Source organism: Streptomyces sp. NPDC058685, assembly GCF_042714725.1.
Taxonomy (GTDB): domain Bacteria; phylum Actinomycetota; class Actinomycetes; order Streptomycetales; family Streptomycetaceae; genus Streptomyces.
In genome coordinates, this window is sequence record NZ_JBHXSL010000012.1 from 1 (window position 1) to 57,671 (window position 57,671).

General features: G+C 70.1%; 43 protein-coding genes (1 of these 43 running past the window's edge). 26 read left to right on the top strand and 17 right to left on the bottom strand.

What is annotated here, in order from left to right; all coding sequences use genetic code 11:
* Positions 1–228 precede the first annotated feature (228 nt).
* Both ACFWU3_RS13740 and argF read left to right on the top strand, forming a co-directional pair.
* Positions 229–1,461, top strand: a complete 1,233-nt coding sequence (locus ACFWU3_RS13740; RefSeq protein ID WP_384435751.1) for an arginine deiminase — start codon at positions 229–231, stop codon at positions 1,459–1,461.
* A gap of 62 nt (positions 1,462–1,523) precedes the next feature.
* Positions 1,524–2,549, top strand: a complete 1,026-nt coding sequence (gene argF / locus ACFWU3_RS13745) for an ornithine carbamoyltransferase (RefSeq protein WP_384435754.1) — start codon at positions 1,524–1,526, stop codon at positions 2,547–2,549.
* An 18-nt stretch (positions 2,550–2,567) separates the two neighbouring features.
* Here argF and ACFWU3_RS13750 read toward each other — a convergent pair whose 3' ends face one another.
* The gene (locus ACFWU3_RS13750; RefSeq protein WP_384435757.1) at positions 2,568–3,056 is read right to left on the bottom strand and encodes an ATP-binding protein; all 489 of its coding nucleotides are present in this window, start codon (positions 3,054–3,056) and stop codon (positions 2,568–2,570) included.
* 219 nt (positions 3,057–3,275) lie between these two features.
* Here ACFWU3_RS13750 and ACFWU3_RS13755 point away from each other — a divergent pair, with 219 nt between their 5' ends.
* Entirely contained in the window at positions 3,276–4,103 is an 828-nt protein-coding gene (locus ACFWU3_RS13755; RefSeq protein ID WP_384435760.1) for an enoyl-CoA hydratase family protein, read from the top strand.
* A gap of 110 nt (positions 4,104–4,213) precedes the next feature.
* Positions 4,214–6,526 (top strand): bifunctional salicylyl-CoA 5-hydroxylase/oxidoreductase, encoded by a 2,313-nt coding sequence (locus tag ACFWU3_RS13760; protein ID WP_384436158.1) that lies wholly within the window; start codon positions 4,214–4,216, stop codon positions 6,524–6,526.
* Between the two features lie 140 nt (positions 6,527–6,666).
* Here the strand turns inward: ACFWU3_RS13760 and ACFWU3_RS13765 are convergent, their stop codons facing one another.
* Both ACFWU3_RS13765 and ACFWU3_RS13770 read right to left on the bottom strand, forming a co-directional pair.
* Positions 6,667–7,473 (bottom strand): PaaX family transcriptional regulator C-terminal domain-containing protein, encoded by an 807-nt coding sequence (locus tag ACFWU3_RS13765; RefSeq protein ID WP_384435763.1) that lies wholly within the window; start codon positions 7,471–7,473, stop codon positions 6,667–6,669.
* Between the two features lie 4 nt (positions 7,474–7,477).
* On the bottom strand, positions 7,478–9,094 hold the full coding sequence (locus tag ACFWU3_RS13770) for an AMP-binding protein (RefSeq protein ID WP_384435765.1): 1,617 nt from the start codon (positions 9,092–9,094) through the stop codon (positions 7,478–7,480).
* Between the two features lie 130 nt (positions 9,095–9,224).
* Here ACFWU3_RS13770 and ACFWU3_RS13775 point away from each other — a divergent pair, with 130 nt between their 5' ends.
* The 5 genes from ACFWU3_RS13775 to ACFWU3_RS13795 all read left to right on the top strand — a co-directional run bounded on the left by ACFWU3_RS13775 (position 9,225) and on the right by ACFWU3_RS13795 (position 14,880).
* Positions 9,225–10,367 carry an acyl-CoA dehydrogenase family protein gene (locus ACFWU3_RS13775; protein ID WP_384435767.1) on the top strand — a complete coding sequence of 381 codons (1,143 nt, stop codon included), beginning with the start codon at positions 9,225–9,227 and terminating at the stop codon, positions 10,365–10,367.
* Positions 10,364–10,762, top strand: coding sequence for a RidA family protein (locus tag ACFWU3_RS13780; protein ID WP_327679292.1), 399 nt, complete (start codon positions 10,364–10,366; stop codon positions 10,760–10,762). Before ACFWU3_RS13775 ends, ACFWU3_RS13780 begins: the two co-directional genes overlap by 4 nt.
* 45 nt (positions 10,763–10,807) lie before the next feature.
* Positions 10,808–11,653 carry an alpha/beta fold hydrolase gene (locus ACFWU3_RS13785; protein WP_384435770.1) on the top strand — a complete coding sequence of 282 codons (846 nt, stop codon included), beginning with the start codon at positions 10,808–10,810 and terminating at the stop codon, positions 11,651–11,653.
* Positions 11,654–11,739: 86 nt separating this feature from the next.
* Positions 11,740–13,284: an MFS transporter gene (locus ACFWU3_RS13790; RefSeq protein WP_384435773.1), complete on the top strand. Its 1,545-nt coding sequence runs from the start codon at positions 11,740–11,742 to the stop codon at positions 13,282–13,284.
* A gap of 138 nt (positions 13,285–13,422) precedes the next feature.
* Complete coding sequence (locus tag ACFWU3_RS13795) at positions 13,423–14,880, top strand: PP2C family protein-serine/threonine phosphatase (RefSeq protein ID WP_384435776.1); 1,458 nt, start codon at positions 13,423–13,425, stop codon at positions 14,878–14,880.
* 33 nt (positions 14,881–14,913) lie between these two features.
* Here ACFWU3_RS13795 and ACFWU3_RS13800 read toward each other — a convergent pair whose 3' ends face one another.
* The gene (locus ACFWU3_RS13800; RefSeq protein ID WP_384435779.1) at positions 14,914–15,297 is read right to left on the bottom strand and encodes a hypothetical protein; all 384 of its coding nucleotides are present in this window, start codon (positions 15,295–15,297) and stop codon (positions 14,914–14,916) included.
* 320 nt (positions 15,298–15,617) lie between these two features.
* On the opposite strand from ACFWU3_RS13800, the gene ACFWU3_RS13805 reads away from it, so the two are divergent.
* The 3 genes from ACFWU3_RS13805 to ACFWU3_RS13815 all read left to right on the top strand — a co-directional run bounded on the left by ACFWU3_RS13805 (position 15,618) and on the right by ACFWU3_RS13815 (position 17,703).
* The gene (locus ACFWU3_RS13805) at positions 15,618–16,589 is read left to right on the top strand and encodes a hypothetical protein (RefSeq protein WP_384435782.1); all 972 of its coding nucleotides are present in this window, start codon (positions 15,618–15,620) and stop codon (positions 16,587–16,589) included.
* Positions 16,568–16,834 (top strand): hypothetical protein, encoded by a 267-nt coding sequence (locus tag ACFWU3_RS13810; protein WP_384435785.1) that lies wholly within the window; start codon positions 16,568–16,570, stop codon positions 16,832–16,834. Before ACFWU3_RS13805 ends, ACFWU3_RS13810 begins: the two co-directional genes overlap by 22 nt.
* Before the next feature lie 425 nt (positions 16,835–17,259).
* Positions 17,260–17,703 (top strand): nuclear transport factor 2 family protein, encoded by a 444-nt coding sequence (locus ACFWU3_RS13815; protein WP_384435788.1) that lies wholly within the window; start codon positions 17,260–17,262, stop codon positions 17,701–17,703.
* Positions 17,704–17,796: 93 nt separating this feature from the next.
* Here the strand turns inward: ACFWU3_RS13815 and ACFWU3_RS13820 are convergent, their stop codons facing one another.
* Positions 17,797–19,326, bottom strand: a complete 1,530-nt coding sequence (locus tag ACFWU3_RS13820) for a helix-turn-helix domain-containing protein (RefSeq protein ID WP_384435791.1) — start codon at positions 19,324–19,326, stop codon at positions 17,797–17,799.
* 777 nt (positions 19,327–20,103) lie between these two features.
* On the opposite strand from ACFWU3_RS13820, the gene acnA reads away from it, so the two are divergent.
* Positions 20,104–22,818, top strand: a complete 2,715-nt coding sequence (acnA, locus tag ACFWU3_RS13825) for an aconitate hydratase AcnA (RefSeq protein WP_384435794.1) — start codon at positions 20,104–20,106, stop codon at positions 22,816–22,818.
* Positions 22,819–22,908: 90 nt separating this feature from the next.
* Here acnA and ACFWU3_RS13830 read toward each other — a convergent pair whose 3' ends face one another.
* Positions 22,909–26,742, bottom strand: coding sequence for a GH92 family glycosyl hydrolase (locus ACFWU3_RS13830; protein ID WP_384435797.1), 3,834 nt, complete (start codon positions 26,740–26,742; stop codon positions 22,909–22,911).
* 509 nt (positions 26,743–27,251) lie between these two features.
* Between ACFWU3_RS13830 and ngcE the strand changes: the two genes are divergently transcribed.
* The 10 genes from ngcE (at position 27,252) to ACFWU3_RS13880 (ending at position 41,139) form a co-directional block, all read left to right on the top strand.
* Positions 27,252–28,700, top strand: a complete 1,449-nt coding sequence (ngcE, locus tag ACFWU3_RS13835; RefSeq protein ID WP_384435800.1) for an N-acetylglucosamine/diacetylchitobiose ABC transporter substrate-binding protein — start codon at positions 27,252–27,254, stop codon at positions 28,698–28,700.
* A gap of 49 nt (positions 28,701–28,749) precedes the next feature.
* On the top strand, positions 28,750–29,673 hold the full coding sequence (locus tag ACFWU3_RS13840; RefSeq protein WP_313943546.1) for a sugar ABC transporter permease: 924 nt from the start codon (positions 28,750–28,752) through the stop codon (positions 29,671–29,673).
* 145 nt (positions 29,674–29,818) lie between these two features.
* Positions 29,819–30,685, top strand: coding sequence for a carbohydrate ABC transporter permease (locus tag ACFWU3_RS13845; protein WP_384436161.1), 867 nt, complete (start codon positions 29,819–29,821; stop codon positions 30,683–30,685).
* Positions 30,686–30,928: 243 nt separating this feature from the next.
* Positions 30,929–32,128: an ROK family transcriptional regulator gene (locus ACFWU3_RS13850; RefSeq protein ID WP_313943545.1), complete on the top strand. Its 1,200-nt coding sequence runs from the start codon at positions 30,929–30,931 to the stop codon at positions 32,126–32,128.
* 122 nt (positions 32,129–32,250) lie between these two features.
* On the top strand, positions 32,251–33,363 hold the full coding sequence (locus tag ACFWU3_RS13855) for a sugar ABC transporter substrate-binding protein (protein WP_384435804.1): 1,113 nt from the start codon (positions 32,251–32,253) through the stop codon (positions 33,361–33,363).
* Positions 33,364–33,560: 197 nt separating this feature from the next.
* Positions 33,561–34,349: an ATP-binding cassette domain-containing protein gene (locus ACFWU3_RS13860; protein ID WP_313943543.1), complete on the top strand. Its 789-nt coding sequence runs from the start codon at positions 33,561–33,563 to the stop codon at positions 34,347–34,349.
* Positions 34,346–35,647, top strand: coding sequence for a sugar ABC transporter permease (locus tag ACFWU3_RS13865; RefSeq protein ID WP_384435809.1), 1,302 nt, complete (start codon positions 34,346–34,348; stop codon positions 35,645–35,647). Before ACFWU3_RS13860 ends, ACFWU3_RS13865 begins: the two co-directional genes overlap by 4 nt.
* Positions 35,648–35,867: 220 nt before the next feature.
* Positions 35,868–37,781, top strand: a complete 1,914-nt coding sequence (dxs, locus tag ACFWU3_RS13870) for a 1-deoxy-D-xylulose-5-phosphate synthase (RefSeq protein WP_384435813.1) — start codon at positions 35,868–35,870, stop codon at positions 37,779–37,781.
* Between the two features lie 172 nt (positions 37,782–37,953).
* Complete coding sequence (locus ACFWU3_RS13875; protein WP_384435816.1) at positions 37,954–39,501, top strand: amino acid permease; 1,548 nt, start codon at positions 37,954–37,956, stop codon at positions 39,499–39,501.
* Between the two features lie 138 nt (positions 39,502–39,639).
* Complete coding sequence (locus tag ACFWU3_RS13880) at positions 39,640–41,139, top strand: ArnT family glycosyltransferase (protein ID WP_384435819.1); 1,500 nt, start codon at positions 39,640–39,642, stop codon at positions 41,137–41,139.
* 141 nt (positions 41,140–41,280) lie between these two features.
* Here the strand turns inward: ACFWU3_RS13880 and ACFWU3_RS13885 are convergent, their stop codons facing one another.
* The 6 genes from ACFWU3_RS13885 to ACFWU3_RS13910 form a co-directional block, all read right to left on the bottom strand.
* The gene (locus ACFWU3_RS13885) at positions 41,281–41,667 is read right to left on the bottom strand and encodes an NTP pyrophosphohydrolase (protein WP_384435822.1); all 387 of its coding nucleotides are present in this window, start codon (positions 41,665–41,667) and stop codon (positions 41,281–41,283) included.
* Positions 41,668–41,734: 67 nt separating this feature from the next.
* Positions 41,735–43,861 (bottom strand): 3-hydroxyacyl-CoA dehydrogenase NAD-binding domain-containing protein, encoded by a 2,127-nt coding sequence (locus tag ACFWU3_RS13890; RefSeq protein ID WP_384435825.1) that lies wholly within the window; start codon positions 43,859–43,861, stop codon positions 41,735–41,737.
* Positions 43,858–45,078: an acetyl-CoA C-acyltransferase gene (locus ACFWU3_RS13895; RefSeq protein WP_313943536.1), complete on the bottom strand. Its 1,221-nt coding sequence runs from the start codon at positions 45,076–45,078 to the stop codon at positions 43,858–43,860. Before ACFWU3_RS13895 ends, ACFWU3_RS13890 begins: the two co-directional genes overlap by 4 nt.
* 968 nt (positions 45,079–46,046) lie before the next feature.
* On the bottom strand, positions 46,047–47,336 hold the full coding sequence (locus tag ACFWU3_RS13900) for an HRDC domain-containing protein (RefSeq protein ID WP_384435828.1): 1,290 nt from the start codon (positions 47,334–47,336) through the stop codon (positions 46,047–46,049).
* 78 nt (positions 47,337–47,414) lie between these two features.
* The gene (locus tag ACFWU3_RS13905) at positions 47,415–48,077 is read right to left on the bottom strand and encodes a response regulator transcription factor (RefSeq protein ID WP_313943533.1); all 663 of its coding nucleotides are present in this window, start codon (positions 48,075–48,077) and stop codon (positions 47,415–47,417) included.
* A gap of 277 nt (positions 48,078–48,354) precedes the next feature.
* The gene (locus ACFWU3_RS13910; RefSeq protein ID WP_384435833.1) at positions 48,355–49,035 is read right to left on the bottom strand and encodes a DUF3000 domain-containing protein; all 681 of its coding nucleotides are present in this window, start codon (positions 49,033–49,035) and stop codon (positions 48,355–48,357) included.
* A 92-nt stretch (positions 49,036–49,127) separates the two neighbouring features.
* On the opposite strand from ACFWU3_RS13910, the gene hemE reads away from it, so the two are divergent.
* Positions 49,128–50,192, top strand: coding sequence for a uroporphyrinogen decarboxylase (gene hemE, locus ACFWU3_RS13915; RefSeq protein WP_384435836.1), 1,065 nt, complete (start codon positions 49,128–49,130; stop codon positions 50,190–50,192).
* 63 nt (positions 50,193–50,255) lie between these two features.
* Here hemE and ACFWU3_RS13920 read toward each other — a convergent pair whose 3' ends face one another.
* Complete coding sequence (locus ACFWU3_RS13920) at positions 50,256–51,632, bottom strand: FAD-dependent oxidoreductase (protein ID WP_384435839.1); 1,377 nt, start codon at positions 51,630–51,632, stop codon at positions 50,256–50,258.
* 27 nt (positions 51,633–51,659) lie between these two features.
* Positions 51,660–52,622 carry a DUF4349 domain-containing protein gene (locus ACFWU3_RS13925; RefSeq protein ID WP_384435842.1) on the bottom strand — a complete coding sequence of 321 codons (963 nt, stop codon included), beginning with the start codon at positions 52,620–52,622 and terminating at the stop codon, positions 51,660–51,662.
* Between the two features lie 126 nt (positions 52,623–52,748).
* Between ACFWU3_RS13925 and hemG the strand changes: the two genes are divergently transcribed.
* Complete coding sequence (hemG, locus tag ACFWU3_RS13930) at positions 52,749–54,188, top strand: protoporphyrinogen oxidase (RefSeq protein ID WP_384435845.1); 1,440 nt, start codon at positions 52,749–52,751, stop codon at positions 54,186–54,188.
* A 4-nt stretch (positions 54,189–54,192) separates the two neighbouring features.
* Positions 54,193–54,912, top strand: coding sequence for a hydrogen peroxide-dependent heme synthase (gene hemQ / locus ACFWU3_RS13935; protein WP_313943527.1), 720 nt, complete (start codon positions 54,193–54,195; stop codon positions 54,910–54,912).
* A 62-nt stretch (positions 54,913–54,974) separates the two neighbouring features.
* Here the strand turns inward: hemQ and ACFWU3_RS13940 are convergent, their stop codons facing one another.
* The 3 genes from ACFWU3_RS13940 to ACFWU3_RS13950 all read right to left on the bottom strand — a co-directional run.
* Positions 54,975–56,576 (bottom strand): alpha/beta hydrolase, encoded by a 1,602-nt coding sequence (locus ACFWU3_RS13940; RefSeq protein ID WP_384435849.1) that lies wholly within the window; start codon positions 56,574–56,576, stop codon positions 54,975–54,977.
* A gap of 98 nt (positions 56,577–56,674) precedes the next feature.
* On the bottom strand, positions 56,675–57,460 hold the full coding sequence (locus ACFWU3_RS13945) for a TIGR04222 domain-containing membrane protein (protein WP_384436164.1): 786 nt from the start codon (positions 57,458–57,460) through the stop codon (positions 56,675–56,677).
* Between the two features lie 102 nt (positions 57,461–57,562).
* Positions 57,563–57,671: the 3' portion of a TIGR04222 domain-containing membrane protein gene (locus ACFWU3_RS13950; RefSeq protein ID WP_384435852.1), read on the bottom strand. It continues 887 nt past the right edge of the window; the window shows 109 of its 996 coding nt (coding positions 888–996); its start codon lies off the right edge, out of view — the gene reads right to left on this strand; the stop codon is at positions 57,563–57,565.

Sequence of the window (57,671 nt, forward strand, 5' to 3'; positions counted from 1 at the left end):
CCGGCCCGGCGGTCGCAGCCGCCGCGGCTGCCCGGTCCGGGGTTTGCCGCCGCAGCGGACCCCGGACCGGCACGCAGGCAATCGAGCCCGTTCAACGGTGTGCGGGCATTCGCGTCCGGACGCGAACCGCCGTCGAAATGCCCGATGCGGCGCCGGCAAACATCAGGATTCATCGTTTGACTGGCCATTCGCCGGGTGAACGGCGCATTGCGCGGTGAGGATGGGGACATGGGATTCCACGTCGACTCCGAGACCGGGCGGCTGCGCCGGGTCATACTGCACCGGCCCGACCTCGAACTGAAGCGCCTCACTCCGAGCAACAAGGACGCGCTGCTCTTCGACGACGTGCTGTGGGTGCGCCGAGCCCGCCACGAGCACGACGGGTTCGCGGACATACTGCGGGACCGCGGGGTGGAGGTGCACCTCTTCGGCGATCTGCTGCGCGAGTCGCTGGACATCCCCGAGGCACGCAAGATCGTGCTGGACCGGGTCTTCGACGAGAAGGAGTACGGTCCGCTCGCCACCGACCACCTCAGGGTCGCCTTCGACGAGTTGCCGACTCCCGATCTGGTCGAGGCACTGGTCGGCGGGATGACCAAGCGGGAGTTCCTCGCCGGTCACCCCGAGCCGACGTCCGTCCGTTTCCATGTGATGGACCTCGACGACTTCCTTCTCGACCCGCTGCCCAACCACCTGTTCACCCGCGACACGTCGGCCTGGATCTACGACGGTGTCTCGATCAACGCCATGCGCTGGCCCGCCCGGCAGCGCGAGACGGTCCACTTCGAGGCGATCTACAAGTACCACCCGCTCTTCACGAGCTCGCAGGCCGGACCGTTCCATCACTGGTCGGAGGGGCAGGACGACTACCCGTCCACCATCGAGGGCGGCGACGTGCTCGTCATCGGCAACGGCGCGGTGCTCATCGGGATGAGCGAGCGCACCACGCCGCAGGCGGTGGAGATGCTGGCGCGAGGGCTGTTCGCGGCCGGCTCGGCGCGCACGATCGTGGCGCTGGACATGCCCAAGAGACGTGCCTTCATGCACCTCGACACCGTGATGACCATGGTCGACGCGGACACCTTCACGCAGTACGCGGGACTCGGCATGCTGCGCTCGTACACCATCGAGCCCGCGGACGGTTCGAGCGGTCTGAAGGTGAGCGACCATCCTCCCGAGCACATGCACAGTGCGATCGCCGCGGCGCTGGGGCTCAAGGAGATCCGGGTCCTCACGGCGACCCAGGACGTTCACTCGGCGGAGCGGGAGCAGTGGGACGACGGCTGCAACGTTCTCGCGGTCGAGCCGGGCGTCGTCGTCGCGTACGAGCGCAACGTCACCACCAACACGCATCTGCGCAAACAGGGCATCGAAGTGATCGAGATCCCCGGCAGCGAGCTGGGGCGGGGCAGGGGCGGGCCGCGCTGCATGAGCTGCCCGGTCGAGAGGGATGCTGTATAGCAATACAGGTGTTCGTATACACTTCCATGGTCACCGCATTTCGCGACACAGGAGCAGCCGCCATGGCCATACATCTCGAAGGCCGCCACTTCCTCAAGGAGCTCGACTTCACCGCGGAGGAGTTCCGCGGTCTGGTCGAGCTGGCCGCCGAGCTCAAGGCCGCCAAGCAGGCCGGCACCGAGGTGCAGTGGCTGCGCGGGAAGAACATCGCGCTGATCTTCGAGAAGGCCTCGACGCGTACACGCTGCGCGTTCGAGGTCGCGGCCGCGGACCAGGGCGCCGCGACGACGTACATCGACCCGTCGGGCTCCCACATCGGCACCAAGGAGTCCGCCAGGGACTCCGCGCGGGTCCTCGGCCGGATGTTCGACGCGATCGAGTTCCGCGGTGACGCGCAGGCCACGGTCGAGGAACTGGCACGGTTCGCCGGTGTCCCCGTCTACAACGGCCTCACCGCGGACTGGCACCCCACGCAGATGCTCGCCGACGTGCTCACCATGGTCGAGCACAGCGGCAAGCCGCTCGGCGAGATCGCGTACGCCTACCTCGGCGACGCCCGCTTCAACATGGGCAACTCCTATCTGGTCACCGGTGCCCTGCTGGGCATGGACGTGCGGATCGCCGCGCCGAGGGCGTACTGGCCGGCCGACGAGATCGTGACGCGTGCCCGCGCGGCCGCCGAGTCCAGCGGTGCCCGCATCACGCTGACCGAGGACGTCGCCGAGGGCGTCCGGGGTGCGGACTTCGTCGCCACCGACGTCTGGGTGTCGATGGGGGAGCCCAAGGAGATCTGGGCCGAGCGCATCAAGGCCCTGGCGGCGTATGCGGTGACCATGGACGTGCTGCGGGCGACCGGCAACCCGGAGGTGAAGTTCATGCACTGCCTGCCCGCGTTCCACGACCTCGGCACCGCGGTCGGGCGGGAGATCCACGAGACGTACGGGCTGGGCGAACTGGAGGTGACGGACGAGGTGTTCGAGTCGGAGCACTCCGTCGTCTTCGACGAGGCCGAGAACCGTATGCACACGATCAAGGCGGTCCTGGTCGCCACGCTGGCGGGACCCGCCGGCGCCGCACTCTCCGGATAGTCATGCGGGGGAAGCGCGTCAGGTCCGCGACGGCAGTGTGAACCAGACGGCCTTGCCCTCGGCGGTCGCGCGGTGTCCGCAGTCCGAGCTCAGGGCCCGTATCAGCAGCAGTCCGCGCCCGTGCTCCTGCCACGGGTCCGGTTCGCCGCCCGGCACGGCGATCCGGCACAGATCCCCGGGCGGCGCGGGGTCGCCGTCGTGGACCTCCACCTGGCAGCCGCCCGCGAGCAGCTCCACCACCAGCTCTATGGGCGACTCGCTGGGCGTGTGCTCCACGGCGTTCGCGACCAGCTCGGCCGTCAGCAGCTCCGCCGTGTCGCTGTCCGCCGTCGCCTCGATCTCCGCGAGCGCCGTGCGGATCAGGGCACGCGCGATGGGCACCGCTGCCGTGGTGTGCGGCAGGGTGATGCGCCATGAGGCGGGGCCGGAGGCTTCGAGCAAGGCAGGTCCGTTCGGGGTCAGCTCTGGGTGGATCCGTTCACGAGGTGAGGTCCTGCCCTCCACCATAGGAATCGCGGCTGCGCGAACAAGGGGCGCAGGCCACCCTGGTCAGGACCTGTGTCACAACCGCTACAGGACCATTGCCGTGTCACGCCACGACTGTCGCGCACATCACAGCCCCGGGTCCCTCCCGGTCCGGCGTATAGCGCACTCGTGACGGCAGTCACGTACGAGTGATAGCTTCGAAGGGCAGGCAGGACCGCCGGCCGAGGGAGGCACCACTCCATGAGCCCCTTTCCCAGCTCAGCGCCGCGCGCGGACGCATGGCGTCATCTGCGCGTCACCACGGAGGACGGCGTCGCGACCGTCACGCTCGCCCGGCCCGAGAAGCTGAACGCCCTCACCTTCGGCGCCTACGCCGACCTGCGCGACCTGCTCGCCCAGCTGTCGCGCGAGCGCTCCGTGCGGGCGCTGGTGCTCGCCGGCGAGGGCCGTGGCTTCTGCTCGGGCGGAGACGTCGACGAGATCATCGGCGCGACGCTCTCCATGGACACCGCGCAGCTGCTCGATTTCAACCGGATGACCGGGCAGGTCGTCCGGGCCATCCGCGAGTGTCCCTTCCCGGTGATCGCGGCGGTCCACGGTGTCGCGGCCGGCGCCGGCGCCGTGCTCGCGCTGGCCTCCGACTTCCGGGTGGCCGACCCGTCCGCCCGGTTCGCGTTCCTGTTCACGAAGGTCGGGCTCTCGGGCGGTGACATGGGCGCCGCCTATCTGCTGCCGCGCGTCGTCGGGCTCGGACACGCCACCCGGCTGCTGATGCTCGGCGAAGCGGTGCGCGCGCCGGAGGCCGAACGCATCGGACTGATCAGCGAGCTGACGGACGAGGGACACGCGGACGCCCGCGCGGCCGAACTCGCCCGCCGTCTCGCCGACGGACCCGCGCTGGCCCTCGCCCAGACCAAGGCCCTGCTCACCGCCGAACTGGACATGCCGCTCGCCGCGTCCGTGGAGCTCGACGCCTCGACGCAGGCCCTGCTGATGACGGGCGAGGACTACGCGGAGTTCCACGCGGCCTTCACCGAGAAGCGCCCGCCGAAGTGGCAGGGCCGGTGAACCCCGCGGAAGCCGTAGGGCCGGCGAACCCGGTGGAAGCCGTGGACCCGGCGAACCCGGCCGCCGGCGGTCAGGAACCACGTACCTCCGGCCGGCCCGCTGGGACCCCGCTGCCCGGGACGGACGCCACCGGTCCGGGCGGCGGCCCGCGCCCTCTGCGCGTCGCCGTCATCGGCGGCGGACCCGGTGGTCTGTACGCCGCCGCCCTGCTCAAGCGGCTCGACCCCGCCCGCGACATCACCGTCTGGGAACGCAACGCCCCCGACGACACCTTCGGCTTCGGCGTCGTCCTCTCCGACGAGACCCTCGGCGGCATCGAGCACGCCGACCCCGTCATCTACCGCGCGCTCCAGGACGAGTTCGTCCGCTGGGACGACATCGACATCGTCCACCGCGGCCGCACCCTCACCTCCGGCGGCCACGGCTTCGCCGCGCTGGGCCGGCGCAGACTGCTGGGGATACTGCACGAGCGCTGCGAGTCCCTCGGCGTACGGATCCGCTTCCGCACCCCCGCGCCCCCCGCCGCCGAACTGGCCGCCACACACGACCTCGTCATCGCGGCCGACGGGGTCAACAGCCTCACCCGCGAGGCACACGCCGACGCCTTCGCGCCCCGGATCACCACCCACCGGTGCCGCTACATCTGGCTGGCCGCCGACTTCGCCCTCGACGCGTTCCGCTTCGAGATCGCCGAGACCGAGCACGGCGCGATGCAGCTCCACGGCTACCCCTTCTCGACCGACGCCTCCACCGTCATCGTCGAGATGCGCGAGGAGGTGTGGCGGGCTGCGGGCTTCGACACCTGCGACGAGCAGGAGTCCACCGAACGCTGCGCCAAGATCTTCGCCGACGCCCTCGACGGCCGGCCGCTGCGGAGCAACAACTCCGCCTGGATCGCCTTCCGGACGGTCGTCAACGACCGCTGGTCCCACGGCCGCACCGTGCTCCTGGGCGACGCCGCGCACACCGCCCACTTCTCCATCGGCTCCGGCACCAAGCTCGCCGTCGAGGACGCCCTCGCCCTCGCCGCCTGCATCGACGAGCAGCCGACCCTCGACGAGGCACTGGCCGCGTACGAGACCGAGCGCCGGCCGGTCGTGGAGTCGACCCAGCGGGCGGCCGCCGCGAGCCTGCGCTGGTTCGAGGAGCTCGGCACCTATCTCGGCCAGCCGCCGCGGCAGTTCGCCTTCAACCTGCTGACCCGCAGCCGCCGGGTGACCCACGACAACCTGCGGCTGCGCGATCCGGCGTTCACCGACGACGTCCAGAAGGACTTCGGGTGTCCGCCCGCCACGCCCCCCATGTTCACCCCGCTCCGGCTGCGCGGCCTCGAACTGCGCAACCGGGTCGTCGTCTCGCCCATGGACATGTACTCCGCGCAGGACGGCCTGCCCGCAGACTTCCACCTCGTCCACCTCGGCGCGCGGGCCCTCGGCGGCGCCGCGCTGGTCATGACCGAGATGGTGTGCGTGAGCGCGGAGGGCCGCATCACACCCGGCTGTACGGGCCTGTACACCGAGGAGCACGCGACGGCCTGGCGCCGCATCACCGACTTCGTGCACCAGCAGTCGCCCGGCACGGCCATCGGCGTGCAGCTGGGCCACTCCGGCCGCAAGGGGTCCACCAAGCTCATGTGGGAGGGCATCGACGAGCCGCTGCCCACCGGCAACTGGCCGCTCGTCGCCGCCTCACCGCTGTCGTACCGCCCGGGCGTCAACCAGATCCCGCGGGAACTGGACAGTGCGGGACTCGCGGACATCCGCGAACAGTTCGCGGACGCGACCCGCCGAGCGGTCCGCAGCGGCTTCGACCTCCTCGAACTCCACTGCGCACACGGCTACTTGCTGTCCGGGTTCCTCTCGCCGCTCACCAACCACCGCACGGACGCGTACGGGGGATCGCCGGAGAACCGGCTGCGCTTCCCCCTCGAAGTCTTCGACACCGTGCGGGACATCTGGCCCGACGACCGGCCCATGACCGTACGTATCTCCGCCACCGACTGGGCGGCCGGCGGCACCACCGCCGAGGACGCCGTGGAGATGGCCCGGGCCTTCGTCGCCCACGGCGCCGACGCGATCGACGTCTCCACCGGACAGGTCGTCGCCGAGGAACGGCCCGAGTACGGCCGCTCGTACCAGACGCCGTACGCCGACCGGATCCGCAACACCCTCGGTGTACCGGTCATCTCGGTCGGAGCGATCTCGTCCTGGGACGACGTCAACTCGCTGCTGCTGGCGGGCCGCGCGGACCTCTGCGCCCTGGCCCGCCCCCATCTCTACGACCCGCACTGGACGCTGCACGCGGCGGCCGAACAGGACTACACGGGCCCGGGTGCGCCCTGGCCGCTGCCCTACGGCGCGGGCAGCCGCAAGCCGCCGACAGGCCGCACGGACGCTCCCAAACCGAGGCTCACGCTGCGCTGAAGGGGGTGGCACGGACGGCGGGCGCGGACGAGCCCGTGCCGCGGCCCGCCACACCCGTCATGCCCGCCCCTGCCGACGCGCCTGTCACGCCCGCCGCACCCGTCACACCCGTCGTGCCCGCCACACCCGTCGCGGCCCCCTCACGTCTCGACGAAGACCGCTCCCGCGTCCCGCAGCAGCTCGTGCAGACGGGTGAACACCTCGGCGGAACGGCCGCCCGGCCAGCCCTCCGGAAGCAGTTCGAGCGGCAGCCCGGGATCCACGTACGGCAGCCTGCGCCACGAGTCCAGCGCCCGCAGATAGTCCCGGTAGGCCTCCTCGGGCGAGCCTGTGTGCCCCGCCGACCAGATCCGCAGCACCGGCTCGTGCGCGTCGAGGAACTCCTCGTGCTGCTTGGCGATCGCGCCCAGGTCCCACCAGCGCGCCACCGCCTCCGCCGTGGCCGCGAAGCCGAGGTGCTCGCCCCGGAAGAGCTCGACGTACGGGTCGAGCTGAAGTCGGCGCAGCGTGTGCCGGGTCTCCTGGTACAGCCGCGCAGGGGCGATCCACACCCCCGGCGCCGCCGACCCGAAGCCGAGACGGCCGAGGCGCGAGCGCAGCAGATGGCGCTTGTGGCGTTCGGCCTCGGGGACCGAGAAGACGGCCAGCACCCAGCCGTCCGTGAGCAGCGGCGCCGGCGGCTCGTAGATGCGCCGGTCACCGTCGTCGAGCAGTTGCCGGGCGTCCTCGGACAGCGCGTATCCGGCCGCGCCGTCGGGCGCGCGGCCGGCGATCAGCAGCCCGCGGCGCTTGAGACGGGAGACGGACGAGCGCACCGAGGGCGCGTCCACACCGAGTACCGCCATGAGCCGGATGAGCTCGGCGACGGGCAGGGGCCCGGGCCGTTCGCGTCCGTACGCGCCGTAGAGGGTGACGATCAGGGAACGGGGGGTGTGCTGGTCGGCCACGTGATCACTCTAGGGCCCGCAGGCGGAAGCGCTGCAGCTTGCCGGTCGGCGTGCGCGGCAGGGCGTCGAGGAAGACGATCTCGCGGGGGCACTTGTACGGCGTGAGCCGGTTCTTGACCGACTCGGTGAGCGCGGCCACCGTCTCCTCGCCCCGGGAGACCCCGTCGCTCAGGACGACGTAAGCCACCACGATCTGCCCGCGCAGCCCGTCCTCCCGCCCGATGACGGCGGCCTCGGCGACGTCCGGGTGGTGCAGCAGTGCCTCCTCGACCTCGGGTCCTGCGATGTTGTAGCCGGCGGAGATGATCATGTCGTCGGCACGGGCGACATAGCGGAACCAGCCGTCCGGATCGCGTACGTAGGTGTCGCCCGTGAGGTTCCAGCCGTCGCGCACGTAGTCCAGCTGCCGCGGGTCGCTCAGATAGCGGCAGCCGATCGGGCCGCGGACCGCGAGCAGCCCCGGTTCGCCGTCCGGGACCGGTGTGCCGGAACGATCCACCACCCGCGCCTGCCAGCCGGGCACCGGGACGCCCGTCGTGCCGGGCTTGATGTCCTCGTCGGCCGCGGAGATGAAGATGTGCAGCAGTTCGGTCGCGCCGATGCCGTTGATGATGCGCAGACCGGTCCGCTCCAGCCAGTCCTGCCAGGTGGCGGACGGCAGGTTCTCACCGGCGGACACGCAGCGGCGCAGCGAGCCGACGTCGTGGGTGTCCAGGTTGTTCAGCATCACGCGGTAGGCGGTCGGCGCGGTGAACAGCACCGAGACCCGGTGCTCGGCGATGGCCGGCAGCATCTGCAGCGGACCCGCCTGTTCCAGCAGGAGCGCGGAGGCACCCGCCCGCATCGGGAATATGACCAGTCCGCCCAGGCCGAAGGTGAAGCCGAGCGGCGGGCTGCCGGCGAAGACGTCGTCCGGCTCCGGTTTCAGCACCTGTGCGGAGAAGGTGTCCGCGACGGCGAGCACGTCCCGGTGGAAGTGCATGCACCCCTTGGGGCGGCCGGTCGTGCCGGAGGTGAAGGCGATCAGTGCGACATCGTCTGCGGCCGTCTCCACCGCGGTGAACGGCTCCGCGGACTGCGCGGCGGCCAGCTGGAGCAGGTCGTCGGGGGAGTCGCCGCCGTACGAGGTGATCCGCAGCCCCGGCACCTCGGCCTTCGCCAGGTCGTCGAGCGAGCGGATGTCGCACAGGGCATGGCTGACCGCGCCGATCTCGCACACGGTGGCCAGCTCTCCCGCCCGCTGCTGGGCCAGCACGGTGACCGCGACCGCACCCGCCTTCAGCACGGCCAGCCAGCAGGCCGCGAGCCAGGGGGTCGTGGGGCCGCGCAGCAGGACGCGGTTGCCCGGGACGACCCCGAGGTCGGTCGTGAGGGCGCGGGCGATGCGGTCGACCCGCTCGCGCAGGTCTCCGTACGACCAGATCTCGCCCCCTCCGGTACGGAAGACGGGCCTGTCCGCCCCGAAGCGGTCGATCGTGCGGTCCAGCAGCTCGGCGGCGCAGTTGAGCCGCTGGGGATGGTGCAGAGCGGGCAGCTCGAAGAGGAGTTCCGGCCACTGCCCGGCGGGCGGGAGGTGGTCGCGCGGAAAGGTGTCGACGTGGGCCGAGGGTGTCAGCTCCATGGTGCGCCCCCTTCTCGTCGTGGGGTCGTGAATGGAGCGTATCGTTAAGGTGACGACAGTCAATGGTCCGCGATACTGTGCTTCTCCGGGGGCCACCGCCGGACCCCCGGCCGTCGAAGTGGGGGCACGAATGCCCGTATTCTCGCTCGATCCGGCTCAGACCGCCTGGTGTGCGGAGCTGCGCACCCTGGCCGCCGAGACGCTCCGCCCGCTGGCGGAGAAGGGCGAACCGGGCCGGGTGAACCGCCCTCTGGTCGCCGCTCTCGGCGAGCGCGGCCTCCTCGCCCGCCTCTTCGGCGCGGGCGCGCTGGAACTGTGTCTGCTGCGCGAATCGCTCGCCCACGGCTGCACCGAGGCCGAGACCGCACTCGCCCTCCAGGGCCTCGGCACGTACCCGGTCGTCCAGGCCGGCACCCGCACCCAGCAGGAACGCTGGCTCCCCGAGGTCATCGCGGGCCGCGCCGTCGCCGCCTTCGCGCTGAGCGAGCCGGACGCCGGATCGGACGCGGCCGCCCTCGCGCTGCGGGCCGAACCGGACGGCGAGGGCTGGCGGCTGACCGGCGAGAAGCGCTGGATCTCCAACGCCCCCGAAGCCGACTTCTGCACCGTCTTCGCCCGCACCACCGAGGGCGCGGGTGCCCGCGGGGTGACCGCCTTCCTCGTACCGGCGGACCGGCCGGGACTCGGCGGACAGGCGCTGGAGATGCTCTCGCCCCATCCCATCGGCGCCCTGACCTTCGACGGCGTACCGGTCACCCGGGACGACATGCTCGGCGAGCCAGACCGCGGCTTCCGCGTCGCCATGAACACCCTGAACCTCTTCCGCCCCAGCGTCGGCGCCTTCGCCGTCGGCATGGCGCAGGCGGCCCTGGACGCCACGGTGGAGCACACCGCCCGCCGCACGGCGTTCGGCGGCCCGCTCAAGGACCTCCAGTCCGTCGCCCACCAGGTCGCCGAGATGGCGACCCGCACGGAGGCGGCGCGGCTGCTGGTGTACGCGGCGGCCGAGGCGTACGACGACGGCGCCGCCGATGTGCCCAAGCGCTCCGCGATGGCGAAGCTCCTCGCGACGGAGACGGCGCAGTCCGTCGTCGACGCGGCCGTCCAACTCCACGGCGCGCGTGCGCTGCAGCGTGGCCATCTGCTGGAGCATCTGTACCGTGAGGTGCGGGCTCCCCGGATCTACGAGGGCGCCACCGAGGTCCAGCGCTCGATCATCGCCAAGGAGCTGTACGCCGGGAAGCCGTACGCCGCCAAGGAGCCGCCCGTATGAGCCTGCACCGCCACAACCCGGCCGAGCTCTCGCCGCCCACCGGCTTCACGCACGCCGTCACGGCGACGGGGACCCGGCTGGTGTTCCTCGCCGGACAGACCTCGCTGGACATGGGCGGCAAGGTCGTGGGGGAGACCCTCACCGAACAGTTCGAGACGGCCCTGGCGAACCTGCTGACGGCCCTCGCCGGCGCCGGCGGAGCACCGCAGGACCTGGCCCGGGTGACCGTCTACGCCACCGATGTCGAGGACTATCGCGCCCATGCGCACGAACTGGGCACCATCTGGCGGCGGTTGGCGGGTCGTGACTATCCCGCGATGGCCGTCATCGGTGTCGTACGGCTCTGGGACGAGCAGGCGATGGTGGAGCTCGACGGTATGGCGGTCCTGCCGTAACGCACCCCCCGCGACACCGTCATGACCTGGACCGAGGGATGTGCCATGCCGGAGATCGAGCTGCGCGCCGGGACGATCGCCTACGAGGACACCGGCGGCCCCGGTCCCGTTGTCGTCCTGCTGCACGGCCTCGTCCACGACGCGACGGTCTGGCGCAAGGTGATCGCGGATCTGCGCCGGGACCACCGCTGCATCGCCCCGACCCTGCCCTACGGTGCCCACCGCACGCCGATGCGCGCGGACGTCCCGCTGAGCCCCGACTCCGTGAACGAGTTGATCGCGGAGTTCCTGGAGCGGCTCGACCTGTGCGCAGTGACGCTCGTGGAGAGCGACTGCGGACGCGCTCAGACCGTCGCGGGCCGGCATCCGGAGCGGCTCGCGCGGCTGGTGCTCATCTCCTGCGAGGCTTTCGACAACTACCCGCCCGGTCTGCCGGGCAAGATGATCTCGGTGGCCTGCAAAGTCCCGGGCGGCGTCGGCCTGCTGGTGCGCACGCTCGCCCTGAAGCCGCTGCGCCGGCTGCCCGTCGGCTTCGGCGCGCTCACCAAGCACGGCGTACCGGACGACGTCGTCGACGCATGGCTGCGGCCGCTGCTGACCGACCGGGCGATCCGGGCCGACTTCCGGCGCTACGGCAACGCCGTCCGCAAGAACGAACTGCTCGAAGCGGTCGACGGGCTGCGGGCATTCGACCGTCCCGCCCTGGTGGTCTGGGCCACCGAAGACCGCATGATGCCGCGTGAGCACGGCCGGCGGCTGGCCGAACTGCTGCCCCGGGGACGCCTGCTGGAGATCGACGACAGCCGTACCCTCGTCGCGGAGGACCAGCCGCAGCGCCTCGCGAGCGCCCTGCGGGCGTTCATCGCGGAACCCGCGGCAGCGGGCTGTTGATCGACTGGTGGCGCCGGGTGCCCGGGTTTACCGTCGATTAGTGGACGGAACCGTCTACTCACCGCTGTGTGAGGGCACGATGCGCCATGACGAGCTCGCAGCCGACACCCGCCTCGCCGACCACTACGCCGGACTCCGGCGGCGGCCACGGAATAGCCCTTCTCGTCATAGCGTCCTGCCAGCTCATGGTGGTTCTCGACATCACCATCGTGAACATCGCGCTCCCGCACATCCAGAGCTCGCTGGACTTCTCCACGACGAGCCTGGCCTGGGTGGTCAATGCCTACACCCTGACCTTCGGCGGACTGCTCCTGCTCGGCGGACGCGCCGGTGACATCCTCGGCCGGCGCCGGGTCTTCATCTTCGGTGTGCTGCTCTTCGCACTCGCCTCCTTCCTCGGCGGATTCGCCCAGAACGAGGCCCAACTCCTCGCCGCACGCGCCCTCCAGGGCGTCGGTGGCGCCATCGCGTCGCCGACCGCTCTCTCGCTGATCACCACGACATTCCCCGAAGGCCCGGCCCGCAACCGGGCGTTCGGTGTGTTCGCCGCCGTGTCCGCGGGCGGCGGAGCGATCGGCCTGCTCGCCGGCGGCATGCTCGTCGAATGGCTCACCTGGCGCTGGGTGTTCTTCGTCAATGTGCCCATCGCTCTGATCATCGTGCTGCTGACCCCCCGCCACATCAACGAGTCCGAACGCCATCCAGGGAACTTCGACCTCCTCGGGGCACTGACCTCCACCCTCGGCATGGTCGCGCTGGTCTACGGCTTCATCCGGGCCGCCCAGGAGGGCTGGCGCGATCCGGTCACGCTCGGCTCGTTCGCGGCGGCGGTGCTGCTGCTCGCGTCGTTCATCATGGTCGAGCGCCGCTCGTCCCAGCCCATCACACCGCTGCACATGTTCGCCGACCGCAATCGCGCGGGCACGTACGGCATCATGCTGAGCCTCGCGGCAGCGATCTTCGGGATGTTCTTCTTCCTCACGCTCTTCGTCCAGAACGTCCTCGACTTCAGCCCGCTCATGGCAGGTCTCGCCTTCCTTCCCGTCAGCGCCGTCATCGCGGTGGGCGCGGGGGTGGCTTCCCAACTCCTGCCGAGATTCGGGCCGAAGCCCTTCATGGTCACCGGTGCGATCCTCGCCGCGACCGGGCTCGGCTGGCTCACGCAGACCGACATCCACTCCACGTATCTCGGCAGCATCCTCGGACCCATGCTGATCTTCAGCCTCGGTATGGGTATGCAGTTCGTCTCGCTGACGCTGATGGCGGTCTCCGGAGTGGCGCCGGCCGAGACGGGAGCGGCCTCCGGCCTCCTCAACGCCACCCAGCAGGTGGGCGGTTCGCTGGGACTGTCCATCCTGGTCACGGTGTTCGGCACCGCCAGCCGCAACGAGGCGGAGGACCAGATCGCGGACTTCATGACCAACGCCACCCCCGCGGCACGGCTGATCTTCCAGCGCACGGGGCAGTTGCCGGCGCACTGGGGCGACGAGGTGCTGACCTCCGGGGTCTCCGCGGCCTTCGTGGTGGCCGCGATCTTCACGTTGATCGCCGCCGTGATCGCTCTCCTGGTGATCCAGGTCCGTCCCTCCGACCTGGAACGGCTGAAGGGCGGGGTCACCCCCGGCCCCTGACACCACCCGCCCGACACCACCCCCTGCCGCCACGCGGCTCTCACCAGGCCCTTCTGTCCCACGGCCGGCAGGCCGGATGCGGTGTCACGTGGGGCGCACGAGACTGAGATCATCGCCCGGGAGGGAGGAGGTGATCGTGTGCGGGCCGACTCGCCTGACGGAGACGGGAGTGCGTCCCAGGCGGTGGGCCTCGCCGTGCTCGACACGGACATGAAATACCTCTTCGCCGACCCGTCCTACTGCCGGATCTCGGGCGAAGTACGCGCGGGCCTGGAGGGCCGTGGCATCAGCGCCCGCGCGGCGCTCAGCGTCGGCGCCGCGCCGCTGCCGGCCGCCGTGCTCGCCGACGGACACACCCGGTCGTTCGCTACGCCCGCCACACGCTGCACGTGGGAGCGGCTCACCGTCCACGGCGAGGTACTGGGTGTGGTGGTGCTGGTCACCGAGACCGTCACCACGACCGACCGGCTCCGCATCGCCGAGGCCGCCGACCGGATCGGCACGACCCTGGACGAGCGGGCCACCTTTCTGGAGGTCGTCAGCTTCCTCCACTCCGAACTGGCCGACGCCGCCGCCGTCGACCTGCTGCCGGCGGAGCCGGCGGCCCACACCGGCACCGTGGCGGACCGGGTGGCCTCCGCCGGTCGGGTCGAGCTGCTGCCGGACCACCCGCCCCGGGCCGTCCTGCGCGGGCGCCCGGTCCTCGGGGAAGGGCGGCTCGCCCTGCCGCTCGCGCTGAAGGGCCGCGTCCTGGGGGCCGTGACGCTCGCCCGCGCCGACGGCGACTTCACCGACCGCGATCTGCTGATCGCCCAGTCAGCGGCCCGGCGGGCGGCCGTCGCCATCGAGCACGCCCGGATGTTCGCCCAGGCCCAGCGCACGGCGGTCGAACTCCAGCGGGCTCTGCTGACCGACCCCGGCCTGCCGCACCCCAACCTCCAGCTCGCCACCCGCTACCTGCCCTCGGGCATGGGCACGCTGGTGGGCGGCGACTGGTTCGAGACGGTACGGCTGCACTTCGGCCGCACCCTGCTGGCGATGGGCGACGTCATGGGCCACGGCGTCGAGGCGGCGGTCGACATGAACAGCTACCGCTCGGCCCTGCGGGACTTCGCCTCCGCCGACCTCCCGCCGCACCGCGTCCTGCGCCGCCTCGACCAGGACATCTCCGACGCCGACACCCGCCGTCCGGCGACCTGCCTGCTGGCCCGCCTCGACCCGGCCCGCGGACTGGCCACGTTCTCCAGCGCCGGCCACCTCCCGCCCGTGGTCTTCAACCGCGAGGGAGTGGCGGACCTGATCCGCGTCCCGGTCGGCCCCCCGCTCGGCACGGGCCTCGGCGGCTACGACATCCTGTCCCGATCCCTCGACCCCGGGGACACGCTCCTGCTGTTCACGGACGGCCTGGTGGAACGCCGCGGCGAGGACATCGACGCCTCCCTCGCCCGCCTGGCCGCGGTCCGCCCCGACCCGAAGGGCTCACTGGACGACCTGGTGGACGAGGTCCTGAGTGAACTGGACGCGGCGCACGCGGAGGACGACGTGGCCTTGATGGCGGTGAGGATCCGGCGCAAGGCGCCGGGGGAGGAGGGGTGAGCGCGCGGCACGCGGGCGAGTCCCTGAGGGGCGTCAGCACTGGTCGACGGAGTCCGAGGGGTCCTTCCCGATGTTGACGTTGCCGCCCCACACCCAGGCGGTCCGATAGGTGGCGGGCGAGGCGCTGTCGAACACCGTTCCCCGGTACCAGATATCGGTCGTGTAGCCGCCGGCCGTGACGCGGTCGCCCTCCAGATAGCAGACGCCGTCCATATAGAAGCGGTCCACCTGGGGGCCCGTGTTGGCGAGCAGTCTGGCCACAACGAAGGGGCCTGTACGGACGTTGCTGTTCGGCTGCAACGACACGTAGAACCCCGAAGTCCCCGCGTGAGCGGTCCCCGCGGCGACACCGGTCATGGTGGCGGCTCCCACGAGCGCGAGACCGGCGGCGGCGAGGCGGGTGCGATTCCTGGGCATGGGGCGCTCCTTGAAGTGTCTGCGAGGACGGGGCTGCTTCGCTCAGGGGACGGGTCCCGCGGGCTTGTCGTATGACACCGGTCTCCCTTGATTTCGGAGTGCGAGCAGGTGCCATGAGAGCCCCTGTGGCCCTGCGTCACAGGTGAGAGTCCGTCAGGGGTGATCTGCCGGGCCTGTTCCCGGTGCTCCCGCGTTGCGAGATCCCTCAAGGAGGAGAAGAGTGGTTCTTGTATCGCCTGTGCATCGTTGAGCTGTAGATCTCCATGCCACGGGCCGTCGTCGCCTTCAGAACCGGGTTCCTCGGGGCGCCAAGAAAGTACGTGCAGAGCACACTTGGAACAGCCATGTCGAGAACTGCCCAGCAACAAGTCTTCCGTTTCGTCGGTGCGTCCTGCCTGGCTGCGGCGCTCGCGCTGTCGCCGGGCCTGGCGAGTGCTGAGGCAGCACCCCAAGCACGCGCTGAAGCAGCGACCGCGCTGCCGGCAGCACCAAGTCCTCCTTCTCCACCGCCGGCGGAAGAAGAGCAGCCTCCGCCGCCCCCGCAGGAGCAGGAGCAGCCGCCTCCGCCGCCCCAGGAGGAGGAGCAGCCGCCTCCGCCGCCCCAGGAGGAGCAGGAGCAGCCTCCGCCTCCGCCCCCACAGGAGGAGCAACAGCCTCCACCTCCGCCCCAGGAGGAGGAGCAGCAGCCCCCGCCGCCCCCGGCGGAGCAGGAGGCGGACTTGAAGAAGCTGACTCCTGACCTGAAGAAGGACGTTCAGGAACTGACGAATCAGCAGGACGCCCCGCAAGAGCTCAAGGAGACGGCAACCAAGCTGAACGACACGCTCAAGGTGATCGAGAACCCGAACACACCGCTCGCGGAGCGGGTCACGCTCGCGAACATCGTGAAGCAGTCGTCGGACGTCCTGGCGAATGTCGACAAGTCGAACGCGTCGCCCGAGGTGAAGGCGGCAGTGACCAACACCGTGGAGCAGTCGACGGATGTCCTGGTGGATGTCGGCAAGTCGGATGCGCCGTCGTCAGTGAAGGTGGCGGTGAACAACACCGTGGAGACGACGACGAGTGTCCTCGTGGACGTGCTGAAGTCGGATGCGCCGTCGTCGGTGAAGGTCGCGGTGACGAACACGGTGAAGACGACGACGAGCGTGCTGGTGGACGTGCTGAAGTCGGACGCGTCGCCGGCGGTGAAGGTCGCGGTGACGAACACCGTCGAGACGACGACGAGTGTGCTGGTGGACGTGCTGAAGTCGGATGCGCCGTCGTCGGTGGGGTGTCGGCGACCAATGTCGTGAAGTCGACGTCGGAGATCCTGGTTGCTTCTCTTAAGGCTGGTACGCCACCGGCGCAGCAGAAGGCGGCAACGAACTTTGCGAACCAGGTGAACAACACCCTGAAGACGGCCCAGAACCCGAAATCCTCGTCCGAGCAACGGTCTGCGGCAACAAAGAAGCTGACCCAGTGGGACGACTCGCTTCCGAAGTGCCTGCAACAGAACCCGTTCCAGGAGTGCGTGGCCTCGGCGACAACTGGCCGGTGAAGTGCCGGTGCCTGCATCGGATTCCAGCAAAGGACAGGGGAGCGGCCCCCGCAGCACCCGCGGAAGGTGCGCTGCACAAGGGGGCCGCTCCTTCGGCCGGTCCTCCGTGCACGCCGAACGCGCTTGCTGAAGGAAAGCGCCCTGCGGAGATGTGCCTCCGGCGGGGGAGTCCACCATAGGCCTGACGTAACGGCATAGCCCTTGCCTGAGCCGGCGACTCTCGGCAGACTCACACGCCCCGACGGAGTCCCATCCCCGGCGCAGACCTCCACGGTTGCCCCCGGCCACGGGGCAGGGCTCGGTCGATCAGGCTCCGCATTACCCCCGACGTAATCGACCCCACCGCGCCACCACGGCACCCTGGAACACGTCAGCGGGACCCCCGGCGAGGGATCCCGAATCGCAGGCCCCGAGGAGCGCGCACCATGTCTCTCACGTCCCCCGACACCACCGCGAGTTCCACCGCCGACGCCACCCGTCACGTCGTCCAGGAGTTCATCGCCGCCCGGGTGGCCGGTGACGTCGAGCGGCTCGTCGAGATCTTCGCCGACCAGGTCGACTGGCAGCTCGCCGAGAACCCCGTCGTCCCGTGGATCCGCCCGCGCTCCACCGGAGCGGAGTGCGCCGCCCAGTTCACCGACCTCGCCGAGCACACGGTCGCCGAGGACGCGCGGGCCTCCGTCGACACCTTCCTCGTGGACGGCGCCGACGCCGTCCTGATGGGGCACCTCTCGGGAACCGTGCGGGCCACGGGAAAGACCTTCGAGGGCCCTTTCGCCCTCCACCTCACGGTCGAGGAGGGCCGGATCACCCGGCACCACCTGTACGAGAACAGCCTGTCCATCGCCGAGGCGTGCACCGCCAAGTGAGCCCGAGTTTCAAGGCCGTCGGCCGTGTCCGGACCATGCCGGTGACACGGCCGACGGCCGGCACGCTGCCAGGAAGCAGTACCCGCGGCGGGCTCAGATGTCCCGGAAGATCTCGATCTGCGCCCCCACCGAGTTCAGCCGCTCCGCCAGCTCCTCGTAACCCCGGTTGATCACATACACATTGCGCAGGACCGATGTCCCCTCCGCCGCCATCATCGCCAGCAGCACCACCACCGCCGGGCGCAGGGCCGGCGGGCACATCATCTCCGCCGCGCGCCAGCGGGTCGGGCCCTCGACCAGGACGCGGTGGGGGTCCAGGAGTTGGAGGCGGCCGCCGAGGCGGTTGAGGTCGGTCAGGTAGATCGCCCGGTTGTCGTAGACCCAGTCGTGGATCAGCGTCTTGCCCTGGGCCACCGCCGCGATCGCCGCGAAGAAGGGGACGTTGTCGATGTTCAGGCCCGGGAACGGCATCGGGTGGATCTTGTCGATCGGCGCCTCCAGCTTCGAGGGGCGCACCGTCAGGTCCACCAGCCGGGTGCGGCCGTTGTCCGCCGCGTACTCCGCCGTGCGGTCGTGGTCCAGGCCCATCTCCTCCAGCACCGCGAGCTCGATCTCCAGGAACTCGATCGGGACACGCCGGATGGTGAGTTCGGACTCCGTGACGACGGCGGCGGCCAGCAGGCTCATCGCCTCGACCGGGTCCTCGGAGGGGGAGTAGTCGACGTCCACGTCGATGGTCGGGATGCCGTGCACCGTGAGCGTCGTGGTGCCGACGCCCTCCACCCGTACGCCGAGCGCCTCCAGGAAGAAGCACAGGTCCTGGACCATGTAGTTGGAGGAGGCGTTGCGGATGACGGTCACACCGTCGTGCCGGGCCGCGGCCAGCAGGGCGTTCTCGGTCACCGTGTCGCCGCGCTCGGTCAGCACGATCGGCCGGTCCGGCGTCGTAGCCCGCTCCACCTCCGCGTGGTAGAGCCCTTCCGTCGCGGTGATGTCGAGACCGAAGCGGCGCAGCGCGATCATGTGCGGCTCGATCGTGCGCGTACCGAGGTCGCAGCCGCCCGCGTACGGGAGCTTGAAGGCGTCCATCTTGTGCAGCAGCGGACCCAGGAACATGATGATCGACCGGGTGCGCCGGGCAGCCTCCGCGTCGATGGCGTCCATGTCGAGCTGGGCGGGCGGCACGATCTCCAGATCCATGCCCTCGTTGATCCAACGGGTGCGTACGCCGATGGAGTTGAGCACCTCCAGCAGGCGGAAGACCTCTTCGATACGGGCCACGCGGCGCAGTACGGTGCGGCCCTTGTTGAGCAGGGAGCCGCACAGCAGCGCCACGCAGGCGTTCTTGCTCGTCTTGACGTCGATGGCGCCGGAGAGCCGGCGTCCGCCGACCACCCGCAGATGCATGGGACCGGCATAGCCGAGTGACACGATCTCGCTGTCGAGCGCCTCGCCGATGCGAGCGATCATCTCAAGGCTGATGTTCTGATTGCCGCGCTCGATGCGGTTCACAGCGCTCTGGCTGGTGCCGAGTGCCTCCGCGAGCTGTGTCTGTGTCCAGCCCCGGTGCTGACGGGCGTCACGGATGAGCTTGCCGATGCGTACGAGGTAGTCGTCTGCCATGGGGGCACGCTATCTCAGATATGAGATGTGGGCATGTGTGGGGGGCCTGTCGGAGTGACGAATCGTCAGCAAACGGGTGATTCTGTCGATTCACGGACAGTTCGGGGCGGCGAGAGGTCGGGCTGCCGGGCACGTCCCGGGCCGCCGCTCCTGTCGGCGGTGCCCGCCGTGGCCGGGTCGGCCGGCCGTGCGAGACGCTCCTGGCGAGGTCGGTGCGCGGCGGCCGGAGGCGGGTCCCGGTGGCGCATCATCGGCGTGCTCGGCCGGGCGTCGCCGGTCCTGATCGTGGTCGCCGCGTCCACCCTGGGGCCGTGTCGACGCGCGGTCGCGCGCGGTGCCGGGTGCGAAGCCGCCGGTCGCCGACCGCGTGGTCTCCACGGTCACGCCCAGTCGGTACCTGCCGCGCCGCTCAAGGCGCTCTCCGCGCGCACCCCCGGGCCGCCGACCGGGTGTGCCGAACGCCTGGTCCTCACGGCCGCGCCCAGCCGAAACGCGCCGCCCCACCCGAGCCGCACTCCATGCGCCCTCCACCGTCGGCGGAAATGACCCGGTTCGCCTGCCTGGACCCGCCCCGGGCATGAGGTCCGTCACCTGAGTCCGGGCATGACCGAGCCGCGGTCATGTACTAGAGTTATCTCGACATCGAGATATCTGCCGAAGGCGTACCGCAGCCGCCACCGGTAAGGGTTACCTAACTAAGCCTTACCTTAGCGGATCGGCGAGGAGCCGTGGCGGCAGCATGGACGTAGTACGCGCACATTGATGAAGGAGACTGTCGTGTCGGCGAACAGCTTCGACGCCCGCAGCACGCTGCGCGTGGGCGACGAGTCGTACGAGATCTTCAGGCTGGACAAGGTCGAGGGGGCCGCCCGCCTCCCTTACAGCCTGAAGGTGCTGCTGGAGAACCTGCTCCGCACCGAGGACGGCGCGAACATCACCGCCGACCACATCCGCTCCATCGGCAACTGGGACTCCCAGGCGCAGCCGAGCCAGGAGATCCAGTTCACGCCGGCCCGTGTGATCATGCAGGACTTCACCGGTGTGCCCTGCGTCGTCGACCTCGCCACCATGCGTGAGGCCGTCAAGGAGCTCGGCGGCGACCCGGCGAAGGTCAACCCGCTCTCCCCGGCCGAGCTGGTCATCGACCACTCGGTCATCGCCGACAAGTTCGGCACCGCGGAGGCCTTCGGCCAGAACGTGGAGCTGGAGTACGGCCGCAACAAGGAGCGCTACCAGTTCCTGCGCTGGGGCCAGACCGCCTTCGACGACTTCAAGGTCGTCCCGCCGGGCACCGGCATCGTGCACCAGGTCAACATCGAGCACCTCGCTCGTACGGTCATGGTGCGAGGCGGCCAGGCATACCCCGACACCCTCGTCGGCACCGACTCGCACACCACCATGGTCAACGGCCTGGGCGTGCTGGGCTGGGGCGTCGGCGGCATCGAGGCCGAGGCCGCGATGCTGGGCCAGCCCGTCTCGATGCTCATCCCGCGCGTCGTCGGCTTCAAGCTGACCGGAGAGCTGCCCGCCGGCACCACCGCCACCGACCTGGTCCTCACGATCACCGAGATGCTGCGCAAGCACGGCGTCGTCGGCAAGTTCGTCGAGTTCTACGGTGAGGGCGTCGCCGCCACCTCCCTCGCGAACCGCGCCACCATCGGCAACATGTCGCCGGAGTTCGGCTCCACCGCCGCGATCTTCCCGATCGACGACGAGACCCTGAAGTACCTGCGTCTGACGGGCCGCGACGCCCAGCAGGTCGCGCTCGTCGAGGCGTACGCCAAGGAGCAGGGCCTCTGGCTCGACCCGGCCGCCGAGCCCGACTTCTCCGAGAAGCTGGAGCTCGACCTCTCCACGGTCGTCCCCTCCATCGCCGGCCCGAAGCGTCCGCAGGACCGCATCGTCCTCGCAGGCGCCTCCCAGCAGTTCGCGCTCGACGTACGCAACTACGTCGAGGACGACGACGAGGCGGGCAAGGAGTCCTTCCCGGCCTCCGACGCCCCGGCCTCCACGAACGGCGTGCCGTCGCGTCCCACGACCGTCACGGCCCCCGACGGCTCGACCTACGAGATCGACCACGGCGCCGTCACCGTCGCCGCGATCACCTCGTGCACCAACACCTCGAACCCGTACGTCATGGTCGCCGCCGCGCTGGTGGCGAAGAAGGCGGTCGAGAAGGGCCTGACCCGCAAGCCGTGGGTCAAGACCACTCTCGCCCCGGGCTCCAAGGTCGTCACCGACTACTTCGACAAGGCGGGCCTGACCCCCTACCTCGACAAGGTCGGCTTCAACCTGGTCGGTTACGGCTGCACCACCTGCATCGGCAACTCCGGCCCGCTGCCGGACGAGGTCTCCAAGGCCGTCAACGACCACGACCTCGCGGTCACCTCGGTGCTCTCCGGCAACCGCAACTTCGAGGGCCGGATCAACCCCGACGTCAAGATGAACTACCTGGCGTCCCCGCCGCTGGTCGTCGCGTACGCCCTCGCCGGTTCGATGAAGGTCGACATCACGAAGGACGCGCTCGGCATCGACCAGGACGGCAAGCCGGTGTTCCTCGAGGACATCTGGCCGACCGAGGCCGAGGTCAACGACGTCGTGGCGAACGCCATCGGCGAGGACATGTTCAACAAGTCCTACCAGGACGTCTTCGCGGGTGACGCCCAGTGGCAGGCGCTGCCGATCCCGACCGGCAACACCTTCGAGTGGGACCCGCAGTCCACCTACGTGCGCAAGCCCCCGTACTTCGAGGGCATGACCATGGAGACCACCCCGGTCGAGGACATCACCGGCGCACGGGTGCTCGCCAAGCTCGGCGACTCGGTCACCACCGACCACATCTCCCCGGCGGGTGCCATCAAGGCCGACACCCCGGCCGGCAAGTACCTCACGGAGCACGGCGTCGAGCGCCGCGACTTCAACTCCTACGGCTCGCGCCGAGGCAACCACGAGGTCATGATCCGCGGCACGTTCGCCAACATCCGCCTGCGCAACCAGATCGCGCCGGGCACCGAGGGCGGCTACACCCGCGACTTCACGCAGGACGGCGCTCCGGTGTCGTTCATCTACGACGCCTCGCGCAACTACATCGAGCAGGGCACCCCGCTGGTGATCCTGGCGGGCAAGGAGTACGGCTCCGGCTCGTCCCGTGACTGGGCCGCCAAGGGCACCGCGCTCCTCGGCGTCAAGGCCGTCATCGCCGAGTCGTACGAGCGCATCCACCGCTCGAACCTCATCGGCATGGGCGTCCTGCCGCTCCAGTTCCCGGAGGGCGCGACTGCCGAGTCCCTCGGCCTGACCGGCGAGGAGACCTTCTCCTTCAGCGGCGTGACCGAGCTGAACAACGGCTCCACGCCGCGCACGGTCAAGGTCACCACCGACACGGGTGTGGAGTTCGACGCGGTCGTCCGCATCGACACCCCCGGTGAGGCGGACTACTACCGCAACGGCGGCATCATGCAGTACGTGCTGCGGAACCTGATCCGCAACTGAGCACGGCATGACGGCGGAAGGGCCGCACCCCCGGTGAGGGGTGCGGCCCTTCCGCCTGTCCGGGCTGGTTACCGGATCAGGAGAGCGGGATCAGGAGATCAGCTCGATCTCCGCCAGCGTCGGTGTCCCCACCGCCACCAGCCGGTACGTGGTGTACGTACCGGGCCGCGCGACGGTGAAGGCGCGGGTCTGCTTGTCCCACGTGAACTTCTGACCGGACCGCTGGTCGAGATCCTTCCAGCGCTCCCCGTCGTTCGAACCCTGGAGCACCCACCCGGTCGGCGCCTTGGCGCGCGCCGAGGAGGTCAGGGTGTACTGGAGCGCCCGCGTCTTCGACGCCACCGGCAGCTCCACCGTGCCGAGCGTCGTCTCCGTCGCCGACGAGTTGTCGAACAGCGGACCCGAACCCTCGATCACGTCGTGCCGCGGCTTCGGCGCCTGGTCGTCCTGAGTGATGGAGACCGGGGCCGCCTTCTTCCCGCTGCCCCAGGCGGACGGCTTCGGCCCCATCGCGAACTCCAGGGTGCCGCCGCGGGCGATCAGTTCGTGCGGCAGGGCGGTGGAGTTCCAGGACTTGCCGTTCACCTTCAGGCCCTGGACGTAGATGTTCTTCGCGCTGTTCTTCGGTGCCTTGACGACCAGCTTGCGGCCGTTGTCCATGCGGACCGTCACCTTGGTGAACAGCGGCGAGCCGATCGCGTACTCACCACTGCCCATCACCAGCGGGTAGAAGCCGAGCGAGGAGAACAGGTACCAGGCCGACTGCTCGCCGTTGTCCTCGTCGCCGTGGTAGCCCTGTCCGATCTCGCTGCCGGTGTAGAGGCGGGAGAGCACCTCGCGCACCTTCTCCTGCGTCTTCCAGGGCTGCGAGGCCGCGTTGTACATGTAGGTGACGTGGTGGGCGACCTGGTTGGAGTGGCCGTACATGCCCATCCGCACGTCACGCGCCTCGGTCATCTCGTGGATGACGCTGCCGTACGAGCCGACGAACTCGGGGGAGGCCGTCTCCGGGGTCGAGAAGTAGGTGTCGAGCTTCTTGCCGAGCCCGGAGCGTCCGCCGTAGAGGTTCGCAAGGCCCCGGCTGTCCTGCGGAGCGGTGAAGGCGTAGCCCCAGCCGTTGGTCTCCGTGTAGTCGTAGCCCCACACCCGCGGGTCGTACGAGGCGCTCGGCACCCGCCAGTCGCCCTTGAGGTCGCGGCCCTGGAAGAAGCCGGCCTCGGAGTCGAAGAGCGAGACGTAGTTGCGCGCCCGGTTGAGGAAGTACTCCGACTCCTCCTTGTACCGCGGGTTCTTGGTCTTCTGGTAGAGCGCCTTGCCCATCGAGGCGATGCCGTAGTCGTTGAGGTAGCCCTCCAGCGACCAGGACAGGCCCTCATGGGTCGAGGTGGAGGCGTAGCCGAGGAACGGCGAGGTCTCCATGCCCTTGCGTCCGACGCCCGAGGACGGCGGGACGACCGACGCGTTCTTCAGCGCCGCCTCGTACGCCGCCTCGGCGTCGAAGTCCACGCCCTTGACGTACGCGTCCGCGAAGGCGACGTCGGAGCTGGTGCCGGTCATCAGGTCCGCGTAGCCCGGCGAGGACCAGCGGGAGATCCAGCCGCCGTCCTTGTACTGCTGGACGAAGCCGTCCACCAGCTCGCCCGCCTTCTTCGGGGTGAGGAAGGAGTACGCGGGCCAGGTGGTGCGGTAGGTGTCCCAGAAACCGTTGTTGACGTAGACCTCACCGTCGACGATCTTCGCGCCGGTATGGGTGGGGGTATCCGGGCCGGTCATCGGCGAGAACGGGCTCGCGTACTGCTGCTTGGGCCGCGACTTCGTGCCGGTGTTCTCGAACCCGGAGTTCGGGTAGAGGTACAGCCGGTACAGGCTGGAGTAGAGCGTGGTCAGCTGGTCGCGGTTGGCGCCCTCCACCTCGATCCGGCCGAGCACCTCGTCCCAGGCGTCCTGCGCCTTGTCCTTGACCCGGTCGAAGCGGCTGCTCGCCGGGAGTTCGTCGGCGAGGTTCTTCTTCGCCTGGTCGACGCTGATGAGCGAGGTGGCCAGGCGCAGCGTGACGCTCCGGTCCTTGCCCGCGTCGAACCGGAAGTGACCGCTGACGCCGGTGGCGCCCGAGTCGGTGACCGGTGCGTCGAAGACACCGTGGACGAAGAGCCGGGTGGCGCCCGTCGACAAGCCGCTCTTCACGTCCGAGTAGCCGCTGAAGGAACGGGTGGCCGGATCGAGGGTCAGGCCGCCCTCCTTCGTCACGTTGTCGAAGAGGATGCTCGCGTTGTCACCGGGATAGGTGAAGCGCATCATCGCCGCGTGGTCGGTCGGAGTCATCTCGGCCTTGAGGCCGTTCTCGAACGTGACGCCGTAGTAGTGCGGACGCGCGGTCTCGTTCTCGTGCCTGAAGGGCAGCGCCCGCTTGTCGCGGTCGGTGTCCGGGGTGCCGGCGAGCGCCGACGGCATCACCTGGAACGTCTGCCGGTCACCCATCCAGGGGCTGGGCTCGTGGCTGGCGGCGAACGCCTCCACGGCGGGCAGATTGTCCGCGTTGTTGCCCCGGGAGTACTCGTACAGCCAGCTCTTGGACTCGGCGTTGGTGACGGGGGTCCAGAAGTTGAAGCCGTGCGGCACGGCGGTCGCGGGGAAGGTGTTGCCGCGCGAGAAGGAGCCGCTGGAGTTGGTGCCGCGGGTGGTCGATGCGTAGTCCGAGAGGTGCGCGAGGCGCTTCTCCGGGGCCTTCGGCGCCAGCGTGATGTCGTCGACCCAGCCCTGGAACTTCGCCGGGCCCTTGGGCGAGTCGTACGCCACCAGAACGCGGTCGACGGTCTTGCCGGACGCCACCGAGCCGATCCGGGAAGCCACGTGGTTCCACTGGTTGACGTACAGCCGCTTGGCGGCGCCCTGGCCCTGTGGGGTCAGCAGCCCGCCGTGCGCGTCCACGGCCCGCAGATCGCTCAGATAGGTGCCGTCGGTGAAGGCGAGGTCCACCGACACGTTCGTGGCCGGGTAGTTGAGGTCCGTCTCCGGGAGGGAGGGGAAGATCCGGTACGAGAGCTCGGTGTCGCGGCCGACGGCCGTGTTGACGTCGAAGACCTTGTTGTACGAGTAGGCCCGCCCGTCCGCTTTGTGGTTGCCGGCGTAGCGCAGGGCACGCTTTCCGGTGAATCCGGCGTTCGACTTGGCGGTGGGGGAGCCGGCAGGTCCGCGGTCGACGAGGCTGCGCATCTCGTCCGGCGTCGGGGCGCTGGTGTCTCCGTTGGAGAACTGGACGTCGGCCAACTGGGTGGCGTCGGAGGCGCCGTTGTTCTTGGTGATCTCCAGCCGGTAGTGCGCGTAGGCCGTCACCTCGGACGCGGCGCCGATGTCGTACGTCCTGGTCTGGAAGCGCTTCTCGAAGCTCTGTCCCTCGCGGGTGTCCAGGACCTTCCAGTCCTTGCCGTCGGCGGAGCCCTTGAGGGTCCAGTCCTTCGGGTCCCGCTCGGCGTGGTCGTTCGCGGACGTCATGGCGTACGTGACGACCTTGACCGGCTCGTCGGTGTCGAACTCGATCCAGGCGGTGGGCTCGAATCCCAGCCATTTGGTGCCCGGCTGAAGGTCGACCAGGTTCTCCTTGGTTTCTCCCGCGCCGGTGTTCTCGCCGCTCGCGCGGAGCTCTATCACCTTGTCGGTGATATTGCCCGGTATTCCGGTGGAGAAGCCGCCGTCGACACCGGATGACCGCTTCTTTCCGTCCGGGCCGACTTCTACGGTATTGCGCCAGTCGGGCTGGCGTTCGTCCTCCTCGAAGGAGGTCGTGAATTCCCGGTCTGCCGCGGCGGATGGAGCCGCCGGCGCGGGCTGGGCGACGGCGGCCGACTGGCCCGTCACCACGAGCAGGGAAGCGGCAGCCACCAGGGCTGCCGCATTGAGTGGACTCTGAAGTCTGGGTCTGGCCATCACGGGCCTGTCCTCCAGGTGAAGCCGCGTCGGACAACGTTGTCAGCGCGATGCGCAGGCTCCAGTAGGGAGGCAAGTGCCAGGCGGTGTCAAGGGTGTTGGCGATGTGGCGCGGCTGGATTCGACCGTTCCGCAACAAATGATGTGGTCATATGGGCGCGCACGGGGGCCAGGTATCCGTCGAGGTCTCAACTCGGGAAAGACTGCTCCCCAAAGTTGCTTTCGATCTTGCTCCGTTGACCTGAAGTGGACTATACCTGTCGGCGTCCGCATACCTGTTTTATATGGCAGCGGGCCAGGGGGGACGGGGGAGGCGGACGGCCGAGCGTATCGACTACCGTCCCCACACGATCCGTTCCCGCTGCCAACCGTGCACGACCCCGAGCTTCACTGGTTTTCCCCCCGGGAGAACACAGCAACTGACCGCGGTGGCGGGGCCCTTCGCCTGTGGCGATATGGACGGGCGACCGGTACACCGCCTGAGTCCTGGAGAAGGCGAGGACTTGAGCATGGGATCCACCTCCGCCCACAACAATGAGGGCCTTGGCCGTCGTAGTCTGATCAAGCGGTCTGCCGCACTCGGCCTGCTGACCGTGCCGACGATGAGCTTCCTGTCCGCCTGCGCGAGCGGCGACGGTGGCAGCAGCGACAAGGTCGACAAGGGCCAGAAGTCCGCCAAGAACCCGCTCGGCGTCAACGAGACGGCGCAGCTCGAGGTGGTCATCTTCGACGGCGGATTCGGCCAGCAGTACGCACTGGACGCCGAGAAGAAGTACCAGGCCGCCTTCCCCAAGGCCCCCAAGGTCAAGCACCGGGCCACCCAGAAGATCCAGTCGGAGCTCCAGCCGCGCTTCAACGGCGGTACCCCGCCGGACCTGATCGACAACTCCGGCGCCCAGCAGATGGACATGGGCGTCCTGGTCGGCAAGAAGCAGCTCTCCGACCTCACCCCGCTGCTCGACGCGCCCTCCATCGACGACCCCAACAAGAAGGTCCGCGACACCCTGCGGCCGGGCATCGTCGAGATGGGCCAGTTCGACGGCGAGCCGGTCTGGATCCTCTACTACGCCTACACCGTCTACGGCGTGTGGTACTCGCAGACCAACCTCGAGAAGCTCGACTCCGCGTACCCGGAGACCTGGGACGAGATGCTCGCGCTCTGCGAGAAGGCGAAGAAGAAGGGCATCGCCGGCTGGACGTACGCGGGCAAGCACCCGTACTACCTGCCGTTCTCGCTGTACCCCTTCATCGCCAAGATCGGCGGCCGCGAGGTCCTCGACGCCATCGACAACCTGGAGCCGAAGGCCTGGGAGCACTCCGCGGTCAAGGCCGCGTTCGAGGCGTACTACGAGCTCTACAAGAAGGGCTACATCCTCAAGGGCACGCCCGGCATCGACCACATCCAGTCCCAGACGGCCTGGACCGAGGGCAAGGCGCTCTTCATCCCCAACGGCTCCTGGGTGGAGAACGAGGCGGCGAAGACCACGCCCAAGGACTTCAAGATGATGGTGGCCGCGCCCTCCAGTCTGGACGCGTCCGACAAGCTGCCGTTCGGCACCATCTGGGCGTCCGGCGGCGAGCCCTTCATCGTGCCGGCCAAGGCGAAGAACGCCGAGGGCGGCATGGAGCAGCTGCGCATCATGCTCAGCGAGGCCTCGTCGAAGAGCTTCACCGCGTCGGTGAAGTCCCTGACGGCGTTCAACGGCGGAACCGACGGTCTGACGCTCTCGACGGCCATGCAGTCCGGCGTCGACTCGCTGAAGAAGGCCGGCGACAACGTGGTCAACCCGCGCATCCAGGACTGGTACGTGAAGCTCCAGAAGGAGCAGATCGGCGTCGCCGGTCTCGGTGAGATGATGGCCGGCCGCGCGACCCCCGCGGAGACCATCAAGAAGATCCAGGGCTTCGCGGACGCGGCGGCCAAGGACCAGTCGATCAAGCACTACAAGCACCAGTGAGCAGGCGTCACCAGCGGCGGCATTCGCCGGAAGATCGGGGTCGGTAACCATGCAACACGGCAAGTACCGGTTCATCGTGGGCTTCTTGGCGGCCCCCTTGGCCTTGTACGCGGTCTTCGTCATCTGGCCGTTCATCCAGTCCATCTACTATTCGTTCACGGACTGGACGGGCCTGAGCCCGGACTTCAAGATGGTCGGCTTCGACAATTACAGTCGAATGCTGGACGACGACATCTTCTGGAAATCGCTGCAGCACAGCCTCTGGTTCGCGCTGCTCCTGCCGCTGGTGACGCTCGGCCTCGCACTGTTCTTCGCGTTCATGCTGAATGTCGGCGGGCGGCGCCGGAAAGGCGCCGCCATCGCCGGCGTCCGCGGTTCGTCCTTCTACAAAATCGCGTACTTCTTCCCGCAGGTGCTGTCGATCGCGATTGTCGCCCTGCTGTTCCAGTTCGCGTACAACCCCAACGACGGTGCGATCAACGGCGCTCTCCAGGCCGTCGGTCTCGACAGCATCCAGCCGGACTGGCTCGGCGACCCCGACCTCGCCCTGTGGTGTGTCATGGCGGTCCTGGTCTGGAGCACGGTCGGATTCTTCGTCGTCCTCTTCTCCGCCGGTATGGCGTCCATTCCCAAGGACTTCTACGAGGCGGCTCTGCTCGACGGCGCGAGCCGGTTCACCACCTTCTTCCGCATCACCCTTCCGCTGCTGTGGGACACCGTGCAGTCCGGCTGGGTCTACATGGGCATCCTCGCCCTGGGCGCGGAGTCCTTCGCGGTCGTGCAGATCATGACCGTGGGGCCGGGCGGACCCGACTACTCGACCACGGTTCTCACGCTGTACGTGTACCAAACGGCCTTCCGCGACGGACAGGCCGCCTACGCGACCACGATCGGTGTCGCCCTGCTCGTCGTCACCCTGGCCTTCGCGGCCGTCGTGATGCGGCTGGGCCGGCGCGAGCGGCTGGAGTACTGATGCGGCGTCATCCCGGGGACAGGCCCTCGGACCCCCGGCAGAAAAACAGCTCGGTCGCGGTGGCCGGCACGACAGCACGAGGTGATCTCCGGTGAAATCCACTGACGCGCCGCCCGCCGGTGTCCCCGAGGTCCGCCCGCAGGTCGTGAAGACGACGGTGGAGCCCGCCGCCCCCGCGAAGAGCAGCTCGGGCGGTGTGCTCAACGTCTTCTCGCACGGCGTGCTCGTCATCTGGGCGATCATGGTCGTGCTGCCGCTGCTGTGGGCGGTGATGACGTCCTTCAAGACGGACCGGGCGATCTTCACCTCGCCGTGGTCGCTGCCCGACTCGCTGCACTTCGAGAACTGGTCGCGCGCCTGGAGCCAGGCGCACATGAGCGACTACTTCCTCAACACCATCCTGGTGGTGGGCGGTTCGCTGATCGGCACGCTGCTGTTCGGCTCCATGGCCGCGTATGTCCTGGCGCGCTTCGACTTCCCCGGGAACCGCTTCATCTACTTCCTCTTCATCGGAGGAATGAGCTTCCCGATCATGCTGGCGCTGGTGCCGCTGTTCTACGTGTTGAACAACGTCAGCCTGCTGAACACGCTGCACGGGCTGATCCTCGTCTACATCGCCTACTCGTTGCCGTTCACGGTCTTCTTCCTGACCGCCTTCTTCCGGACACTGCCGTCCTCGGTGGCCGAGGCCGCGATGATCGACGGCGCGTCGCACACCCGGACCTTCTTCCAGGTCATGCTGCCGATGGCGAAGCCCGGCCTGATCAGCGTCGGCATCTTCAACTTCCTCGGGCAGTGGAACCAGTACATGCTGCCGACCGTGCTCAACACGGACCCGGACCGCAAGGTGCTCTCGCAGGGGCTGGTGGAGCTGGCCGTGAGCCAGGGGTACAAGGGCGACTGGTCCGGACTGTTCGCCGGTCTGGTCATGGCGATGCTGCCGGTGCTTGCCGCGTACATCATCTTCCAGCGTCAGGTGGTGGCGGGACTGACCGCCGGCGCGATCAAGTAGTCCGGTCCGTGCCGCTGCGACGACCGTGCCCCGGCGGGCCTTCCCGCCGGGGCATTCGCCGTACCGGCGCCCCCGTGCACCCGGCGCGCGGCCGCCCTCGCGCCGCTCAAGGTCTTGACGGGATAACCCCCGGGGCGTTCAGCTTAGAGTTCACAAGTTGGAGAGACGTCGGGATTGCCTCACGGGGATTCCGGCCGGGGGCGGCCGTCGTGCCGCCCACCGGGGGCAGGAGTGGATGAGTCAATGGAGACTCCGGGATCGCAGACATCTCTGCACCGGGCCAACCTCGAACGGGTTGTGCGCGCGGTCCGCATGGCGGGCTCGCTGACGCAGGCCGAGATCGCGAGGAGCACCGGCCTGTCCGCGGCCACGGTCTCCAACATCGTTCGCGAACTGAAAGACGGCGGCACCGTCGAGGTCACACCCACCTCCGCGGGCGGCCGGCGGGCCCGCAGCGTGTCCCTCAGCGGTGACGCGGGCATCGTCATCGGCGTCGACTTCGGCCATACGCATCTGCGGGTCGCCGTCGGCAATCTCGCCCATCAGGTGCTGGCCGAGGAGTCGGAGCCGCTCGACGTCGACGCCTCCTCCGCCCAGGGCTTCGGGCGGGCCGAGCAGCTGGTCAACCGGCTGATCTCGGCGACCGGGATCGGCCCGGACAAGGTGATCGGCGTGGGCCTCGGCGTGCCCGGTCCCATCGACGTGGAGTCGGGCACCCTCGGCTCCACCTCGATCCTGCCGGGCTGGACGGGGATAAACCCCAGCGAGGAGCTCTCCGGACGGCTCGGTGTCCCGGTGTACGTGGACAACGACGCCAACCTCGGCGCGCTCGGGGAGCTGGTCTGGGGCAGTGGTCGCGGGGTCCGGGACCTCGCGTACATCAAGGTCGCCAGCGGCGTCGGCGCCGGTCTGGTGATCGACGGCCAGATCTACCGCGGGCCCGGCGGCACGGCCGGCGAGATCGGCCACATCACCCTGGACGAGTCCGGTCCCGTGTGCCGCTGCGGCAACCGCGGCTGCCTCGAGACGTTCGCCGCCGCCCGCTACGTCCTGCCGTTGCTCCAGTCCAGCCACGGCGTCGATCTGACCATGGAACGCGTGGTCCAGCTGGCCCGGGAGGGCGACCCCGGCTGCCGCCGGGTCGTCGCCGACGTGGGCCGCCACATCGGCAGCGGCGTGGCCAATCTCTGCAATCTCCTGAACCCGAGCCGCGTAGTGCTGGGCGGGGACCTCGCCGAGGCCGGAGAATTGGTTCTGGGACCCATTCGTGAGTCCGTCTCCCGGTACGCCATCCCCAGCGCCGCGCGGCAGCTGTCGGTGGCACCGGGCGCTCTTGGTGGACGGGCCGAGGTGCTTGGCGCACTGGCTCTGGTGCTCAGCGAAATGGGCGATTCGACCCTTCTTGACAGCGCTCTGCCGACCAGTGCGCCTGCCTTCACTTAGATAACGAATGGCACCGTTGTCATCTCGTTAAGGATTTACTCCTTGACGCTGGCACCGGGGCCGAGTTGACTTCCAGCCACCTCGGCCGCAACGACGCGGCCCCGTCAGGGAGGTTTCCACAGATGAACGCACATCTGCGTCGTGCCGCCGTTGCTACTGCCGCCACCGCCATGGCCGTCTCGCTCGCTGCCTGTGGCAGCGCCAAGGAGTCGGGCGACAAGGCCAAGGAGTCGGGCGCCGCGAAGGGCGACGACATCACGGTCGGTCTGCTGCTGCCGGAGAACCAGACCGCGCGCTACGAGAAGTTCGACAAGCCGCTGATCGAGAAGAAGGTCGGCGAGCTGACGAACGGCAAGGCGAAGGTCGTCTACGCCAACGCCAAGCAGGACGCGACTCTGCAGACGCAGCAGGTCGACACCATGATCACCAACAAGGTCGATGTTCTGATCGTCGACGCTGTCGACTCCAAGGCCATAGCCGGCGGCGTCAAGAAGGCCAAGGACGCGGGCATCCCCGTCGTCGCCTTCGACCGCCTCGCCGAGGGCCCGATCGACGCCTACACCTCCTTCGACAACGAAGAGGTCGGCCACGTCCAGGGCAAGGCGCTCCTCGGGGCGCTGGGCGCCAAGGCCAAGGCCGGCTCCATCGTCATGATGAACGGTGCGATCACCGACCCGAACGCCGCGCTCTTCAAGAAGGGCGCGAAGGCCGAGCTCGAGGGCAAGGTCACCGTCGGCAAGGAGTACGACACCAAGGAGTGGAAGCCGGAGAACGCCAACGCCAACATGGAGGCGGCGATCTCGGCCCTCGGCAAGAACAAGATCGTCGGCGTCTACTCCGCCAACGACGGCATGGCGGGCGGCATCATCACCGCCCTCAAGGCCGCCGGCATCTCCCCGCTCCCGCCGGTCACCGGCCAGGACGCCGAGCTCGCCGGTGTGCAGCGCATCGTCGCGGGTGAGCAGTTCATGAGCGTCTACAAGCCGTACCAGCCGGAGGCCGCGGCCGCCGCCGAGATGGCTGTCGCGCTCGCCAAGGGCGAGAAGCTCGACTCCATCGCCAAGGACACCGTGGACAGCCCCACCACCAAGGGCGTCCCGACCGTGCTCGTCCCGGTCGTCTCGCTGACCAAGGACAACATCAACGACACGGTCATCAAGGACGGCGTCTACACCGTCCAGGAGATCTGCACCCCGAAGTACAAGGCCGCCTGTGACGCGGCGGGCCTGAAGTAAGGCCGTGGGCCCGTCAGGGCCCGCACCCGCAGAAGCCTGTCCGGCGTCCCGCCCCATCCCAACCACCCCGCTGATGGGGTGGGGCGCCGGACGGATCGCTTCGCCCCTGGTGCCGCTCCCGGGGCACTAGTTCCCTGCTGCTCAGCCTCCGCGCCACACCCCGGCGCGGCATCCCCGCCGGTCAGGCGGCGAAGGAGATGGTTCACGTGTCCGCTACGCCCGTGTTGGCGTTGCGAGGGGTCTCCAAGCGATTCGGTGCCGTCCAGGCGCTCACCGACGTAGAGCTTGAGGTCCACTCCGGAGAGGTCGTAGCCCTGGTGGGCGACAACGGCGCCGGAAAGTCCACGCTGGTCAAGACGATCGCCGGCGTGCACCCCATCGATGACGGCGTCATCGAGTGGGACGGCAAGTCGGTGTCGATCAACCGTCCGCACGACGCCCAGGCCCTGGGCATCGCGACCGTCTACCAGGACCTCGCGCTGTGCGACAACATCGACGTTGTCGGAAACCTCTACCTCGGCCGGGAGATCCGCAAGCGCGGCATTCTCAACGAGGTCGAGATGGAGCGTCGTGCACTCGAGCTCCTGAACACGCTGTCGATCCGCATCCCCAGCGTGCGCATCCCGATCGCCTCGCTGTCCGGTGGTCAGCGCCAGACGGTGGCCATCGCCCGTTCGATGCTCGGTGAGCCCAAGCTCGTCATCCTCGACGAGCCGACCGCGGCCCTCGGTGTCGAGCAGACCGCCCAGGTACTCGACCTCGTCGAGCGCCTGCGTGAGCGCGGCCACGCGGTCATCCTGATCAGCCACAACATGGCTGACGTCAAGGCCGTCGCCGACAAGGTCGCCGTCCTGCGCCTCGGGCGCAACAACGGTGTCTTCGACGTGAAGTCCACGTCGCAGGAAGAGATCATCTCCGCCATCACGGGCGCCACGGACAACGCCGTGACCCGTCGTGCGGCGCGCAACGCGGAGGTTCAGAAGTGAACATCGACAAGACCTCCACGACGACCGACGCGCCCACGGACGCGCCCGTCGTGAACCCGGAGGCCGCCAAGGCCGCCGTCACCGCGGTCGACCCGCGGCTGCTGGTGCGCGAGCAGGGCCTCGCGGGCTACTTCTCCGAGTTCAAGCGCAAGATGCACGCCGGTGACCTGGGCTCGATGCCGGTCATCGTCGGCCTGATCATCATCGGCGCGATCTTCCAGAGCCTGAACTCGAACTTCCTCTCCGCCGAGAACCTCAGCAACATCGCGGTCACGATGGTCGCCACCGGCATGATGGCCGTCGGCATCATCTTCGTCCTGCTGCTCGGTGAGATCGACCTGTCGGTCGGCTCCGTCAGTGGTGTCTCCGGCGCCGTCGTCGCGGTGCTGAGCGTCACCCACGGCATGAACGAGTGGCTCGCGGTCCTCATCGCGGTGGTCAGCGGCGCCGCCATCGGCGCGCTCCACGGCTTCTTCTTCGCCCGGATCGGCGCCCCCGCGTTCGCCGTCACGCTGGCCGGCCTGCTGTTCTGGCTGGGCTTCATGCTCCAGCTGCTCGGCGAGAACGGCACGATCAACCTGGACGGCGAAGGCGTCGTCGGCAAGCTGACCACGTACTACTTCACCGACGTGGCCGCCGCCTACGGTCTGGCCGCGGTCGCCGTGGCCGGCTTCTTCCTCTCCAGCTTCTACGACAACCGCCGCCGTGCGGCCGCCGGCATCCCGTCCCGGCCGCTCGTCGACATCGTGGTGCGCACCGTGGCCCTGGCCGTGATCGCCTTCGCCGGCGCGATCATGTTCAACCAGTACAAGGGCCTGCCGCTGGCGCTGGTCCTGTTCCTCGCCGTCCTCGTGATCACGGACTTCGTCCTCCGCCGTACCACCTACGGCCGGAAGATCTTCGCGCTCGGCGGCAGCGTGGAGGCCTCGCGGCGTGCCGGTATCAACGTCACGGCCATCCGGGTCTCCGTCTTCTCGCTCGCCGGCACCTTCGCGGCCATCGGCGGCCTGTTCTGGGCCTCCAAGATCGCGGCGGCCAACCAGAGCGCCGGCGCCGGTGACCTGCTGATGAACGTCATCGCGGCGGCCGTCATCGGTGGCACCAGCCTCTTCGGTGGCCGGGGCCGGACCTGGAACGCCCTCCTCGGCGTCATGGTCATCGTCTCGATCCAGTACGGACTGGCGCTCGAGGGCATCGCCACCCCGATCCAGTACATGATCACCGGTGGTGTGCTGCTGGCCACCGTCGTGATCGACTCGATCACCCGCAAGACGCAGAAGACCGCAGGCCGCGCCTAGCGAGTGTGCGGAGCGGGTCGTCGCGACCCGGACGGGACGCTCCGGACACGAACCCAGCACGACCGGCCAGTGCCCGGCACCGTGACACGGTGCCGGGCACCGCTGCGTCTGGGCCGTTGGAGTGATGCGGAACGCACCGCCCGATGACTGCTCCCCGGCGCGGAACATTAGACTCGACGAATCGGCACGCTCGACCAGCTCAACAGTCAAGGAGGCACGGGTGGCTTTGCTTACCCGTATCAAGGGACCGCGCGATCTGGACCGGCTCAGCCCGGAGCAGCTGGATCAGCTGGCCGCAGAGATCCGGACCTTTCTCGTCGACGCCGTCTCCAAGACCGGCGGACACCTCGGTCCCAACCTCGGCGTCGTCGAGCTGACCATCGCTCTCCACCGGGTCTTCGAGTCCCCGAAGGACAAGGTCCTGTGGGACACCGGTCACCAGAGCTACGTGCACAAGCTCCTCACCGGCCGTCAGGACTTCTCCCGGCTCAAGATGAAGGGCGGCCTCTCCGGCTACCCGTCGCAGGCCGAGTCCGACCACGACGTCATCGAGAACTCCCACGCCTCCACGGTGCTCGGCTGGGCCGACGGCCTCGCCAAGGCCAACGAGGTGCTCCGCAAGGACGACCACGTCGTCGCGGTCATCGGTGACGGCGCCCTGACCGGCGGTATGGCCTGGGAGGCGCTGAACAACATCGCCGCCGCCAAGGACCGCCCGCTCGTCATCGTCGTCAACGACAACGAGCGCTCCTACGCGCCCACCATCGGCGGCCTGGCCAACCACCTCGCCACCCTCCGGACGACCGACGGCTACGAGCGCTTCCTCGCCCGCGGCAAGGACATCCTGGAGCGCACCCCCGTCGTCGGCAGGCCGCTCTACGAGACCCTGCACGGCGCCAAGAAGGGCCTCAAGGACTTCATCGCCCCGCAGGGCATGTTCGAGGACCTGGGACTGAAGTACGTCGGCCCCATCGACGGCCACGACATCGAGGCGCTGGAGTCCGCCCTCGCCCGCGCCAAGCGCTTCGGCGGGCCCGTGATCGTGCACTGCCTCACCGAGAAGGGCCGCGGCTACCAGCCCGCCCTCCAGGACGAGGCGGACCGCTTCCACGCGGTGGGCAAGATCCACCCCGACACCGGTCTGCCGATCGCCAGTTCGGGACTCGACTGGACCTCCGTGTTCGGCGAGGAGATGGTCCGGCTCGGCAAGGAGCGGGAGGACATCGTGGCGATCACCGCCGCGATGCTCCAGCCGGTCGGGCTCGACAGGTTCGCCAAGGCCTTCCCCGACCGTGTCTACGACGTCGGCATCGCCGAGCAGCACGGCGCGGTCTCCGCGGCCGGTCTGGCGACCGGGGGCGTGCACCCCGTCTTCGCGGTCTACGCCACCTTCCTCAACCGCGCCTTCGACCAGGTCCTGATGGACGTGGCCCTGCACCGGTGCGGCGTCACGTTCGTCCTGGACCGCGCCGGTGTCACCGGCACCGACGGCGCCTCGCACAACGGCATGTGGGACATGTCGATCCTTCAGGTCGTCCCCGGCCTGCGGATCGCCGCCCCGCGTGACGCGGACCAGGTGCGTGCCCAGCTGCGCGAGGCGGTCGAGGTCGACGACGCGCCGACCGTCGTGCGGTTCTCCAAGGGCGCCGTCGGCCCCTCGGTGCAGGCCGTGGGCCGGGTCGGAGGCATGGACGTCCTGCGGGAGGCGAAGGTGGCCGACCCCGACGTCCTGCTCGTCTCCGTCGGCGCGCTCGCCCCGATGTGCCTGGAGATCGCCGATCTCCTCGACAAGCAGGGCATCTCCACCACGGTGGTCGACCCCCGCTGGGTCAAGCCGGTCGACGAGGCCCTCGCACCGCTCGCCGAGCTGCACCGGGTCGTCGTCACCGTCGAGGACAACAGCAGGGTCGGCGGCGTCGGTTCCGCCGTCGCCCAGGCGCTGCGGGACGCAGGCGTCGATGTCCCGCTGCGTGACTTCGGTATCCCGCCGCGCTTCCTCGACCACGCCTCCCGCAAGGAGGTCATGGCCGAGATCGGCCTGACGGCGCCGGACATCGCCCGCCAGGTGACGGGTCTGGTGGCCAGGCTCGACGGCCGCTTCGACAGCGAGGCCGTGGAGCCCGCACGCGACTGACCGTCACCCGGTTGACGCGAATGGCGCTGCACAGCGTGCGTGAACAGGGGCCGGAGGGTCACCCTGGTGGGGTGGTCCTACCGGCCCATTCGCGTGAAGCGTGCTGTGACGGCCGCCCGTGGACCACCCACCGTCCCGATGATGTCGGGGACGTCAAGCGTGGAGGTGCACGGTGAGCACACAGACAGACCCTGCGGGCGGCCCAGCAGGCAGAAGGGGCGCCTTCCGGACCAAGACGGTCGAGCAGTCGATCCGCGACACGGAGGAGCCGGAGCACGCGCTGAAGAAGTCGCTCTCCGCCTGGGACCTGACCGTCTTCGGCGTCGGCGTCATCATCGGCACGGGCATCTTCGTCCTCACGGGTATCGCGGCCAAGGAGAACGCCGGGCCCGCGACCGCCCTGTCCTTCGTCGTCGCCGGCGTCGTCTGCGCACTGGCGGCGCTCTGCTACGCGGAGTTCGCCTCCACCGTGCCGGTGGCGGGTTCCGCGTACACGTTCTCCTACGCCTCCATCGGTGAACTGCCGGCCTGGATCATCGGCTGGGACCTGGTCCTGGAGTTCGCGCTCGGCACCGCCGTGGTGGCGGTCGGCTGGTCCGGGTACGCGCGGCACCTCCTGGACACCAACCTCGGCTGGCAGATGCCCTCCGCGCTGTCGGGACCCGATGCGGGAGGGCACTTCGACCTGCTGGCCTTCCTGCTCATCCTGGCGCTGACCGCCATCCTGGTCATCGGCATGAAACTGTCCGCCCGGATCACCGCGATCGTCGTCGCGATCAAGGTCACCGTGGTCCTGCTGGTCATCGTCGCGGGCCTGTTCTTCATCAAGGCCGACAACTACACCCCGTTCATCCCTCCGGCCGAGGCGCAGGAGACGGGGAACGGTCTCACGGCGCCGCTGGTGCAGGTGCTGTTCGGCTACGACCCCACCAACTTCGGCGTCATGGGCATCTTCACCGCGGCGTCCATCGTCTTCTTCGCCTTCATCGGGTTCGACGTGGTCGCCACCGCGGCGGAGGAGACCAAGAACCCCCAGCGGGACATGCCCCGCGGCATCCTGGGCTCGCTGATCATCTGCACCGTGCTCTACGTGGCCGTGACGCTCGTCGTCACCGGTATGCAGAACTACAAGGAGATGTCGGCGACCGCGCCGCTCGCCGACGCCTTCAAGTCCGTCGACCAGCCCTTCTTCGCCGGTGCCATCAGCCTCGGCGCGGTCGTGGGCCTCATCACCGTCTGCATGATCCTGCTCCTGGGCCAGACCCGGGTGTTCTTCGCGATGAGCCGTGACGGGCTGCTGCCGCGCTTCTTCTCCGTCACCCACCCGAAGTTCCGGACCCCCCACCGGGCGACCATCGTGCTCGGCTGCGCCATCGCCGTCATCGCGGGGTTCACCAGCCTCGAGGCGCTCGCGGCCCTGGTGAACATCGGCACGCTCTTCGCCTTCGTGATCGTGGCCCTCGGCGTCATCGTCCTCCGCCGCACCCGCCCCGACCTGCACCGCGCCTTCCGCACCCCGTGGGTGCCGGCGCTCCCCATCATCTCCATCGCGGCGTCGCTGTGGCTGATGCTGAACCTGCCGACCGAGACCTGGCTGCGGTTCGGCGTCTGGATGCTGATCGGTGTGGTCGTGTACTACCTCTACGGCCGCGGGCACAGCCGGTTGCAGACGCGAGCCCGGTCCGGCGGATCCCTCTCGGGTGACGGCAACCCCAAGTAGCCCGGCGGGCCGCACCCCCGCTCAGCAGCGGTAACAGCACCACCTTTCGCACCGGCCCCGTATGTCCTGCTTCGGTGGGACCTGCGGGGCCGGATACTGTGCGTTTCCGGGCCTGCACCCTGACCCGGAAAGGCACTCATGCCGGCGGAGCCGCCATCCTCGCTACGCCGCGTCCCCGCGCGGTCCCTGCCCCGGCAGCGCCGACGGGCACCGGCACCGGCGCGCCGCCTCCACTACTGGCGGCGGCTGCTTCCGGCCCTCGGCCTGCTCGCGTTCGTCACCCGCCTCCCGTCCTTCGGGCACCGGCTGTGGAGCCCGGACGAGGGCTATCTCGCCGTCCAGGCGCGGATACTGGCGGACGGCGGAGCGCTGTACGAGACCGTCGTCGACCGCAAGCCGCCCCTGCTGCCGCTGCTCTATCAGACGCTGTTCGCGTTGTTCGGCGACGAGTCGCTGCGCTCGGTGAAGGTCCTCGCGGTCATCGCCCAGCTCGTCACCGCCGCACTGCTCGCCGGCATCGCACGCCGCCGCTGGGGCGACCGCGCCGGGCGCACCGCGGGTGTGCTCTATCTGCTGGTGTCCATCGGTCTGAACCCGGAGGACGCCCAGGCCGCCACGTTCGAGGTCTTCATACTGCCGTTCACGGCCGCGGCCGTCCGGTACGCGGACCGCGGCCGCTGGGGCGCCGCGGGCGTCGCGGTGGCGGGGGCGTTCCTCACCAAGCAGACCGGCGGAGCCGTGTTCGGCCCGGTCCTGTGGCTGCTGTGGCAGAACGCTCAGGTGCACCGGAGCGCACTGCTGCGCACGGCCCTGGGATTCGCCGTGCCGGTCCTGGCCGCCGCGCTGCTCACGGACCCGTCCGGCTTTCTGTTCTGGACGGTCACCGGATCGGGGGCGTACGCCTCCTTCACCGGCTCCGAACTGCATGTCCTGTCCCGGGCCGTGGCCAACACGGCGCTGCTCGGGGTCGCCTGCGCGGGACTGGTCCCGCCGGTCGTGCGGGTGCTGCGCAGTGCGCGCACGGGCGTGGGCGACCTCTGGCTGTGGCTGGCGTCGTCGGCGGCCGCCGTGCTGCTGGGTTTCCACTTCTTCGGGCACTACTACCTGCAACTGATCCCGCCGCTGGCTCTGTTGGCGACGGGAGCCCTGCAGATCCTGCCGCGTCACCGGCTCGCGTCCGCGCTGGCGTGGTCGGCCTGCGGCTGCGCCCTGTTCCTCCTCTGGGGGACGCTGACGCCGCGTCCGGAGCTGGCCCACGCCCAGCGCCTCGCGACGGCCGTACAGGCCCGTACAGGCCCCGCTGAGAGCGTTCTCGTGTGGGGGATACACCCCGAGACGTACTGGCTCGCCGACCGGCCGCCCGCCAGCCGCTTTCTGACGGCCGGTCTGCTCACCAACTACAGCGGTGGCCGCAACGGCCCCCAGGTGGGGGAGAAGTACGGGGTGGAGGGCGCCTGGCCCACGTTCGCCGACGAGATGCGCGCCCACCCGCCGGCGCTGATCGTCGACGACTCCCGGGGCAAACCGTTCGCCCCCGAACGCGTCCCGACCCTGCGCAGGCTCCTGGAGCGGCACTACGAACCGCTCCCCGACGAGATCGACGGCGCTGTGCTCTACGTCCGCTCGTCCGGTGGCTGAGAGCCTGTCGGGTGATCTTCGACCGGGAAGCGGATGCGGTCTGGTGCGTGCGATTCCAAGGCGCCGGGATGCCCTTGTAGCGGAGCTACCAGGGTATTTCGGTAACGCGGGAAGGGTGCGTGCCAGGGCGTGGACGCCCGGTCAGAGGTCACCCGACAGGTTCTGAAGGGCCCTGGGACCCACGCAGCCGGCGCCGAGTGCCTCGACGCGCCGCCGCAGTTCCCGGTCGGCCGTGACCACCACGATGTCCCGGCCGGCATCCGCCTCGGCGACCAGCTCCACGATCCGGTCGTCACCGCTGCCGGGAGCCGAGGAGACCCGTACCGCGGGGATGCTCTCCACACCCCGCGCGGCCCCCTCGGCGACGAGCACCACGTCGAGGGGACCGGGGTGCGCCGGCAGCCCGGCGGCGGCGACCTGCGGCAGCCGGTCGCGCAGCCGCTCCACGGCCCCGCGCCGGTCCCGCCACCAGCCGTCCGGCACGGATCCGATGACGTTGGCCGCATCGACGATCAGCAGGGGTTCCATGCGGCCAGCGTGACATGCGAAGGCCCCGGCACCGAGAGAGGTGCCGGGGCCTTCGTCAGCGGTTCGGCTACGCGGGGACGCTCGCGACGCCCTGCGCCAGGAACGGCTTGCCGTTCACCCGCTGGGAGACACCCTCACGGTCCAGGTATGGCGTGATGCCGCCCAGGTGGAAGGGCCAGCCGGCGCCGGTGATCAGGCAGAGGTCGATGTCCTGGGCCTCGGCCACGACACCCTCGTCCAGCATGAGACCGATCTCCTGCGCCACCGCGTCGAGAACGCGGTCGCGGACCTGCTCCTCGGTGAGGACGGAGTCGCCCTGCTGGAGGAGTGCGGCGACCTCGGGGTCCAGCTCCGGCTTGCCGGAATCGTAGACGTAGAAGCCGCGCTTGCCGGCCTTGACCACCGCGGCCAGGTTCGCCGAGACCGTGAAGCGGTCCGGGAAGGCGCGGTTGAGGGTCTCGGAGACGTGCAGACCGATCGCCGGGCCGACGAGCTCCAGCAGGACCAGCGGCGACATCGGCAGACCGAGCGGCTCGATCGCCTTCTCGGCGGTGGCGACCGGGGTGCCCTCGTCGATGACGTTCTGGATCTCGCCCATGAAGCGGGTCAGGATGCGGTTCACGACGAACGCCGGGGCGTCCTTCGTCAGGACCGCGGTCTTCTTCAGCTTCTTCGCGACACCGAACGCGGTGGCGAGCGAGGCGTCGTCCGTCTGCTCGCCGCGGACGATCTCCAGCAGCGGCAGGACCGCGACCGGGTTGAAGAAGTGGAAGCCGACGACCCGCTCCGGGTGCCGGAGCTTCGACGCCATCTCGGTGACGGACAGCGAGGAGGTGTTGGTGGCGAAGATCGCGTGGGCGGGGGCGACGGCCTCCACCTCGGCGAACACCTGCTGCTTGACGCCGATCTCCTCGAAGACGGCCTCGATGATGAAGTCGGCGTCGGAGAAGCCCTCCGCCTTGTCCAGCACACCGGAGACCAGGGCCTTCAGGCGGTTGGCCTTGTCCTGGTTGACGCGGCCCTTGCCGAGCAGCTTGTCGATCTCGGCGTGGACGTAGCCCACACCCTTGTCGACGCGCTCCTGGTCGATGTCGGTCAGGACGACCGGCACCTCGAGGCGGCGCAGGAACAGCAGCGCCAGCTGGGAGGCCATCAGGCCAGCGCCCACGACGCCGACCTTGGTCACCGGACGCGCCAGGCTCTTGTCCGGGGCGCCCGCGGGACGCTTGGCCCGCTTCTGCACCAGGTTGAAGGCGTAGATGCCGCTGCGCAGTTCGCCGCCCATGATCAGGTCGGCCAGCGCGGTGTCCTCGGCGTCGAAGCCGGCCTGGAGGTCGCCGTCCTTGGCGGCGGCGACGATGTCCAGGGCGCGGTAGGCGGCCGGGGCGGCGCCGTGCACCTTGGAGTCGGCGATGGCACGGCCGCGGGCGACGGCCTGGTCCCAGGCGTCACCGCGGTCGATCTCCGCCCGCTCGACGACGATCTCGCCCTTGAGGACGGACGCCGTCCACAGCAGCGACTGCTCCAGGAAGTCGGCGCCCTCGAAGATCGCGTCGGCGATGCCGAGGTCGAAGACCTGCGCGCCCTTGAGCTGCTTGTTCTGGTTGAGCGAGTTCTCGATGATGACCGAGACCGCGCGCTCCGGGCCGATCAGGTTCGGCAGCAGTGCGCAGCCGCCCCAGCCGGGGACGAGACCGAGGAAGACCTCGGGCAGTGAGAAGGCGGGGATGGCCTGCGAGACGGTGCGGTAGGAGCAGTGCAGACCGACCTCGACACCGCCGCCCATCGCCGCGCCGTTGTAGTACGCGAAGGTCGGCACCGCGAGGTGGGACAGACGCTTGAAGACGTCGTGGCCGCCCTTGCCGATGGCGAGCGCGTCGGAGTGCTCCTTGAGCAGCTCGACACCCTTGAGGTCGGCGCCGACGGCGAAGATGAACGGCTTGCCGGTGATGCCGACGCCGGTGATCGAGCCCTCCGACGCCTCCTTCTCGACCTGGTCGATCGCGGCGTCGAGGTTCGCGAGCGACTGCGGACCGAAGGTGGTCGGCTTGGTGTGGTCCAGGCCGTTGTCGAGCGTGATCAGCGCGAAGCGGCCCGCGCCGGGCAGGTCGAGGTGGCGTACGTGCGCCTGCGTGACGACCTCGTCGGGGAACAGCTCGGCCGCGCCCTTCAGGAGTTCCGTGGTGGTGCTCACTTGGTGCCTCCGTCGAAGTGCGGGTTCTCCCAGATGACCGTCGCGCCCATGCCGAAGCCGACGCACATCGTGGTGAGGCCGTAGCGGACCTCGGGCTGCTCCTCGAACTGGCGGGCCAGCTGCGTCATCAGACGGACACCGGAGGAGGCCAGCGGGTGGCCGAACGCGATGGCGCCGCCGTACTGGTTGACGCGCGCGTCGTCGTCGGCGATGCCGTAGTGGTCGAGGAAGGCGAGCACCTGGACGGCGAAGGCCTCGTTGACCTCGAAGAGGTTGATGTCCTCGATCGACAGGCCCGCCTTGGCCAGCGCCTTCTCGGTCGCCGGGATGGGGCCGTAGCCCATCACCTCGGGCTCGACGCCGGCGAAGGCGTACGAGACGAGACGCATCTTGACCGGCAGGTTGTTCTCGCGCGCGAACTCCTCGGACGCGATGAGCGAGGCGGTGGCGCCGTCGTTGAGACCGGCGGCGTTGCCCGCGGTGACGCGGCCGTGCACACGGAAGGGGGTCTTCAGACCCGCGAGGCTCTCCAGCGTGGTGCCGGGGCGCATCGGCTCGTCCTGCGTGACGAGGCCCCAGCCGGTCTCGCCGGCCTCGGGGTTGGTGCGGCGGACCGAGATCGGCACCAGGTCCTGCTGGATCTTGCCGTTCGCGTACGCCTTCGCCGCCTTCTCCTGCGAGCGCACGGCGTACTCGTCGGCGCGCTGCTTGGTGATGTGCGGGTAGCGGTCGTGCAGGTTCTCCGCGGTCATGCCCATGAACAGGGCGGACTCGTCGACGAGCTTCTCGCTCACGAACCGCGGGTTCGGGTCGACGCCCTCACCCATGGGGTGGCGGCCCATGTGCTCGACACCGCCGGCGACGGCGATGTCGTACGCACCGAAGGCCACGCTGCCCGCGACGGAGGTGACGGCGGTCAGGGCGCCGGCACACATACGGTCGATCGAGTAGCCGGGCACGGACTGCGGCAGACCCGCGAGGATGCCCGCGGTGCGGCCGATGGTCAGGCCCTGGTCACCGATCTGCGTGGTCGCGGCGATCGCCACCTCGTCGATCTTCGCGGGGTCGAGGTCCGGGTTGCGGCGCAGCAGCTCCCGGATCGCCTTCACGACGAGATCGTCGGCCCGGGTCTCGTGGTAAATGCCCTTCGGGCCCGCCTTGCCGAACGGGGTGCGGACGCCGTCGACGAAGACGACGTCCCTGACGGTACGAGGCACGATGGCTCTCCTCCAGGGTGCGGGGTGGCACTGCTGCGGGGCGCGCTGAGCGCGCGCTTTCCTCCGGCCATGCTACTTGTGGGTAACCAAGCTGCCCACCCCAAGCGGCGGGAGCGGCGAACGTCACACCGGGCCGAGGCGCGTCAGCCGTTCCGGGGGGGCGGGGATGCGTGGAGGGCTTCCGCCGCGTGCCCTGCGCCTGATCGGCGGGCGGGGGCGGGACGTCCAGCCCGTGCAGCGGGGGAGCACCCGCCCGCAGGGTGTGCCGTGGCACCCGCGCCTGGATGACGCCCCGGGCCCGCGTTCGATCGCCGGGCCGGGCCGGAGCATCCGGCCTTCCTACGCGGGAGACCTGCCCGCAGGGTGTCGGTGCCATCGGCGTGTGGATGCACGGCGGTTCCGCCGTGGGGCCCGCGCCTGGACGGGCAGGCCCACCGGGCGTGCCGTGACCGGCCGGCCGGGGAAAGCACGCCCGCAGCCTGTGCCGTACCACCGGCGTGCGGGGTCTCGGTGGGGCCCGCCCCGAGTCGGTGGTGGGCGGGACATTCAGCCCGTCCGGCGTGGGAGGCACCTGCCCGTAGGCGTGGCCGCTGACCGTGCGGGGATTGCCGCAGGCCCCGCGCCCGGTTGCCAGGCGGGACCGGGGCATCCGGCCCGTCCGGCGGGTGAGGTACCCGCCCGCAGGGTGTGCTCGGCCATCGCGTGCGGGGATCGGCGCAGGCCCCGAGCCCGATCGCCCGATTGCCAGGCGGGACCCGGGCATCCAGCCCGTCCCGTGTGCGAACCCGCCCGCAGGGTGTGTCACCGGCGTGCGGATCATCGCGGGGCTCCGGCCCAGGCCAGGCGGCGGGCCGGAGCATCCGGCCCGTCACGCGCGGGAGCACCCGCCCGCAGGGTGTGCCGGGCCACCGCGTGCGGGCCCCGCTCCCCGAACGCCCGGCGCGGACGGAGACGCGGGGTCCGGCGCGTCAGGTCGTTGCCGTGGCCGCCAGCGCGCGCGTCAGCAGGGGTGCCACCTGTTCGATCTGCCATGGACGCGCCCCGTGCGACGCCAGCGCCTGCGCCACCGTCTCGACCGACGGCTGCGCCGGCGGTTCCCAGCACACCCGCCGGACCGTGTCCGGAGTGATCAGGTTCTCCTGCGGCAGGTTCAGTTCCTCCGCGAGCGCGGACACCGCGGCCCGCGCCGCCGTGAGACGTGCGGCGGCGGCCGGGTCCTTGTCGGCCCAGGATCGCGGCGGAGGCGGGCCGTTCAGCTGCTGGCCCGGCTGCGGCAGCTCGGCGTCGGGCAGTGCCTTCGCCCGGTCGACCGCCGCCTGCCACTGCTCCAGCTGCCGCCGGCCCATCCGGTGCCCGAACCCGGGCAGCGCGGTCAGCGCCTGCACATCCGCCGGGAGGGCGAGCGCCGCCTCCACGATCGCGCCGTCGCCCAGCACCTTGCCCGGTGACACGTCCCGCCGCTGGGCCACCCGGTCCCGGGTCGTCCACAGCTCCCGTACGACGGCCATCTGACGCCGCCGGCGCACCTTGTGCATGCCGGACGTCCGCCGCCAGGGGTCCTTGCGCGGGGGAGCGGGCGGCGCCGAGGCGATCGCGTCGAACTCCTGGTGGGCCCACTCGAGCTTGCCCTGCCGGTCCAGCTCCTTCTCCAGCGAGTCGCGCAGATCGATCAGCAGCTCGACGTCGAGCGCGGCATAGCGCAGCCACGGCTCGGGGAGCGGGCGGGTCGACCAGTCGACGGCGGAGTGGCCCTTCTCCAGCGCGTACCCGAGGACGGACTCCACCATCGCGCCGAGCCCGACCCGGGGGAACCCGGCGAGCCGCCCGGCCAGTTCGGTGTCGAAGAGCCGGGTGGGGAGCATGCCTATTTCGCGCAGGCACGGCAGGTCCTGTGTCGCGGCGTGCAGGATCCACTCCGTGCCGGACAGCACCTCGCCCAGACCGGACAGATCGGGGCAGCCGATCGGATCGATCAGCGCGCTGCCCGCGCCCTCACGGCGCAGCTGTACGAGATAGGCGCGCTGCCCGTAGCGGTAGCCGGAGGCGCGCTCCGCGTCGACGGCGACGGGGCCGGTGCCGCCGGCGAACGCGGCGATCACGTCGGCCAGCGCGTCGGCGTCGGCGACGACCGGAGGGATCCCCTCGCGGGGCTCCAGCAAGGGGATCGGTACTTCTTCGGCTGCGACGCCGTCGTCCGGGGGAGCGCCCCCGGCGGTTCGCAGTGCGGTCTCTGCTGCGGTCTCTTGGGCGTCGGTCACGTGTCAAGGGTATCTGTGAACGGACAGCGCCCGTCGACGGAACGTTCCGTCGACGGGCGCGAAAGAAATGTGGAGCGATCAGTGAATGATGCCGGTGCGCAGGGCGACGGCGACCATGCCGGCACGGTCGCCCGTGCCGAGCTTGCGGGCGATACGGGCGAGGTGGCTCTTGACGGTGAGCGCGGACAGGCCCATCGAGACGCCGATGGCCTTGTTCGACTGGCCTTCGGCGACGAGCCGGAGCACCTCGACCTCACGGCCGGAGAGCTCGCGGTAGCCGCCCGGGTGGCTCGGGGCACCCGGGGGGCGGCGGTGCAGTCGGCCGGCTCCGGCGCCGATGGGCGCCGCGCCGGGGCGGGTGGGGTGACCGATGTTCGTACGGGTACCGGTGACGACGTATCCCTTGACGCCGCCGGCGAGCGCGTTGCGCACCGCGCCGATGTCGTCGGCGGCGGACAGGGCCAGACCGTTCGGCCAGCCGGCCGCGCGGGTCTCGGACAGGAGGGTCAGCCCGGAACCGTCGGGCAGGTGGACGTCGGCAACGCAGATGTCGCGCGGGTTGCCGACGCGGGGACGGGCCTCCGCGATGGACGACGCCTCGATCACGTCACGTACTCCGAGGGCCCACAGGTGGCGGGTGACGGTGGAGCGGACGCGCGGGTCGGCCACGACGACCATGGCCGTCGGCTTGTTCGGGCGGTAGGCGACCAGGCTTGCAGGCTGCTCGAGAAGAACGGACACCAGGCCTCCTGGGGAAGGTGCGGGACGGGGCCGGCTCGGGGAAGCCGGGGCGAAACCGTGCAGTTAGGTCACTGACCTCTTCGGCACCGAACCCGGCCGCCTTTAGAGAATGATCACGATTTAGTGAGTAACAATTGGGGCAATTCGGACAGGTGATCGATCATCCTACGAGCGAACTCATCAGGCTGTTCGTGCGAGGTCGGGCGGGGAGAGAGGTACGGGCACAGCACGAAGCACGGCCCGCGCACAGTGTCGCGGGCCGTACCGGGGGTGAACGTCACCGATGCTGCGGGCCCCGCCGCTGGGGAAGGGAGACCACGCCCGTCACCGCGTCCGCCGGACCGGCCGGCGTCGGCGGCAGTCCCGCGACCTGACAGAGCAGATCGCACCAGGCAGCGAGGTGTGTGCCCGAGTCCGGCACCCCGCCGTGACCCTCGCGCGGTGTCCAGGACGCACGGATCTCGATCTGCGTCGCGGGGCGCCGGTCGGAGAGTCCACCGAAATAGTGAGACCCCGCGCGGGTGACGGTGCCGCTCGGCTCACCGTACGAAAGTCCGCGCGCTTCCAAGGCGCCCGTCAGCCACGACCAGCACACCTCCGGAAGCAGCGGGTCGGCGGCCATCTCCGGTTCGAGCTCCGCCCGCACCAGAGTCACCATCCTGAACGTGCCCTGCCAGGCGTCGTGGCCGGCCGGGTCGTGCAGCAGAACAAGGCGCCCGTCGGCGAGATCGTCGTCGCCGTCGACCACCGCCGCCTCCAGCGCGTAGGCATGCGGGGCGAGCCGCTGTGGCGGCCGGGCCGGATCCACCTCGATCTCGGGGCGCAGCCGTGCGGCCCGCAGCGCGTCGACCGCCTGCGAGAACGCGCGAGGGACGGCATTCCCCTCCGCGCTGTCCGTCGCATCAGCGCCGTTGGAATGATCCGGATGATCAGAAAACTGTCCCTGAGCCGCAGCCATGCGGGGAAGAGTAGGCGGAACGGGGGCTCGGCGCAGGGAGGGACACCCGGGCCGGGGCAGCCACTTCAGGTGTACGTGCGAAGATTTGGGGCGTGAGCGCCAACGAACGCCCCTCGGGCCAGCAGCCGAAGACGTACGACTCCGCCTTTCTCAAGGCGTGCAGGCGCGAGCCGGTGCCGCACACGCCGGTCTGGTTCATGCGGCAGGCGGGCCGCTCGCTGCCCGAGTACCTGAAGGTCCGCGAGGGCATTCCGATGCTCGAGTCGTGCATGCGCCCCGAGCTCGTCACCGAGATCACGCTGCAGCCCGTACGGCGTCACAAGGTCGACGCCGCGATCTACTTCAGCGACATCGTCGTCCCGCTCAAGGCGATCGGCATCGACCTCGACATCAAGCCCGGCGTCGGACCCGTCGTCGCCGACCCGATCCGCACCCGGGCCGACCTGGACCGGCTGCGCGACCTCACGCCCGAGGACGTCTGGTACGTCACCGAGGCGATGGGCATGCTCACCCAGGAGCTCGGCTCCACCCCGCTCATCGGCTTCGCCGGTGCGCCCTTCACCCTTGCGAGCTATCTCGTCGAGGGCGGCCCCTCGCGCAACCACGAGCACACCAAGGCGCTGATGTACGGCGACCCGCAGCTGTGGGCGGATCTGCTGGACCGGCTCGCGGAGATCACCTCCGCGTTCCTCACGGTGCAGATCGAGGCGGGCGCGAGTGCGGTGCAGCTGTTCGACTCGTGGGTGGGGGCGCTCGCTCCCGCGGACTACCGGCGTTCGGTGATGCCGGCGTCGGCGAAGGTGTTCGACGCGGTCGCCTCGTACGGCGTGCCCCGCATCCACTTCGGTGTGGGCACGGGCGAACTGCTCGGTCTGATGGGCGAGGCCGGCGCGGACGTCGTGGGTGTCGACTGGCGCGTCCCGATGGACGAGGCCGCGCGCCGCGTCGGCCCCGGCAAGGCCCTCCAGGGCAACCTCGACCCGGCGGTGCTCTTCTCCACCCGCGAGGCGGTCGAGACGAAGACCCGCGAGGTGCTGGACGCGGCGTCGGACCTCGACGGCCACATCTTCAACCTGGGCCACGGGGTGCTCCCGACCACGGACCCGGACGCCCTGACCCGGCTCGTGGAGTTCGTCCACGAGCGGACCGTCCGCTAGGTCCTCCACGCCGTGACCCGTGACCGGGCTCCAAGCCCGGTCACGGCAGGGTTCGGACCGGGCTCAGCCCGCCTTGCGGACCGCTGCCAGTGCCTTGCGGGCCGCGACCAGGACCGGGTCCCAGACCGGTGAGAACGGCGGTGCGTAGCCCAGGTCCAGGGCCGTCATCTGCTCCACCGTCATCCCGGCCGTCAGCGCCACCGCCGCGATGTCGACCCGCTTGCCCGCGCCCTCCCGGCCGACGATCTGGGTACCCAGCAGCCGGCCCGTGCGGCGCTCGGCGAGGATCTTCACCGTCATGGGCGCCGCGTCCGGGTAGTAGCCCGCCCGGCTCGTCGACTCGATCGTCGCGGTGACGTACTGGAGTCCGACCGCGGCCGCGTCCTTCTCGCGCAGACCGGTCCGCGCGATCTCCAGCTCGCACACTTTGCTGACCGCCGTGCCGACGATGCCCGGGAACGTGCCGTACCCGCCGCCGACGTTCGACCCGATGATCTGGCCGTGCTTGTTGGCGTGCGTGCCCAGCGGGACGTGCCGCTCGCGGCCCGAGACCAGGTCCAGCACCTCGACGCAGTCGCCGCCCGCCCAGATGTTGTCGTGACCGCGGACCCGCATGGCCAGATCGGTCAGCAGCCCGCCGTACGCACCGAGCGGCAGCCCCGCGGCCTCGGCGAGCGTCGTCTCCGGCCGCACGCCGATGCCGAGGATCACCACGTCCGCCGGGTACTCCCTGTCCGCCGTGGCCACCGCGCGGACCCGGCCGTCCTCACCGGTGAGGACCTTGGTGACCTCGGCCTCGTTCACCGTCGTGATGCCCATGTTGTCCATCGCGGTGTGGACCAGCAGACCCATGTCCGGGTCGAGGGTGATCATCGGCTGCTCGCCGCGGTTGAGGACGGTCACCTCGAAGCCGCGCTTCAGCATCGCCTCGGCCATCTCCACGCCGATGTAGCCCGCGCCGACCACCACCGCGCGGCGACCCTCGGTGCCGGCGAGCGTGTCCAGCAGCTGCTGGCCGTCGTCCAGGTTCTGCACTCCGTGCACCCCGGGCGCGTCGATGCCCGGCAGCGGCGGGCGGACCGGGCGGGCGCCGGTCGCGATCACCAGCTTGTCGTAGCCGGTCCAGGCCACCTCGCCGCTCTCCAGGTCACGCGAGCGCACCCGGTTCCCGGCGACATCGATCTCCGTGACCTCCGTGCGCATGCGCAGATCGATGGAGCGCTCGCGGTGCTCCTCGGGCGTACGGGCGATCAGCTGCTCCCGTTCGCGTACGTCACCGCTGACCCAGTAGGGGATCCCGCAGGCCGAGAACGAGCTGAAGTGGCCGCGCTCGAACGCGACGATCTCCAGCTCGTTGGGGCCCTTGAGCCTGCGTGCCTGCGATGCGGCGGACATGCCCGCCGCATCGCCCCCGACGATGACCAGTCGCTCTGTTGCCATGGGAACACGCTACGGGGGAGCGGCCGTTCAGTCCTGGCCAGGGCCCCGCGCCGGGCCGGATCCCGTGCCACCCGCATGTTTGTCGCCCGGCCACGGCAGAGGCGCGGGTGCCGCCGGCTCGGTGGCCGCGCGCCGCGGCAGCCGCGGCCGCACTCCCCAGCGCCAGAGCGCGTAGAGCAGCACCAGCACCGCGGCGAACGGGGCCACCGCGCCGATCACGACGCCTGCCCAGCGGCCCGTGGCGACCAGCGCGTCCCAGCCGCCGCCGAGCGCGTCCAGGAAGCCCGGGTCGTCGTCGCGCTGCTCCTCCTTCTTCTCCTTCTCGGAGAGCGAGAGGGTGATCGTCGCCAGCGTGGTGCGGTCCTTGAGCGCGGCCTGCTGCGCGAGCAGCGACTCCAGATCGGCCTGACGGCTGCTCAGCTGGCCTTCGAGCGCGACGATGTCGCCGAGCTTCGTGGCCCGGCCCATCAGTGCCCGCACCCGGGCCACGCTCGCCCGCTGGGTGGCGATCCGGCTCTCCACGTCCACGACCTGGTCGGTGACGTCCTTGGCGTCCGCCTTGCGGGACAGCAGCCTGCCCGTGCCCGCCAGTGTCGACAGCACCTCGTCGTAACTCTCCTGCGGCACCCGCAGCACGACCCGCGAGGCCACATGCGTGTCGTCGATCCGTTCCGTCGACTCGTCGGCGACATGACCCCCGGCCGTCTCGACGGCGCTGCGGGCGGAGGCCAGGGCCTTCTGTGCGTCCGCGACCTCCACCTCCAGCGCCGCGGTACGGATGATGTGCGCCGGCGCGAGGGAGACCGGCTTCTTCGGCGCGGCGTGCTGCGCGTCGGACTCCGCCCTGTCCGCGGCGGAACCCGCCGCCCCCTCCCGCGCGGCCGGTCCGGCGGCGCTCTCCCCCTTGTCGTCGCTCGCGCCGCCGCTGCATCCGGCGACGGTGAGTGAAGCGGTGAGCAGCAGTGCCGCGAACGTACGTCGAGCCCGCATGTCGGCCCCCCAGGGACATCGGTGAGTGTCACCGGTTCGACGGCGGGCCCGCGGCAAGGGTTGCCGTCCTGCGGTCCCGAAGCGGTCACGGTCGGGACTCGGAACGGCGTTTGAGAGAGTGGGGACATGGAGTCTTCCCCGAACACGGGCACCCCCACCGGCCATGTCGTCGTCGTGGGCGGCGGCATCGCCGGCCTCGCGGCCGCCCACCGGCTCGTCACCGCCGGGGTGCGTGTGACGCTGCTGGAGGCGACCGACCGGCTGGGCGGCAAGCTGCAGACCGGCGAGATCGAGGGGCTGGCCGTCGACCTCGGTGCCGAGTCCATGCTCGCCCGCCGCCCGGAGGCCGTCGACCTGGCCCGCGCCGTGGGACTCGGCGAGCGGCTCCAGCCGCCCGCCACGGCCACCGCCTCCGTGTGGACGCGCGGGGCGCTGCGCCCGATGCCCAAGGGGCATGTCATGGGCGTACCGGGCTCCGCCGACGCCCTCGCCGGACTCCTCTCCGCCGACGGCGTCGCCCGGATCGAGCGGGAGCGCGACCTGGCCCCCGTCGAACTCGGCGACGATGTCGCGGTGGGCACCTACGTCGCCGAGCGCCTCGGCCGCGAGGTCGTCGACCGGCTGGTCGAGCCCCTCCTCGGTGGGGTGTACGCGGGCGACGCCTACCGGATCTCGATGCGCGCCGCCGTCCCCCAGCTCTTCGAGGCGGCCAGGACACACGACTCCCTGCTGGAGGGCGTGGCCGAGATCCAGCGCCGGGCGCAGGAACGGCCGCAGAGCGGGCCCGTCTTCATGGGCATCGCCGGCGGTGTCGGCCTGCTGCCGGGCGCCGTCGCCGACGCGGTACGTGCCGCCGGCGGCGAGATCCTCACCGAGACCCCCGTCGTCGGCCTGAGCCGTGACGCCGAGGGCTGGCGGATCCGTACCGACCGCGGGGAGTTCGCCGCCGACGCCGTGGTGCTCGCCACCCCCGCCTGGTCGGCCTCGGCCCTGCTCTCCGCCGAGTCGCCCGAAGCCTCCGCCGAACTCGGCCGGATCGAGTACGCCTCCATGGCCCTGGTGACCCTGGCCTTCCGGCGAGCGGACCTGACCGGCCTGCCGGACGGCAGCGGCTTCCTGGTGCCGCCGGTCGACGGCCGCACCATCAAGGCCTCCACCTTCTCCAGCAGCAAGTGGGGCTGGGTCGGCGAGAGCTCATCGGACCTGTTCGTCCTGCGCACCTCCATCGGCCGGTACGGCGAGGAGGAGCACCTGCACCGCGAGGACGCCGACCTCGTCGGGGTGTCCCTGGACGACCTCGGGGCTGCGACGGGGCTCGCGGCCCGGCCCGTGGCCACCGAGGTGACGCGCTGGATCGGCGGGCTGCCCCAGTACCCGGTCGGCCATCTGTCCCGTGTCGCCCGCATCCGCGACGAGGTCGCCAAGCTGCCCGGCCTGCGGATCTGCGGGGCCGCGTACGACGGTGTCGGCATCCCCGCCTGCATCGCCGACGGGCGGCGCGCCGCGGAGGAGATCATCGCCACGCCGACCCTGGCGCGAGGCACCGGTCGGCAGGCGGGAGAATAGCCTCATGAGTGCGCCCGAAAAGATCCCGAACGCAGGCAAGAAGGCCAAGGACCTCAACGAGGTCATCCGGTACACGCTGTGGTCCGTCTTCAAGCTGCGCGATGTGCTCCCCAGCGACACCGACCGGTCGGCCTACGCCGACGAGGTCCAGGAGCTGTTCGACCAGCTCGCCGCCAAGGACGTCACCGTGCGCGGCACGTACGACCTGTCCGGGCTGCGCGCCGACGCCGACCTCATGATCTGGTGGCACGCCGAGACCGCGGACGAGCTCCAGGACGCGTACAACCTCTTCCGGCGCACCCGACTCGGCCGGGCGCTGGAGCCGGTCTGGTCGAACATGGCGCTGCACCGCCCCGCCGAGTTCAACAAGTCGCACATCCCGGCCTTCCTGGCCGACGAGACGCCGCGCGACTACGTCAGCGTCTACCCCTTCGTGCGCTCCTACGACTGGTACCTGCTGCCCGACGAGGACCGCCGCCGGATGCTCGCCGACCACGGCAAGATGGCCCGCGGCTACCCGGACGTGCGCGCCAACACCGTGGCGTCGTTCTCCCTCGGCGACTACGAGTGGCTGCTGGCCTTCGAGGCGGACGAGCTGTACCGCATCGTCGACCTGATGCGTCATCTGCGCGCCTCCGAGGCGCGGATGCACGTCCGCGAAGAGGTCCCGTTCTACACCGGCCGCCGCAAGTCGGTCGGCGACCTGGTGGCGGGTCTCGCCTGAGGCTCGCCACACCATGAAGGCCGGGCCCGCATCCGCGGACCCGGCCTCGGCGACCCGGAAGATCAGACGGCGTGCGGCAGCTTCGGCTGCGCGGCCCGCCGGTCCAGCGACACCGGGTCAGGCTCCGGGTGCGGCGCGCACGACGCGCGCCGCACCGGTGTCTCACCGCGGAGCAGGTAGTTCTCCAGGTGGGCGTTGACGCACTCGTTGCTGCCGCCCCCGATGCCGTGCGTCCCGGAGTCCTCCTCCGTGATCAGCACCGACCCCTTCAGCCGCTGCGCCAGTTCGCGCGCCCCTTCGTACGGCGTCGCCGCGTCCCTCTCGGCCGCCAGGATCAGCGTCGGCGGCAGTGCCCCGCGCTTCGTACGGACCTCCAGCGGCTCCTGCCGGGGCGCCGTCCAGAACGCGCACGGCAGGTTCATGAAGGCGTTGTCCCAGGTCTCGAACGGCGCCCTGCGGGCGAGTGCGGTGTTGTCGCGGTCCCAGACCTCCCACTCGGTGGGCCACGGGGCGTCGTTGCACTCGACGGCGGTGTAGACGGCGTTGGCGTTCTCCGAGTCCTTGGCGTACTCCGGCCTCGGGGCGGCCTGCGCGATCAGCGGCTTCTCGTTGCCCTTCAGATACTCCGAGAGCGCGGTCGCCCGCGCCACCCAGACGTCGTCGTAGTACCCGGTGCCGAGGAACGCCGCGTGCAACTGGCCCGGGCCGACCTTGCCGCCCGCCGGCTTCGTGGCGAGACGGTCGCGCGCCTTCTCGTAACTGCGCATGACCTGCTCGGGCGTGGTGCCGAGATGGAACGTCGCGTCGTGCCGCGCGGCCCAGGCGCGGAAGTCCGACCAGCGGCTCTCGAAGGCCAGCGACTGGTCGAGGTTGTTGCGGTACCAGATCTGGTCCGTTTCCGGGTTCACCGCCGAGTCGAAGACCAGGCGGCGTACGTGCGAGGGGAAGAGGGTCGCGTACAGCGCGCCGAAGTACGTGCCGTAGCTGGCGCCCATGAAGGTCAGCCGCGGCTGGCCGAGCGCGGCCCGCAGCACATCGAGGTCACGGGCGTTGTTGAGCGAGGTGTAGTGACGCAGTGCGGGACCGTTCTTGCGCGCACAGCCCTCCGCGTACGCCTTCGCCCGCGCGATCCGCTCGGTCTTGTACGCGGGGGAGGGGTGCATCGGAGACGGAGTCGGGCCCTTGCCGAACTCGGCGGAGTCCTGGCAGGACAGCGGCGCCGAACGGCCCACCCCGCGCGGGGCGTAGCCCACGATGTCGTACGCCCGCGCGATCCGCTTCCACTCCGGGAGCTGGGCCGCCATCGGGAAGTACATGCTGGAGGCGCCGGGGCCGCCCGGGTTGTAGACGAAGGCCCCCTGGTACTCCGTCGCCTCGCCGCTCGCCTTCACGCGGCTGACGGTCAGGGTGATCTGACGGCCCGACGGGTCCGAGTAGTCCAGCGGAACCCTGACCGTGCCGCAGCTGACGGACGAGGGCAGCCCCTCGGCCTTGGGGCAGGCGCCGAACACGATGCCCGCGTCCGCTGCCCGCTTGGCGGCGACAGCCGTCCCCTGCATCTCGGAGTCGAGGGTGGTGGTACCGCCGGCCGGGGCGACGGCCAGTGCGGTGATGACCAATGAGCCGAGGCCGCTCACGGCCCCGTACTTCGTCACTGCTCTCATCGCGTTCCCTTCGTACGGACGGCGGCTGAGCGGCCGTGGAAAGGGAGATCCTTCGCGGAGCAGATAGTCATGTAAAGAACCTGAATGGGGTGTCGGCCTCAATGACCCGTAAGAGGTGAACCACTCGTGCGGCCGACCGTGAGAGCGGCCCGCAGCGACGGGTCGTCGACCGCGCCGACGCCGTGCACCGCCACCGCGGTCAGGAACGCCCGCTCGCTGCCGTCCACGGTGCCGACGAGGCCGACCAGCAGACGCCGGCCGTCGGGTGAGGCCCACCTGGTGTAGGGATGCACCTCGATCCGGGCGATCGCCAGAGCGCCGAGCGTGAGGATCAGCGGCAGCGCGAACCAGATGATCAAGGGACCGCCACCGCCCGCCTCCTGAGGGACCATCAGCAGCGAGAGCACCGCCAGCGCCGCGGTGAGCACGGTCGCGCCGCGCACCTGACGGACGGCGGACGCCACCTGCGTCCGGTCCCGGTCCGGGACGGCGAGACCCGCGTGGACCAGACGGTCGGCGAGGGTGCGCACCGCGTCGGCGGCGGACGCGGCGGCCCGTACCGCCCCTATCCGCGCCTGACCCGCGGGTCCGATGGCGCCGATCACCGAACGTTCCAGATCGTCCTCGCCGTCCGGGTCCACGACGGTGGCCCAGCCCGTGTGCGCCAGCAGCAGCCTGCGCCGGCGGTGCATGGAGACGAGGGTGAGCTCGGTGACCCGATGTGGTCCGCCGGCCAGGAAGGCCGCCTCGTACAGCGTCAACTCCCGCTGTGCGCCGAGCCGCGCGCTGGGCGGGCGGGCCGTGTCGACCGCCGCGAGACACAGGCGGGCGCAGCTGAGTCCCGCCGCTGACCAGGCCAGGAACAGAAACAGGAGCGAGAGCATGGGCGTGTTGTACGCGAGATCTCCTTCGCGGCGCCACATCTTGTCCACGATCCGGACACGACACCGGGGACCGGTGACGGCGCGGCGGTCACGGAGAACCGTTCAGGAGCCGCCGCCCCCACAGCTCGACCCGCCGGACGAACCCCCGCAACTCGAGCCGCCCGACGAACCCCCGCAGCTGGAGCCGCCGGAGGACCCGCCGCAGCCGGAC

What these genes read in the sequence shown, in the direction of transcription:
- ACFWU3_RS13740 (WP_384435751.1), top strand. Translation starts at nt 229, where the DNA reads ATGGGATTCCACGTCGACTCCGAGACCGGGCGGCTGCGCCGGGTCATA.
- argF (WP_384435754.1), top strand. Translation starts at nt 1,524, where the DNA reads ATGGCCATACATCTCGAAGGCCGCCACTTCCTCAAGGAGCTCGACTTC.
- ACFWU3_RS13750 (WP_384435757.1), bottom strand. Translation starts at nt 3,056, where the DNA reads ATGGTGGAGGGCAGGACCTCACCTCGTGAACGGATCCACCCAGAGCTG.
- ACFWU3_RS13755 (WP_384435760.1), top strand. Translation starts at nt 3,276, where the DNA reads ATGAGCCCCTTTCCCAGCTCAGCGCCGCGCGCGGACGCATGGCGTCAT.
- ACFWU3_RS13770 (WP_384435765.1), bottom strand. Translation starts at nt 9,094, where the DNA reads ATGGAGCTGACACCCTCGGCCCACGTCGACACCTTTCCGCGCGACCAC.
- ACFWU3_RS13775 (WP_384435767.1), top strand. Translation starts at nt 9,225, where the DNA reads ATGCCCGTATTCTCGCTCGATCCGGCTCAGACCGCCTGGTGTGCGGAG.
- ACFWU3_RS13780 (WP_327679292.1), top strand. Translation starts at nt 10,364, where the DNA reads ATGAGCCTGCACCGCCACAACCCGGCCGAGCTCTCGCCGCCCACCGGC.
- ACFWU3_RS13785 (WP_384435770.1), top strand. Translation starts at nt 10,808, where the DNA reads ATGCCGGAGATCGAGCTGCGCGCCGGGACGATCGCCTACGAGGACACC.
- ACFWU3_RS13790 (WP_384435773.1), top strand. Translation starts at nt 11,740, where the DNA reads ATGACGAGCTCGCAGCCGACACCCGCCTCGCCGACCACTACGCCGGAC.
- ACFWU3_RS13800 (WP_384435779.1), bottom strand. Translation starts at nt 15,297, where the DNA reads ATGCCCAGGAATCGCACCCGCCTCGCCGCCGCCGGTCTCGCGCTCGTG.
- ACFWU3_RS13815 (WP_384435788.1), top strand. Translation starts at nt 17,260, where the DNA reads ATGTCTCTCACGTCCCCCGACACCACCGCGAGTTCCACCGCCGACGCC.
- ACFWU3_RS13820 (WP_384435791.1), bottom strand. Translation starts at nt 19,326, where the DNA reads ATGGCAGACGACTACCTCGTACGCATCGGCAAGCTCATCCGTGACGCC.
- ACFWU3_RS13830 (WP_384435797.1), bottom strand. Translation starts at nt 26,742, where the DNA reads ATGGCCAGACCCAGACTTCAGAGTCCACTCAATGCGGCAGCCCTGGTG.
- ngcE (WP_384435800.1), top strand. Translation starts at nt 27,252, where the DNA reads ATGGGATCCACCTCCGCCCACAACAATGAGGGCCTTGGCCGTCGTAGT.
- ACFWU3_RS13840 (WP_313943546.1), top strand. Translation starts at nt 28,750, where the DNA reads ATGCAACACGGCAAGTACCGGTTCATCGTGGGCTTCTTGGCGGCCCCC.
- ACFWU3_RS13850 (WP_313943545.1), top strand. Translation starts at nt 30,929, where the DNA reads ATGGAGACTCCGGGATCGCAGACATCTCTGCACCGGGCCAACCTCGAA.
- ACFWU3_RS13855 (WP_384435804.1), top strand. Translation starts at nt 32,251, where the DNA reads ATGAACGCACATCTGCGTCGTGCCGCCGTTGCTACTGCCGCCACCGCC.
- ACFWU3_RS13860 (WP_313943543.1), top strand. Translation starts at nt 33,561, where the DNA reads ATGGTTCACGTGTCCGCTACGCCCGTGTTGGCGTTGCGAGGGGTCTCC.
- ACFWU3_RS13880 (WP_384435819.1), top strand. Translation starts at nt 39,640, where the DNA reads ATGCCGGCGGAGCCGCCATCCTCGCTACGCCGCGTCCCCGCGCGGTCC.
- ACFWU3_RS13885 (WP_384435822.1), bottom strand. Translation starts at nt 41,667, where the DNA reads ATGGAACCCCTGCTGATCGTCGATGCGGCCAACGTCATCGGATCCGTG.
- ACFWU3_RS13910 (WP_384435833.1), bottom strand. Translation starts at nt 49,035, where the DNA reads ATGGCTGCGGCTCAGGGACAGTTTTCTGATCATCCGGATCATTCCAAC.
- ACFWU3_RS13920 (WP_384435839.1), bottom strand. Translation starts at nt 51,632, where the DNA reads ATGGCAACAGAGCGACTGGTCATCGTCGGGGGCGATGCGGCGGGCATG.
- ACFWU3_RS13925 (WP_384435842.1), bottom strand. Translation starts at nt 52,622, where the DNA reads ATGCGGGCTCGACGTACGTTCGCGGCACTGCTGCTCACCGCTTCACTC.
- hemG (WP_384435845.1), top strand. Translation starts at nt 52,749, where the DNA reads ATGGAGTCTTCCCCGAACACGGGCACCCCCACCGGCCATGTCGTCGTC.
- hemQ (WP_313943527.1), top strand. Translation starts at nt 54,193, where the DNA reads ATGAGTGCGCCCGAAAAGATCCCGAACGCAGGCAAGAAGGCCAAGGAC.
- ACFWU3_RS13940 (WP_384435849.1), bottom strand. Translation starts at nt 56,576, where the DNA reads ATGAGAGCAGTGACGAAGTACGGGGCCGTGAGCGGCCTCGGCTCATTG.
- ACFWU3_RS13945 (WP_384436164.1), bottom strand. Translation starts at nt 57,460, where the DNA reads ATGCTCTCGCTCCTGTTTCTGTTCCTGGCCTGGTCAGCGGCGGGACTC.